General features: G+C 56.4%; 39 protein-coding genes and 2 rRNA genes (1 of these 41 running past the window's edge). 13 read left to right on the forward strand and 28 right to left on the reverse strand.

Annotated elements, in window-relative coordinates; genetic code table 11:
* Positions 1-139: the 3' end of a DoxX family protein gene (locus OSH03_RS17645; RefSeq protein ID WP_061097381.1), read on the forward strand. Its footprint begins 284 nt before the window's first position; only the last 139 of its 423 coding nucleotides appear in the window; its start codon lies beyond the left edge, outside the window; it ends in the stop codon at positions 137-139.
* 54 nt (positions 140-193) lie between these two features.
* Here OSH03_RS17645 and glyA read toward each other — a convergent pair whose 3' ends face one another.
* Complete coding sequence (gene glyA, locus OSH03_RS17650) at positions 194-1,447, reverse strand: serine hydroxymethyltransferase (RefSeq protein ID WP_061097380.1); 1,254 nt, start codon at positions 1,445-1,447, stop codon at positions 194-196.
* A gap of 304 nt (positions 1,448-1,751) precedes the next feature.
* On the opposite strand from glyA, the gene hmpA reads away from it, so the two are divergent.
* Positions 1,752-2,942, forward strand: a complete 1,191-nt coding sequence (gene hmpA, locus OSH03_RS17655; protein WP_266179707.1) for an NO-inducible flavohemoprotein — start codon at positions 1,752-1,754, stop codon at positions 2,940-2,942.
* 49 nt (positions 2,943-2,991) lie between these two features.
* Here hmpA and glnB read toward each other — a convergent pair whose 3' ends face one another.
* The 5 genes from glnB to purL form a co-directional block, all read right to left on the reverse strand.
* Positions 2,992-3,330, reverse strand: a complete 339-nt coding sequence (glnB, locus tag OSH03_RS17660; protein ID WP_003860685.1) for a nitrogen regulatory protein P-II — start codon at positions 3,328-3,330, stop codon at positions 2,992-2,994.
* A 65-nt stretch (positions 3,331-3,395) separates the two neighbouring features.
* Positions 3,396-4,733 carry a two-component system response regulator GlrR gene (gene glrR, locus OSH03_RS17665; protein WP_028014084.1) on the reverse strand — a complete coding sequence of 446 codons (1,338 nt, stop codon included), beginning with the start codon at positions 4,731-4,733 and terminating at the stop codon, positions 3,396-3,398.
* The gene (gene qseG, locus OSH03_RS17670) at positions 4,720-5,457 is read right to left on the reverse strand and encodes a two-component system QseEF-associated lipoprotein QseG (protein WP_266179708.1); all 738 of its coding nucleotides are present in this window, start codon (positions 5,455-5,457) and stop codon (positions 4,720-4,722) included. Before qseG ends, glrR begins: the two co-directional genes overlap by 14 nt.
* A 4-nt stretch (positions 5,458-5,461) precedes the next feature.
* A complete protein-coding gene (qseE, locus tag OSH03_RS17675) occupies positions 5,462-6,886 on the reverse strand; it encodes a two component system sensor histidine kinase QseE/GlrK (RefSeq protein WP_266179709.1) in 1,425 nt (474 codons plus the stop codon).
* A 532-nt stretch (positions 6,887-7,418) separates the two neighbouring features.
* Positions 7,419-11,306, reverse strand: coding sequence for a phosphoribosylformylglycinamidine synthase (gene purL, locus OSH03_RS17680; RefSeq protein ID WP_266179710.1), 3,888 nt, complete (start codon positions 11,304-11,306; stop codon positions 7,419-7,421).
* A 267-nt stretch (positions 11,307-11,573) separates the two neighbouring features.
* Between purL and mltF the strand changes: the two genes are divergently transcribed.
* A complete protein-coding gene (gene mltF / locus OSH03_RS17685; protein ID WP_061097375.1) occupies positions 11,574-13,124 on the forward strand; it encodes a membrane-bound lytic murein transglycosylase MltF in 1,551 nt (516 codons plus the stop codon).
* Here the strand turns inward: mltF and tadA are convergent.
* From tadA to murQ, 4 genes are read right to left on the reverse strand one after another with little or no spacing between them, the layout of a single operon-like run.
* A complete protein-coding gene (gene tadA, locus OSH03_RS17690) occupies positions 13,012-13,551 on the reverse strand; it encodes a tRNA adenosine(34) deaminase TadA (RefSeq protein WP_061097374.1) in 540 nt (179 codons plus the stop codon). The genes mltF and tadA overlap by 113 nt on opposite strands.
* Before the next feature lie 24 nt (positions 13,552-13,575).
* On the reverse strand, positions 13,576-14,211 hold the full coding sequence (gene yfhb, locus OSH03_RS17695) for a phosphatidylglycerophosphatase C (RefSeq protein WP_253542973.1): 636 nt from the start codon (positions 14,209-14,211) through the stop codon (positions 13,576-13,578).
* 3 nt (positions 14,212-14,214) lie between these two features.
* Positions 14,215-15,576, reverse strand: coding sequence for a PTS transporter subunit EIIC (locus tag OSH03_RS17700; RefSeq protein ID WP_061097372.1), 1,362 nt, complete (start codon positions 15,574-15,576; stop codon positions 14,215-14,217).
* 11 nt (positions 15,577-15,587) lie between these two features.
* The gene (gene murQ, locus OSH03_RS17705) at positions 15,588-16,481 is read right to left on the reverse strand and encodes an N-acetylmuramic acid 6-phosphate etherase (RefSeq protein ID WP_266179713.1); all 894 of its coding nucleotides are present in this window, start codon (positions 16,479-16,481) and stop codon (positions 15,588-15,590) included.
* A 118-nt stretch (positions 16,482-16,599) separates the two neighbouring features.
* On the opposite strand from murQ, the gene OSH03_RS17710 reads away from it, so the two are divergent.
* Positions 16,600-17,448, forward strand: coding sequence for a MurR/RpiR family transcriptional regulator (locus tag OSH03_RS17710; RefSeq protein WP_028014092.1), 849 nt, complete (start codon positions 16,600-16,602; stop codon positions 17,446-17,448).
* A 46-nt stretch (positions 17,449-17,494) separates the two neighbouring features.
* Positions 17,495-17,755 (forward strand): YfhL family 4Fe-4S dicluster ferredoxin, encoded by a 261-nt coding sequence (locus tag OSH03_RS17715; protein WP_266179714.1) that lies wholly within the window; start codon positions 17,495-17,497, stop codon positions 17,753-17,755.
* Here OSH03_RS17715 and acpS read toward each other — a convergent pair.
* The 12 genes from acpS to rseD all read right to left on the reverse strand — a co-directional run bounded on the left by acpS (position 17,752) and on the right by rseD (position 27,164).
* The gene (gene acpS / locus OSH03_RS17720) at positions 17,752-18,132 is read right to left on the reverse strand and encodes a holo-ACP synthase (RefSeq protein ID WP_023294331.1); all 381 of its coding nucleotides are present in this window, start codon (positions 18,130-18,132) and stop codon (positions 17,752-17,754) included. The two genes, OSH03_RS17715 and acpS, sit on opposite strands and share 4 nt — an antisense overlap.
* Complete coding sequence (gene pdxJ / locus OSH03_RS17725; RefSeq protein ID WP_061097369.1) at positions 18,132-18,863, reverse strand: pyridoxine 5'-phosphate synthase; 732 nt, start codon at positions 18,861-18,863, stop codon at positions 18,132-18,134. The genes acpS and pdxJ overlap by 1 nt, the downstream gene beginning before the upstream one ends.
* A gap of 33 nt (positions 18,864-18,896) precedes the next feature.
* Positions 18,897-19,604 (reverse strand): DNA repair protein RecO, encoded by a 708-nt coding sequence (gene recO / locus OSH03_RS17730; protein WP_061097368.1) that lies wholly within the window; start codon positions 19,602-19,604, stop codon positions 18,897-18,899.
* A gap of 15 nt (positions 19,605-19,619) precedes the next feature.
* The gene (gene era, locus OSH03_RS17735; protein ID WP_028014097.1) at positions 19,620-20,525 is read right to left on the reverse strand and encodes a GTPase Era; all 906 of its coding nucleotides are present in this window, start codon (positions 20,523-20,525) and stop codon (positions 19,620-19,622) included.
* Complete coding sequence (rnc, locus tag OSH03_RS17740) at positions 20,522-21,202, reverse strand: ribonuclease III (protein WP_003860711.1); 681 nt, start codon at positions 21,200-21,202, stop codon at positions 20,522-20,524. The genes era and rnc overlap by 4 nt, the downstream gene beginning before the upstream one ends.
* Before the next feature lie 222 nt (positions 21,203-21,424).
* Positions 21,425-22,399: a signal peptidase I gene (gene lepB / locus OSH03_RS17745; protein ID WP_266179715.1), complete on the reverse strand. Its 975-nt coding sequence runs from the start codon at positions 22,397-22,399 to the stop codon at positions 21,425-21,427.
* A 16-nt stretch (positions 22,400-22,415) separates the two neighbouring features.
* Positions 22,416-24,215: a translation elongation factor 4 gene (gene lepA / locus OSH03_RS17750; protein WP_061097366.1), complete on the reverse strand. Its 1,800-nt coding sequence runs from the start codon at positions 24,213-24,215 to the stop codon at positions 22,416-22,418.
* Positions 24,216-24,400: 185 nt separating this feature from the next.
* Complete coding sequence (gene rseC / locus OSH03_RS17755) at positions 24,401-24,877, reverse strand: SoxR-reducing system protein RseC (RefSeq protein WP_151414122.1); 477 nt, start codon at positions 24,875-24,877, stop codon at positions 24,401-24,403.
* Positions 24,874-25,827, reverse strand: coding sequence for a sigma-E factor regulatory protein RseB (gene rseB, locus OSH03_RS17760; protein ID WP_061097364.1), 954 nt, complete (start codon positions 25,825-25,827; stop codon positions 24,874-24,876). The genes rseC and rseB overlap by 4 nt, the downstream gene beginning before the upstream one ends.
* The gene (gene rseA / locus OSH03_RS17765) at positions 25,827-26,477 is read right to left on the reverse strand and encodes an anti-sigma-E factor RseA (RefSeq protein ID WP_061097363.1); all 651 of its coding nucleotides are present in this window, start codon (positions 26,475-26,477) and stop codon (positions 25,827-25,829) included. Before rseA ends, rseB begins: the two co-directional genes overlap by 1 nt.
* A 31-nt stretch (positions 26,478-26,508) precedes the next feature.
* Positions 26,509-27,084: an RNA polymerase sigma factor RpoE gene (gene rpoE, locus OSH03_RS17770; protein WP_028014102.1), complete on the reverse strand. Its 576-nt coding sequence runs from the start codon at positions 27,082-27,084 to the stop codon at positions 26,509-26,511.
* Positions 27,081-27,164, reverse strand: coding sequence for a rpoE leader peptide RseD (rseD, locus tag OSH03_RS22210; protein ID WP_231940818.1), 84 nt, complete (start codon positions 27,162-27,164; stop codon positions 27,081-27,083). Before rseD ends, rpoE begins: the two co-directional genes overlap by 4 nt.
* Positions 27,165-27,507: 343 nt before the next feature.
* Between rseD and nadB the strand changes: the two genes are divergently transcribed.
* A complete protein-coding gene (gene nadB / locus OSH03_RS17780; protein WP_266179716.1) occupies positions 27,508-29,127 on the forward strand; it encodes an L-aspartate oxidase in 1,620 nt (539 codons plus the stop codon).
* Here nadB and trmN read toward each other — a convergent pair.
* Positions 29,112-29,849, reverse strand: a complete 738-nt coding sequence (trmN, locus tag OSH03_RS17785) for a tRNA(1)(Val) (adenine(37)-N(6))-methyltransferase TrmN (protein WP_151414123.1) — start codon at positions 29,847-29,849, stop codon at positions 29,112-29,114. The two genes, nadB and trmN, sit on opposite strands and share 16 nt — an antisense overlap.
* Positions 29,850-29,981: 132 nt before the next feature.
* Here trmN and srmB point away from each other — a divergent pair, with 132 nt between their 5' ends.
* Positions 29,982-31,310, forward strand: a complete 1,329-nt coding sequence (gene srmB / locus OSH03_RS17790; RefSeq protein WP_041908660.1) for an ATP-dependent RNA helicase SrmB — start codon at positions 29,982-29,984, stop codon at positions 31,308-31,310.
* A gap of 53 nt (positions 31,311-31,363) precedes the next feature.
* On the opposite strand, the gene grcA is transcribed toward srmB, so the two are convergent.
* Positions 31,364-31,747 (reverse strand): autonomous glycyl radical cofactor GrcA, encoded by a 384-nt coding sequence (gene grcA, locus OSH03_RS17795; RefSeq protein ID WP_061097359.1) that lies wholly within the window; start codon positions 31,745-31,747, stop codon positions 31,364-31,366.
* A 314-nt stretch (positions 31,748-32,061) separates the two neighbouring features.
* Here grcA and ung point away from each other — a divergent pair, with 314 nt between their 5' ends.
* A complete protein-coding gene (ung, locus tag OSH03_RS17800) occupies positions 32,062-32,751 on the forward strand; it encodes a uracil-DNA glycosylase (protein WP_023333064.1) in 690 nt (229 codons plus the stop codon).
* Between the two features lie 39 nt (positions 32,752-32,790).
* Here the strand turns inward: ung and OSH03_RS17805 are convergent, their stop codons facing one another.
* Entirely contained in the window at positions 32,791-33,906 is a 1,116-nt protein-coding gene (locus OSH03_RS17805; RefSeq protein WP_266179717.1) for a tRNA/rRNA methyltransferase, read from the reverse strand.
* A gap of 204 nt (positions 33,907-34,110) precedes the next feature.
* Between OSH03_RS17805 and trxC the strand changes: the two genes are divergently transcribed.
* The 5 genes from trxC to OSH03_RS17835 all read left to right on the forward strand — a co-directional run bounded on the left by trxC (position 34,111) and on the right by OSH03_RS17835 (position 39,832).
* Positions 34,111-34,530, forward strand: a complete 420-nt coding sequence (trxC, locus tag OSH03_RS17810; RefSeq protein ID WP_061097357.1) for a thioredoxin TrxC — start codon at positions 34,111-34,113, stop codon at positions 34,528-34,530.
* Between the two features lie 69 nt (positions 34,531-34,599).
* On the forward strand, positions 34,600-35,298 hold the full coding sequence (gene tapT / locus OSH03_RS17815; RefSeq protein WP_266179718.1) for a tRNA-uridine aminocarboxypropyltransferase: 699 nt from the start codon (positions 34,600-34,602) through the stop codon (positions 35,296-35,298).
* 35 nt (positions 35,299-35,333) lie between these two features.
* Positions 35,334-37,997, forward strand: coding sequence for a bifunctional acetate--CoA ligase family protein/GNAT family N-acetyltransferase (locus OSH03_RS17820; protein ID WP_253543054.1), 2,664 nt, complete (start codon positions 35,334-35,336; stop codon positions 37,995-37,997).
* A 110-nt stretch (positions 37,998-38,107) separates the two neighbouring features.
* Entirely contained in the window at positions 38,108-39,463 is a 1,356-nt protein-coding gene (gene pssA, locus OSH03_RS17830) for a CDP-diacylglycerol--serine O-phosphatidyltransferase (RefSeq protein WP_023331103.1), read from the forward strand.
* A gap of 45 nt (positions 39,464-39,508) precedes the next feature.
* A complete protein-coding gene (locus OSH03_RS17835; protein ID WP_266179719.1) occupies positions 39,509-39,832 on the forward strand; it encodes a YfiM family lipoprotein in 324 nt (107 codons plus the stop codon).
* Here the strand turns inward: OSH03_RS17835 and OSH03_RS17840 are convergent.
* From OSH03_RS17840 to OSH03_RS17850, 3 genes are all read right to left on the reverse strand, one after another.
* The gene (locus OSH03_RS17840; RefSeq protein WP_266179720.1) at positions 39,829-41,124 is read right to left on the reverse strand and encodes an MFS transporter; all 1,296 of its coding nucleotides are present in this window, start codon (positions 41,122-41,124) and stop codon (positions 39,829-39,831) included. The two genes, OSH03_RS17835 and OSH03_RS17840, sit on opposite strands and share 4 nt — an antisense overlap.
* Positions 41,125-41,334: 210 nt before the next feature.
* Positions 41,335-41,450: ribosomal RNA gene (gene rrf / locus OSH03_RS17845) — 5S ribosomal RNA — on the reverse strand.
* A 70-nt stretch (positions 41,451-41,520) separates the two neighbouring features.
* Positions 41,521-41,631 (reverse strand): 23S ribosomal RNA (locus OSH03_RS17850); the annotation flags it as partial.

Consider the following 41,631-nt stretch of genomic DNA (forward strand, 5'->3'; position numbering starts at 1 on the left):
TGGTCACCACTACTGGGATATGAACGGTGATGCGGTGGTGCCGAATATGATTAATTTCTACAAGAACGTCAGTATTGCTGGCGCGTTTATTTTGCTGGCGATTGTGGGACCGGGGGCCATTTCCCTGGACCGACGTTAAGCCATAAAAAAAGGCCGCAAGCGCGGCCTTTTTTGTTTCTGCAAAGCAGAGGAATTATGCGTATACCGGGAAGCGTGCGCAGATATCCAGAACTTTACCTTTAACGCGCTCGATAACCGCGTCGTCATTGATGTTGTCCAGAACGTCACACATCCAGCCAGCCAGCTCTTTCACTTCCGCTTCTTTGAAGCCGCGACGAGTCACGGCCGGAGAACCGATACGGATACCGGAGGTCACGAACGGGCTCTTCGGATCGTTTGGCACGCTGTTTTTGTTCACGGTAATGTTGGCGCGGCCGAGGGCAGCGTCAGCTTCTTTACCGGTCAGGTTCTTATCAACCAGATCCAGCAGGAACAGGTGGTTTTCAGTACCGCCAGACACCACTTTGTAGCCACGGTTCAGGAACACTTCCACCATCGCTTTGGCGTTCTTAGCAACCTGCTGCTGGTAAACCTTGAACTCTGGCTCCATCGCTTCTTTCAGCGCGACGGCTTTTGCGGCGATAACGTGCATCAGCGGGCCGCCCTGCGCGCTTGGGAACACGGCAGAATTCAGTTTCTTATACAGATCTTCGTCACCGCCTTTCGCCAGGATCAGGCCACCGCGTGGACCCGCCAGGGTTTTATGGGTGGTAGTGGTCACAACGTGAGCGTGAGGAACCGGGTTCGGGTAAACGCCAGCGGCGATCAGGCCCGCAACGTGCGCCATGTCAACGAACAGGTACGCGCCGATGCTGTCTGCGATTTCACGCATTTTTGCCCAGTCAACGATACCGGAGTAAGCAGAGAAGCCACCGATGATCATCTTTGGTTTGTGCTCTTTGGCCTGCTTAGCCATATCTTCGTAGTCAATTTTACCGGACTCATCAATACCGTAAGGAATGATGTTGTACAGTTTGCCGGAGAAGTTAACCGGGGAGCCGTGAGTCAGGTGGCCGCCCTGCGCCAGGTTCATGCCCAGAACGGTATCGCCCGGCTGCAGCAGCGCGGTGTAGACCGCGAAGTTAGCCTGAGAGCCGGAGTGCGGCTGCACGTTCGCGTAGTCAGCGCCAAAAAGTTCTTTCGCACGGTCAATCGCCAGCTGCTCAACGATATCAACGTACTCGCAACCGCCGTAGTAGCGCTTGCCCGGATAACCTTCAGCGTATTTGTTGGTCAGCTGAGAGCCCTGCGCCTGCATCACGCGCGGGCTGGTGTAGTTTTCGGAGGCGATCAGTTCGATGTGCTCTTCCTGACGTACTTTTTCCTGCTCCATAGCCTGCCACAGTTCGGCATCATAATCGGCAATGTTCATTTCACGCTTTAACATCCGCATCTCCTGACTCAGCTAACAAGTAAATTTTGGCCTGAAAAGGCAGTCCTGTTGGACGACGGGCAACAGTATAACTGAATAGTTCTGTGATAACAGGTCTTGACAAATGATTTTACGCAAACGTTTTCCTTCGCGCCACGCAAGGGTTTGAGGAATAAAGATCTCGCTATTTCCAGCGGATTTCTTTTCAGGTTTGTGATGCGTATTTTTCATCTTGCAAAGAACCATTTACAAAGCATGGGTATTTTTTATAAGATGTATTTAAAATACATTATTAAAGTGACATCAGAAGGAAGCTGCCATGCTCGACGCTCAAACCATCGCTACCGTTAAAGCCACCATTCCCCTGCTGGTGGAAACCGGTCCTAAACTTACCGCCCATTTCTACGATCGCATGTTCACGCACAACCCGGAGCTCAAAGAGATTTTCAACATGAGCAACCAGCGTAACGGCGATCAGCGTGAAGCGCTGTTCAACGCCATCGCGGCCTACGCCAGCAATATCGAAAACCTGGCGGCGTTGCTGCCCGCGGTGGAAAAAATCGCGCAGAAGCACACCAGCTTCCAGATCCAACCCGAGCAGTACAACATCGTCGGCACTCACCTGCTGGCGACGCTGGACGAAATGTTCAGCCCGGGACAGGAGGTGCTGGACGCCTGGGGTAAAGCCTACGGCGTGCTGGCAAACGTGTTTATCAATCGTGAAGCGCAGATCTACAGCGAAAACGCCGGTAAAACGGGTGGATGGGAAGGGACGCGCGCCTTCCGCATCGTCGAGAAAACGCCGCGCAGCGCCTTAATCACCAGCTTTGAGTTTGAACCGGTAGACGGACAGCCGGTGGCCGATTACCAGCCGGGCCAGTATCTGGGCGTATGGCTGAAGCCTGAAGGCTTCCCGCACCAGGAGATCCGTCAGTACTCTCTGACCCGCAAACCAAACGGCAAAGGCTACCGCATTGCGGTGAAGCGCGAGGACGGCGGTCAGGTTTCCAGCTGGCTGCACAACGAAGCGAACGTGGGTGACGTCGTTCATCTTGCAGCGCCGGCGGGTGACTTCTTTATGGCCGTTGAAGCCAATACCCCGGTGACGCTGATCTCTGCGGGCGTCGGCCAAACGCCAATGCTGGCGATGCTGGACACGCTGGCGAAAACAAACCACGGCGCGCAGGTTAACTGGTTCCACGCCGCGGAGAACGGCGACGTGCACGCCTTTGCGGATGAAGTGAAAGCGCTGGGGGCGGATCTGCCCCGCTTCACCTCCCACACCTGGTATCGCCTGCCGACGGAGGCAGACCGCGCAGCCGCTCGCTTTGACAGCGAAGGTCTGATGAACTTAAGCCAGGTGGAAGGGGCGTTTAGCGCGCCGGAGATGCAGTTCTACGTCTGTGGACCGGTGGCGTTTATGCAGTATGCCGCGAAGCAGCTGGTTGAGCTGGGCGTGAATAAAGACAACATTCATTACGAATGTTTCGGGCCGCATAAGGTGCTGTAATGAAAAAGCCCCTCGAACGAGGGGCTTTTTTTCGCCGGGTGGCGAATTGTTAAATCGCCGCGTCGTCTTCTTCACCGGTACGGATACGGATCACGCGCGCCACGTCAAAGACGAAGATTTTTCCGTCGCCAATTTTGCCCGTCTGCGCCGTGCGGATAATGGTATCCACGCAGGTATCGACGATATCGTCGCTGACCACGATTTCAATTTTCACTTTCGGCAGAAAGTCGACCATGTACTCTGCGCCACGATAAAGCTCGGTGTGGCCCTTCTGACGACCAAAACCTTTCACTTCCGTCACGGTCATCCCGGTGATGCCCACTTCCGCCAGCGCTTCACGCACGTCATCCAGTTTGAAAGGTTTAATAATCGCATCAATCTTTTTCATGGTGGGTCCTTAAACTCTTGCCTGTAAGCTGCTTCGTAATCGGTTGCTCACAGTACCATACGGCACTACTCTTTAAAATCGTTTGCTTCCAGCTCGTGGCGTGAGAGCAGCTTATAGAACTCGGTGCGGTTGCGTCCGGCCATCCGCGCCGCGTGGGTCACGTTGCCTTTGGTTATCTGCAGCAGCTTGCGCAGATAGTTCAGTTCGAACTGGTTACGCGCTTCCGCAAACGTCGGCAAGGCCGTGTTCTCCCCTTCCAGCGCCTGCTCCACCAGCGCGTCGCTGATAACGGGCGAGGACGTCAGCGCCACGCACTGCTCAATCACGTTCACCAGCTGACGCACGTTACCCGGCCAGCTGGCGGCCATCAGCCGTTTCATCGCATCCGTCGAAAAGGCGCGCACGAACGGCTTATGCCGATCTGCCGCCTGGCGCAGGAGGTGATTCGCCAGCAGCGGAATATCTTCCGCGCGCTCCGCCAGCGCCGGGATCTTGAGGTTCACCACGTTCAGGCGGTAGTAGAGATCTTCACGGAACTCGTTGCGGGCCATCACTTTTGGCAGGTCGCGGTGGGTGGCGGAAATGATTCGCACGTTAATATCAATATCGCGGTTGCTGCCCAGCGGGCGCACTTTGCGCTCCTGAAGCACGCGCAGCAGTTTGACCTGCAGCGGCGCGGGCATGTCGCCAATCTCGTCGAGGAACAGCGTGCCGCCTTCCGCGGCCTGGAACAGCCCTTCCCGGCTGCTCACCGCGCCGGTGAATGCCCCGCGGGCGTGGCCAAACAGTTCAGATTCGAGCAGCTGTTCCGGCAGCGCGCCGCAGTTGATGGCGATAAAGGCGTTTTTGCTGCGCGGGCTGGCGTTGTGGATCGCCTGCGCCAGGATCTCTTTCCCGGTTCCGCTCTGGCCGTTAATCAGCACGCTGACGTCTGACTGTGCAACCATTCGCGCCTGCTCAAGCAGACGCAGCATTATCGGGCTGCGGGTGACGATTGATTCACGCCATGCGTCGTCGCCGGAGGGCGCGGCGTGCTCCAGCGCGCTGTCGATAGCTTTGTAGAGCGCGTCTTTATCTACCGGCTTGGTGAGGAAGCTGAACACGCCCTGCTGGGTTGCGGCGACGGCATCCGGGATTGACCCGTGCGCCGTCAGGATAATGACCGGCATGCCCGGCTGCTGCTTCTGGATCTCCGCGAACAGCTGCATGCCGTCCATTTCGTCCATCCGCAGGTCGCTGATCACCAGGTCGATCTTCTCGCGGCTGAGGACTTTAAGCCCCTCCTGCCCGCTTTCCGCGGTCACCACGGTGTAGCCTTCACTCACCAGACGCATCCCCAGCAGCTTTAACAGGCCGGGATCGTCATCCACCAGTAAGAGATGGGCTGGTTTACGGCTCGTCATGCTTCACATCCTCTTGTTTCGGCATATCGCTGTCCGGTGCAGCAGATGAACTACCGGGCTGATATTTACGCGAAGAGAGCTGTCTTTCGATATCGGTCAGGTTTTCCAGCTTGCGCGTCGTGGTATCCAGCTGAGTACGTAAATGCTGTTGCTGTTGGCGCAGCGTATCAAGCTCGCTGTCGGTTGACTGTTGCAGCTTGCTGTAGCGGGAGCGCTCTTCTGACAGCTGCAGCTGTAACGTCTGCCCATCCCGCCAGAGCTGGTATACCGGGCGCACCTGTGCCGGAAGATTGATGACAAACGTGTCAAGACGGGTCACGTTAGCCCGACGCTCAACGGGGGTAATTTTCGCATCGCCCAGTAAAATCCCACGCTTGAAAGCGTCCTGCCAGGTGTCTTCATCCAGCATCGCCGCCTTCGAGCGGGCGTCTACCGGCGCAAGCCGCTGGGCGCAATCTATTCCGCGCAGCCAGAACAGCGGATTATTTTCGACATCATGCCCTGAGAGGCTCCAGATATCGTCACAGCGGGTAGAGAGGAAATCCGCCAGCTGGTTATCGGGCCATTTATCTTCTTGTTTACCGCTTATCGCACTTTGCGGCGCATGGGAAACGCACCCCGCCAGAACTAAACAGGGCAGAGTCAGGCGACCCGCTTTGCTGGAAAACACCGCACGTATGGCGCGGAAAAAGACGTGTGACATACTCACCAGATATAGATTCATTTTATTAATTTTTCCGGCTCAGGGGCAGTTCAATACGGAAGCAAACATCTGAACGTTCGTCCGTGGCAATGTTTAGCTCACCCTGCATGCGTCGTATGCAGTCCCGGGCAATGCTTAAGCCCAGACCGCTTCCTTTTACCGCACCTTTCCGCTGATGACTCCCCTGGAAAAAGGGTTCGAAGATCATGGTTTTTTCGTCATCGGGGATGGGGGTGCCGGTGTTTGCGACGTCAATAAACACCCGGGAACCCTTCGTATAACTTCGGATATAAATGTTACCGGATTCAGTACCATAGTGCACCGCATTGGAGTAAAGATTATCCAGAACGCTCATTAATAGCATGGGTTCAGCGAGACAGGTCGGCGCAGTCAGCTCTACCCCGGTATGCATCATTTTAGCTCGTGCCGGCAAGCTATGGGCGGAGATCACCATATCCACCAGCGGCTCAATCTCGACGGTTTCCAGCACCACCGCCCCGTCAGCCAGCTTGCGGTTGTAATCCAGAAGCTGCTCAATCAGCTTTTGCAGGTTGCGGCTGCTGGCGTCCAGAATGTCGACAATCTCTTTCTGCTCCGGCGTAAGCGGCCCTGCCACCTCGTCCGCCAGCAGCTCCGTTCCTTCGCGCATGCTGGCCAGCGGGGTTTTCAGCTCATGGGAGATATGGCGCAGGAACTGATGACGCTGGGATTCCAGCCACGCCAGGCGCTCGGATAGCCAGATAATGCGCTGGCCGACGGAGCGCAGCTCGCGCGGGCCTTTAAAGGCAACCGTATCCCCGAGCGATTTCCCCTCCCCCAGGCGGTTGATCATGCGCTGAATACCCTTCACCGGGCCGATGATCATGCGGGTAAAGAGCAGCACCAGCCCGAGGCTCACCAGGAACAGCACCAGCGCCTGCCAGCCGAAGAACTGGCCGCGCTCGGCAATCTCCTGCTGTAGCTGCTGGCCGCGAGAGAAAATGACCGTGCGCGTTGACTGCACCATTTCGGTATTGGCGGCGGCGAATGCCTCAAGGCGCGCGGCGGCAGCCGCATCCGGGCCGCTGTTCTGGCACTGCAGCTGCGCGAGATCGTTCAGATCCTGACGTAACGCCTGATACAGCCTGTCGTCCGGCAGCACGCCCGCGTGGGCATCCAGCATTTCGCTGTAGCGCTTGCGCTGGCTCTGGTACACCTTCTCCAGCGTCCGATCGTCGAGCACGCAGTACTGACGATAGCTACGCTCCATCTCCAGCGCGGCGTTGGTCATCGCTTCACTGCGTCTGGCATCGATAAGCGTGGTGCGGTTCGTCAGTGCCGCCTGGGCACTCAGCGCGTTGAGGCTCTGCCACGCCTGCCAGGCGAGGATCAGCAGCGGCAGCAGGATCAGTAGAAAGGCCATCATCACGAGCTGTCGCAGGGAGCGGGGAAAAACGGGCCAGCGTTTCAACGCATTACTCTCTTCATGGGGGTTTACGGAGAGCGTAACTGAGTCTGCCCTTCAGATACAACAAAGCCGGGTAAAAACCCGGCTTTGTCATGGAATAAGGCGGTGCCTAACTCGACGTTTCGCCCTGGCCTGATAAAGCATCGCTATGATCAGTAGTTGGACGGCAGGCACCTTTTTGTGCGTCATTCGAAGTTTATGTAGCACGTCCCGAAGGGGCTGACATAAGAAGGTGAATGAGCCACTGGTTAATATTATGCAACACCCATGCCAGAATGCAAAACAAAATATTAACATACTGAAATTTATAACTTTTATTCGCTTAGCCTGTTCGTTGTGCGCTGAATGATTTCCAGGCTAAGTGTCGCTATTAAGCAACACCTTAACGGGAACCCATACCAGCCTATATAAATCAATGATTTAAATGTCTCCTTTTGGAGACACCTGCCTATATTATTTGTCGCGATTTTGCGACAGATACAAAAAAGCCCGGTGGCGCTCGCGCTTACCGGGCCTACAGGTACTGCGCTAAAACTTAACCCAGCTGTTTACGCGCGTTGCGGAAGATACGCATCCACGGGCTGTCCTCGCCCCAGTTTTCCGGGTGCCAGGAGTTGCTCACGGTACGGAACACGCGCTCCGGGTGCGGCATCATGATGGTCGCGCGACCGCTTTCGCTGGTCACCGCCGTAATACCGTTGACGGAGCCGTTCGGGTTCGCCGGATAGGTTTCCGTGACCTTGCCGAAGTTATCGACAAAGCGCAGCGCCACCAGGCCTTTACTCTCAAGCTCCGCCAGATGCGCCGCATCGCGCACTTCCACCTGACCTTCACCGTGGGAAACGGCGATTGGCATCTGCGAGCCAACCATCCCCTGCAGCAGCAGAGACGGGCTCTGAGTCACTTCTACCAGGCTGAAGCGCGCTTCAAAGCGGTCGGACTGGTTACGCACAAAGCGCGGCCAGGCTTCGCTGCCAGGGATCAGCTCGCGCAGGTTAGACATCATCTGGCAGCCGTTGCACACGCCCAGCGCCAGGGTTTGCGGACGGTGGAAGAAGGTCTCGAACTCGTCGCGCACGCGGCTGTTGAACAGAATGGACTTCGCCCAGCCTTCACCCGCGCCCAGCACGTCGCCGTAGGAGAAACCGCCGCACGCCACCAGCGCATGGAAATCTTCCAGACCTGTACGCCCGGCCAGCAGGTCGCTCATGTGGACGTCGATAGCGTCAAAGCCCGCGCGGTGGAAGGCAGCCGCCATCTCAACGTGGGAGTTAACGCCCTGCTCGCGCAGCACGGCCACTTTCGGACGTGCGCCGGTGGCAATGTACGGCGCGGCAATGTCTTCGTTGATGTCGAAGGAGAGCTTCACGTTCAGGCCAGGATCGTTGTCGTTAGCCTTCGCATTGTGCTCCTGATCGGCGCAGTCCGGGTTATCACGCAGGCGCTGCATCTGCCAGGTGGTTTCTGCCCACCACATGCGCAGCGTGGTGCGGCTTTCGCTGAACACCGCGTGACCGTCTGCTTCAATCACGAAGCGGTCGCCCTGAACGGCTTTACCCAGATAGTGCACGCAGTCTGCCAGACCGTGCTTCGCCAGAATCGCTTCCACCGCCTCGCGGTCTGCCGCGCGAATCTGAATCACCGCGCCCAGCTCTTCGTTAAACAGCGCCGCCAGGCGGTCTTCGCCCAGAGAGGCAATGTTCGCTTCCACGCCGCAGTGGCCGGTGAAGGCCATCTCTGCCAGGGTCACCAGCAGGCCGCCGTCGGAGCGGTCGTGGTAGGCCAGCAGCTTGCGGTCCGCCACCAGCGTCTGAATCGCATCGTAGAAGCCTTTCAGCTGCGCCACGTCTCGCACGTCGGCTGGCTTGTCGCCGAGCTGACGGTAAACCTGCGCCAGCGCCGTGGCACCCAGCGCGTTGTGGCCTTTACCCAGGTCAATCAGCAGCAGGGCGTTGTCTTCGGTCACAAGCTGCGGCGTAACGGTGTGGCGCACGTCTTCTACGCGGGCAAACGCGGTGATCACCAGCGACAGCGGAGAGGTCATCTCGCGCTGCTCGTTACCTTCCTGCCAGCGGGTTTTCATCGACATGGAGTCTTTACCCACCGGAATGGTCAGGCCGAGGGCTGGACACAGCTCCTCACCCACCGCTTTCACGGCTTCATACAGGCCCGCGTCTTCGCCTGGGTGACCAGCAGCGGCCATCCAGTTTGCAGAGAGCTTGATACGTTTGATGTCGCCAATCTGCGTCGCCGCGATGTTGGTCAGCGCTTCACCCACTGCCAGACGGGCAGAGGCGGCGAAGTCCAGCAGCGCCACCGGGGTGCGTTCGCCCAGGGCCATCGCTTCGCCGTAGTAGCTGTCGAGGCTCGCGGTGGTCACGGCGCAGTTCGCCACCGGGATCTGCCACGGGCCGACCATCTGGTCGCGGGATACCATACCGGTCACGGTACGGTCGCCGATGGTCACCAGGAAAGTTTTCTCTGCCACAGCGGGCAGGTGCAGCACGCGGTTGACCGCTTCCGCCACGGTAATGCCCTGGCGATCCAGCGCTTTGCCCGCCGCTTTACGGGTCTGCACGTCGCGGGTCATCTTCGGCGTTTTACCGAGCAGCACGTCCAGCGGCAGATCGATCGGCTGGTTGTCAAAGTGGGTGTCACTCAGGCTCAGATGCTGCTCTTCGGTTGCTTCACCGATAACGGCATACGGCGCGCGCTCGCGGCGGCACAGCTCGTCAAACAGCGGCAGCTGGTCGGCGGCCACAGCCAGCACGTAGCGCTCCTGGGATTCGTTACACCAGATTTCCAGCGGGCTCATGCCCGGCTCATCGCTCAGGATGTCGCGCAGGTTGAAGCGTCCGCCGCGGCCGCCGTCGCTCACCAGTTCCGGCATGGCGTTGGACAGACCGCCCGCGCCCACGTCGTGGATGAACAGGATCGGGTTGGCATCGCCCAGCTGCCAGCAGCGGTCGATGACTTCCTGGCAGCGACGCTCCATTTCAGGGTTGTCGCGCTGCACGGAGGCAAAATCGAGATCCGCGTCAGACTGGCCGGAGGCCATAGAGGAGGCCGCACCGCCGCCCAGACCGATGTTCATGGCCGGACCGCCCAGCACGATCAGCTTCGCGCCGACGACGATCTCGCCTTTCTGCACGTGATCGGCACGGATGTTGCCGATCCCGCCTGCCAGCATGATCGGTTTGTGGTAGCCGCGCAGCTCTTCACCGTTGTGGCTGTCCACCTTCTCTTCGTAGGTACGGAAGTAACCGTTCAGCGCCGGACGACCAAATTCGTTGTTGAACGCCGCGCCGCCCAGCGGGCCTTCGGTCATGATATCCAGGGCGGTTACAATGCGCTCCGGCTTGCCGAAATCTTCTTCCCACGGCTGTTCAAAGCCAGGAATGCGCAGGTTAGAGACGGAGAAACCGACCAGACCCGCTTTTGGTTTCGCCCCACGGCCGGTCGCCCCTTCGTCACGGATTTCACCGCCGGAGCCGGTCGCCGCACCCGGCCATGGAGAAATGGCCGTCGGGTGGTTGTGGGTTTCCACTTTCATCAGAATATGCGCGGGCTCCTGATGGAAGTCATAGCGCCCTGCTTCGCGATCGGCGAAGAAGCGGCCCACCTCAGAACCTTCCATCACCGCGGCGTTGTCTTTATAGGCAGACAGCACGTGGTCAGGGGTTTGTTCCATGGTGTTTTTAATCATTTTGAACAGCGACTTCGGCTGCTGTTCGCCGTCGATAATCCAGTCGGCGTTGAAAATCTTATGGCGGCAGTGCTCAGAGTTGGCCTGCGCGAACATGTAGAGTTCGATGTCGTTCGGGTTGCGGTTGAGCTTAACGAACGCGTCCTGCAGGTAGTCAATTTCGTCTTCTGCCAGCGCCAGGCCGAGACGCAGGTTGGCGTCAATCAGCGCCTGACGGCCCTGCCCCAGCAGGTCCACGCTCTGTACCGGCGCAGGCTGATGGTGGGAGAAAAGCTTCTGTGCGTCGTCAAGAGAGGCAAACACGCTCTCCATCATGCGGTCGTGCAATTCAGCCGCAACCGCCTGCCACTGCGCGTCGCTCAGGGTAGAGGCTTCGACGTAGTACGCTACGCCGCGCTCCAGACGGTTAATCTGGCTCAGGCCGCAGTTGTGAGCAATATCGGTGGCTTTGGAAGACCAGGGGGAGATGGTGCCCGGACGCGGCGTCGCAAGGATCAGTTTGCCGGTTGGCGTATGGCTGCTCAGATTTGGGCCATACTTGAGCAGGCGTTCCAGCTGTACGCGCTCCTCTGCATTCAGGGGGGCATTCAGGTCAGCAAAATGGACATACTCAGCGTAAATATTGCTTACCGGAAGGTCGGCCGCCTGAAAACGTGCCAGCAGTTTGGTAATACGGAAGGCAGACAGTGCAGGCGAACCACGCAGAATTTCCATCATAAGTCTCTCGTCTTCGAAGCGCCGGGGCGCTTACAGTGTGCGCAAGGGGGGAAAACGGGCGTCATTATAGAGAATCCTGAGCGCCGACGAAACCGTTTGCGTCGAAATAAAATCGACTTCAGCGTTTAACAATAGATGTGAACTGTCTCTCTAATTGGTTGCCAAGTGGCGCAAGTTTACGCAAAATGCCGCTCATTCAATGGCAAACCTTATTATTAACATGGCTACAGCAGACTGAGGCAACCGGCGTCGCAGAGAATTAACTAATTGAAAAAATTAAAGATTAATTATCTGCTCATCGGCATTGTAACGTTGCTGCTGGCAGTGGCCCTCTGGCCTTCCATCCCCTGGTTCGGCAAAGCCGAAAACCGTATCGCCGCCATTCAGGAGCGGGGGGAACTGCGCGTCAGTACCCTTAACTCTCCGCTGATTTACAGCGACATCAACGGCAAAATTATTGGTCTGGATTATGAGCTGGCGCAGCAGTTCGCCGATTATCTGGGCGTGAAGCTTAAAATTACCGTTCGCCAGAACATTAACCAGCTGTTTGACGACCTGGACAACAACAACGCCGATATCCTCGCTGCCGGGCTGGTGTACAACAGCGAGCGCAGCAAGAACTACCAGCCGGGCCCGACCTACTACTCCGTTTCCCAGCAGCTGGTCTATCGCGTCGGAAGCCTGCGCCCGCGTACGCTTGCCTCAATCAACGCGCAACAGCTGACGATTGCTCCCGGCCATGTGGTGATTGACGACCTGCGTGAGCTGAAAGAGAAAAAATACCCGGATCTCAGCTGGACGGTTGACCCTAAACTCGGCACGACGGAGCTGCTGGAGCAGGTCAAAGATCGGAAACTGCCCTACACCATCGCCGATTCGGTGGCGATCAGCCTGTTCCAGCGGGTGCATCCTGAAATCGCCGTGGCGCTGGACGTGACGGACGAACAGCCGGTGACCTGGTTTACCCATCTGGATGACGACCAGACCCTCTCGGCGGCCATGCTGGATTTCTATAACACCATTAATGAAGACGGCACGCTGGCGCGCCTTGAGGAGAAGTACCTCGGCCACGGGGATGACTTTGACTACGTTGACACCCGCAGCTTCCTGCGCGCGGTAGACAGCGTCCTGCCTGACCTGCAGCCGCTATTTGAAAAATACGCCCAGGAGATTGACTGGAAACTGCTGGCGGCGATCTCGTATCAGGAGTCCCACTGGGACACCCAGGCCACCTCCCCTACGGGCGTACGCGGACTGATGATGTTAACCAAAAATACCGCGCTGAGCCTGGGCGTGAACGACCGTACCGATGCGGAACAGAGCATCAGCGGCGGGGCGCGCTATCTGCAGGATATGATGGCTAAAGTGCCGGAAACGGTGCCGGAAGAAGAGCGGATCTGGTTTGCGCTGGCGGCCTACAACATGGGCTACGCGCATATGCTTGACGCGCGGGCTCTGACGGCGAAAACGAAGGGGAACCCGGACAGCTGGTCAGACGTAAAACAACGCCTGCCGCTGCTGAGCCAGAAGCCATGGTACAACAAGCTGACGTACGGCTACGCGCGCGGTCATGAAGCCTACGCCTACGTGGAAAATATCCGTAAGTATCAGATTAGCCTGGTCGGCTATCTGCTGGAGAAAGAGAAAGAGGCAACAGAGGCAAAACAGCTGGCGGAAAGTTATCCGGTTGTTGCGCCGGACGAGCTTAATCATCCGACAGCTTCAATTCTGCCTTTTGTTGCTTTTTCTGCTGACGGCGCATTCGAAAGAAATCGCTTAATAGCCCCGAACACTCTGGTGCAAGTACCCCACCGATAGTCTGCACCTGATGATTCATCCCAGGATGACCCAGTACGTCCATCAGTGAACCGGCGGCCCCGGTTTTTTCATCCCGCGCGCCAAACACCAGGGTACCGATTCGGCTGTGCACCATTGCTCCGGAGCACATCACGCACGGCTCCAGCGTCACGTACAGGGTGGTATCGAGCAGGCGATAGTTTTGCAGCACCAGTCCGCCCTGACGAAGCGCCATAATTTCGGCGTGCGCGGTAGGATCGTGGCGGCCAATAGGACGGTTCCACCCTTCCCCAATCACCTGGTTGTTATGAACCAGCACCGCGCCCACGGGCACTTCGCCCTCGTCCCAGGCACGTTGAGCCAGCGCCAGCGCGTGGCGCATCCAGTATTCATGATTGTGTTCTGAGGTGGACAAAGGCTGATACTCCAGTCGAAAAGCGGGCGGCATTATACACAGCCCTTATAGATAAGACTATTCGAGTTGCTGAAGTTCACCGAGGGGAGTAACGCGCCAGCGGTGCTGGCAAAAATAGAGCAGCGGGTTGTCCTGCTTGCTGTCGCTGTAGCCGCTGTACAGGCGCAGCGGCGTGCCGATACGTTTTTCCAGCTGGACCACTTTTTCATGCCCCAGACAGCGCATCGTCAGAACCCAGCCGCCGTAGCCGCGGGAAATTTGCGTGGCGATAAGATTCACGCGCGGCAGCCAGGGCGTATCAAAATAGACCTGCTCCACCAGCGTCTGCGGGGAGCCGGTAATCAGCCAGATGTCGGCATCGTTGGCGTCGAGATAGCTGGTCAGGCGCGCCTGCACCACGGGAAATGCGGCAACGTGGCCGCGGAACCAGAGAGCAAACTCCTGTTCGAGCTGTTTGAGCCGCGCTTCGCTGTGGCCGAACGTGCATCCCCAGAGCAGCAGGCTCATCGGCCAGCGCGCCGCCCGGCCTTTTACCAGCAGAGCGATGCCAATCACGGGTAAGAGCGGTAAGACGAGCAGCGCGTTCAGAGGCTGGCGCCGCAGCAGGTAGCGCATAAACGTACCGAACATATCCTGCTGATGCAGCGTTCCATCCAGATCGAAAAAGACAACGCGACGCTCGTGATTGGCCAAACCTTACTCCTCTGGGTCGTTGAATCCTAACAGCCAGGTAAACAGGAACCCGGCGATCACCGCTACTAAATAGCCTAACAGATAGAGCATGACTTTTCCGGTCACGATGGTTAATGCCAGCGGTAAACCGGAGAGACCGAAGGTGATAACGGTGGCGACTTTCCAGTAGCTGATAAGCGCCCCGCCTACCGCGCCCCCCAGACAGGCCGCAAGAAACGGTTTACCCAGCGGCAGCGTGACGCCGAAGATCAGCGGCTCGCCGATGCCGAGCAGCCCGACCGGCAGCGCCCCTTTAATCACCTTTTTCAGGCGCGCGTTGCGGGTTTTCATCAGAACGGCAATCGCTGCCCCCACCTGCCCGACGCCCGCCATCGATAGGATAGGCAGCAGCGCGTTATAGCCGTGCGCCTGCACCAGCTCGACGTGAATGGGAACCAGCCCCTGATGCAGGCCGGTCAGCACCAGCGGCAGGAAGGTGCCAGACAGCACCGCCCCCACCAGCAGGCCGCCGCGGTCGATAGCCAGAGACGCGCCGTGAGCGATGGCGTCAGAGATCCACCCGCCCAGCGGCTGAAGGACCACAATCGCGACGCTACCGGTAATTAACGTGGTCAGCAGCGGGTTGAGGATAAGCTCAATCGAGCCAGGCAGAACCGCACGTAGCTTTTTCTCGATCCAGCACATCAGGATAACCACCAGCAGCACGGCAATCACCCCGCCGCGACCCGGCTGGAGCGCCTCGCCAAACAGCGTGATTTGCGCCAGCTGCGGGCTGGACAAGATCCCTGCCATTACGCCGCCCATGGCCAGCGAGCCGCCAAACACCTTCGCGGTATTGACCCCGACCAGGATGTTCATGATGGCAAACACCGCGCTGCCGAAGATCGCGAGAATGCCCAGCAGGTTCGGATACTGCGTGGCAAAGTCCCCGACGATATCCGGCCGCTTGAGGATATTGATAATCCCGGTGATCAAGCCGGAGGCTATAAACGCCGGGATCAGCGGGATAAAGACGTTTGCCAGCTGTCGCAGCGCGTCGCTCATGGGAGCTTTGTATTTGGCCTTCGCCTGCGCTTTGGTGCGTTCAGCGTCGTCGACCGTCACGCTCGCCCCGCCGACCATCAGCGCGCGCATGGCGTCGACAACCTGCGCCGCCTTGCCCGGCCCGACGATCAGCTGGTGCTGCTGCCCCTGTTTCACGTAGCCGCTGACGCCGGATAGCTTCTTCAAACCCGGCACGTCAAGCCGATCGTCGTTATGCACCTCGACGCGCACGCGCGTCATGCAGTTTTCCAGACGCTGAATATTTTTCTCCCCGCCGATCCCCTGCAGGATATCGCTGGCGAGCGCTGCTGTTTTGTCCATAAACGCCTCTGCTAGTTTTCTAATGCCGCCCGTAAGAAGCCGTTGTGCGCATCAAGTCTGGCTCGCGCAGCCGCCGCGTCCAGCCCGCTTAAGATCATCAAAATGGCGGGTTTAACGTCGTGATCGGTCTGCTTGAGTACCGCTTCTGCCTCTTCACGGCCAGCGCCTGTCGCCTCCATCACCATGCGGCAGGCTCTGTCCACCAGCTTGACGTTGGTGGCCTGCATATCGACCATCAGGTTCTGGTAGACCTTGCCGAACTTCACCATCGCGCCGGTGGAGATCATATTGAGCACCAGCTTTTGCGCGGTCCCGGATTTCAGACGCGTGGAGCCGGTAAGCGCTTCCGGCCCGACGACCGGAGAGATGGCGATAGCGGCCACCTGCGCAATCGGCGAGCCCGGATTACAGGAGATGGCGACCGTCGTGCAGCCGGTCCGGTTGGCGTATTCCAGGCCGCCAATGACGTACGGCGTGCGCCCGGATGCCGCCAGGCCGACCACCAGATCGTTCGCCGTCAGGTTCAGATCCTTCAGGTCATCCTCACCCAGCTGTTTGTTGTCCTCCGCCCCTTCAACGGCTTTCAGCAGCGCGCCGGGGCCACCCGCAATCAGGCCAACCACCAGACCGTGCGGAACGCCAAAGGTGGGCGGACATTCCGAGGCGTCCAGCACGCCAAGACGCCCGCTGGTGCCGGCCCCCATATAGATAATACGGCCACCGGCCTTAAGAGCCTCCGCCGCCGCATCGACCGCTTTCGCCACCTCGGGCAATGTCTCTTTCACTGCCTGCGCGACCAGCGTATCCTGTTGATTAAAGCGGTTAACCAGATCCAGGGTGGAGAGGGCATCCAGATCCATGGTTTGCGGGTTACGCGTTTCAGAAACAAGTGAGCCAAGATTCATCTTTTGTACCTCAAGAATTTTTAATTCATAATAATCACACTATAATGGAATATAAAATTCATTCAGGCGAGCAAAATTCGTATTTGCGCAGACAATCACATTTCCGCCGGGAGTACTTATGAACTGTTTAATTCGCATTCGCCAGCGCTACGCCGGCTTTGCTCAAAGCGACAAAAAGCTGGCGGATTTTCTGCTTTCTCAGCCCGATCGCGCCCGCCACCTCAGCTCTCAGCAGCTGGCAAGCGAAGCCGGAGTGAGTCAGTCAAGCGTGGTGAAATTTGCCCAGAAGATCGGGTTTAAGGGTTTTCCCGCTCTTAAGCTGGCAATCAGCGAAGCGCTGGTGAGTAACCCGAACCCGCAGTCCATGCCGGTGCATAACCAGATCCGCGGCGATGACCCGATGCGTCTGGTTGGGGAAAAGCTGATCAAGGAGAACGTGGCGGCAATGCACGCCACGCTGGACGTGAATACCGAAGAGAAATTACTGGAAAGCGTGGCGATGCTGCGGGCGGCGCGGCGTATTATTTTGACCGGTATTGGCGCGTCCGGTCTGGTGGCGCGTAATTTTGGCTGGAAGCTGACTAAAATCGGTTTTAACGCAATCGTCGAGCAGGATATGCACGCCCTGCTGGCGACCGTGCAGGCGATGGATCCTGACGATCTGCTGCTGGCGATCTCCTACTCCGGCGAGCGCCGCGAGATCAATATGGCGACCGACGAAGCCCTGCGCGTCGGCGGCAAAATCCTGGCGATCACCGGCTTTACGCCAAATGCGCTGCAGCAGCGGGCAACGCGCTGTTTGTATACCATTGCCGAAGAGCAGGCCACGCGCAGCGCGGCAATTTCGTCCACCAGCGCACAAATGATGCTGACGGACCTGCTGTTTATGGCGCTGGTACAGCAGGATCTGGAGCGCGCGCCCGAGCGCATTCGTCACAGCGAAGAACTGGTAAAGAAACTGGTTTGACGCGTATAATGCCCGCCCGGTTTGTGTTGTTTCTGAGAATTTCCTGATGGCGCTGTTAATTACCAAAAAATGCATCAATTGCGATATGTGCGAACCCGAATGCCCTAACCAGGCGATTTCGATGGGCGACAGCATTTATGAGATTAACAGCGACCGCTGCACGGAATGCGTCGGCCACTATGAAACGCCGACCTGCCAGAAGGTGTGCCCGATCCCCAATACTATCCTGAAGGATCCGGCACACGTCGAGAACGAAGAACAGCTGTGGGATAAATTTGTCCTGCTGCATCATGCGGACAAAATTTAGCTTTCGATAATCACCGTCGCGCTGGCATAGTGGCGTTCATCCGCGATCGTCACGTGCATGTGATTCACCCCCAGCTTCTCCGCCAGCTTTTGCGCTTCACCCCACAGACGCAGGCTCGGTTTGCCCAGCTCATCGTTAAACACTTCGAACTGGTTAAACGCCAGACCGTTACGAATGCCGGTTCCGAAGGCTTTGGCTGCCGCCTCTTTTACCGCAAAGCGCTTTGCCAGAAAACGCACCGGCTGCTGGTGCGCTTCCCAGATGGCCCATTCGTTATCGCTCAGCACGCGTCTTGCGAGGCGATCGCCGCTTCGGGCGATCACCGCTTCAATGCGGGCTATTTCGACGATATCGGTACCTAAGCCCAGAATGGCCATTACTGACGCGCTTCCAGCATCAGACGCTTCATCTCTGAAACCGCCTCTTTCAGGCCGCTCATCACCGCGCGGCCAATAATGGCGTGGCCGATGTTCAGCTCGTGCATTTCCGGCAGGGCGGCAATGGCCTTCACGTTGTGGTAGGTCAGGCCGTGACCGGCGTTAACCTTCAGTCCCAGGCTCGCGGCGTAGGTGGCCGCTTTGGCGATACGCTCCAGCTCTTTGGCCTGCTCGGCATCGTTTTTGGCGTCGGCATAGCAGCCGGTGTGAATTTCGATATACGGCGCGCCCACGTCGGCTGCCGCTTTAATCTGGGCGAAATCGGCGTCTATAAACAGAGAAACCAGGATACCGGCATCCGCCAGGCGCCTGCAGGCATCGCGCATTTTGTCCTGCTGCCCCGCCACGTCCAACCCGCCTTCGGTGGTCACTTCCTGGCGTTTTTCCGGCACCAGGCAGCAGAAATGCGGTTTGGTCTCGCAGGCAATGTTCAGCATCTCTTCGGTGACCGCCATCTCCAGATTCATACGGGTGTCCAGCGTCTGGCGAAGAATGCGCACGTCGCGGTCGGTAATGTGGCGGCGGTCTTCACGCAGGTGAACGGTAATGCCGTCGGCGCCAGCCTGTTCAGCGATAAACGCCGCCTGAACCGGATCGGGATACGCCGTGCCGCGTGCATTACGCAGCGTGGCGATGTGATCGATGTTGACGCCTAACAGTAATTCAGCCATGACAATCCTCGGTTTTCTTTTCGATTCTGTGGTCTAACGTTTCGGCATAAACTGCCTGAATAATTCGCGGCTCTTTAAGGGCTTGCCGCCAAGATACGGCTTGAGGGCAATCCGGGTAAAGCGTTTTGCGGCGCGCAGGGTGTCCCGATCGGGAAACTCGCGCTCATACAGCGCCCGAAGCTGGCGACCGGTAAAGGTGCTGTTGTCTATCACGACGCTGGCGATAAACCCTTTTTCTTCCCGGTAGCGGTAGGTCATCGCGTCTTCAACCTCGTCCCCGCTGCCCGCGCAGTGCAGAAAATCCACGCCGTACCCCAGGTGCCCCAGCAGCGCCAGTTCGAAACGACGCAGGGCGGGTTCGGGCGTGCCGGTTGCACCCGCAAGGGCCTGGATACAGTGCAGATAATCGAAGAAAAGTTCAGAGAAGCGAGTCTCATGTTCAAGAACCCGTGAGATGAGCTCGTTGACGTACAGACCGCTGTAGAGGGTAATACCAGAAAGAGGAAGCGCCAGAGAGACAGCTTCAGCGCTGCGCAGGGTTTTGACTTCACCTCGCCCGCCAAAGCGAACCAGCAGCGGCGTGAAAGGCTGTAGGGCACCCTTCAGGTTAGAACGTTTGGAACGTGCGCCTTTCGCTACAAGGCGCACGCGACCGGACTCTTCCGTGAAGACGTCCAGCATCAGGCTGGTTTCGCTCCAGGGACGACTATGGAGAACGAAGGCGCGCTGCCAACCTTCCATTATCGTCGTCTTGAATTACTGGTCTTCGCCGTAACCGAGGCTGCGCAGAGCACGCTCATCATCGGCCCAGCCAGACTTCACCTTCACCCAAAGCTCCAGGTGAACCGGCGCTTCGAACATCTCCTGCATGTCCTTACGGGCTTCGATACCGATGGTTTTGATCTTGGCGCCTTTGTTGCCGATCACCATCTTCTTCTGCCCTTCACGCTCAACGAGGATCAGGCCGTTGATGTCGTAGCCACCGCGCTCGTTGCTCTGGAAACGCTCAATTTCCACCGTCACGGAGTACGGCAGTTCAGCGCCCAGGAAACGCATCAGCTTTTCACGGATGATTTCAGACGCCATAAAGCGCTGAGAGCGATCGGTGATGTAGTCTTCCGGGAAGTGGTGAATCGCTTCCGGCAGATGCTTGCGCACGATCCCCGCGATGGTATCGACGTTCAGGCCGGTCTCAGCAGACAGCGGTACGATGTCGAGGAAGTTCATCTGGCTGCCCAGCCACTGCAGGTGCGGCAGCAGGTCAGCTTTTTCCTGCACGTTGTCAACTTTGTTGACCGCAAGGATGACCGGGGTTTTGCCGTCCCGCAGCTTGTTCAGCACCATCTCGTCGTCCGGCGTCCAGCGGGTGCCTTCCACAACAAAAATCACCAGCTCTACGTCGCCGATGGAGCTGCTCGCCGCCTTGTTCATCAGACGGTTAATGGCACGCTTCTCTTCCATGTGCAGGCCCGGGGTATCGACGTAGATCGCCTGATACGCGCCTTCAGTATGGATGCCGACGATGCGGTGACGCGTGGTCTGCGCCTTACGCGAGGTGATGGAAATCTTCTGCCCAAGCAGATTATTCAACAGCGTGGATTTGCCGACGTTCGGACGTCCGACGATGGCAATAAATCCGCAATAGGTTTTTTCTTCGCTCATTCCAGCTCCAGCATTTTCAACGCCTGTTCGGCGGCAGCCTGTTCAGCCTTACGGCGGCTTGAACCTGTGCCCACCACCGGTTCACTCAGGCCACTGACCTGGCAATGGATGGTAAATTCCTGATCGTGCGCTTCGCCACGAACCTGCACCACCAGATAGGATGGCAGCGGCAGATGACGACCCTGCAAATATTCCTGCAGGCGCGTTTTCGGATCTTTTTGTTTATCGCCCGGGCTGATTTCGTCCAGACGGGTCTGATACCAGTTAAGGATCAGCTTTTCTACGGTCTGGATATCGCTGTCCAAGAACACGCCACCAATTAATGCTTCGACCGTATCGGCAAGAATAGATTCACGACGGAAGCCGCCGCTTTTCAGTTCACCCGGCCCAAGACGCAGACATTCGCCCAGTTCAAATTCGCGCGCGATTTCCGCAAGGGTATTACCCCGAACCAGCGTGGCGCGCATGCGGCTCATATCACCTTCGTCCACGCGCGGGAAACGATGATAAAGCGCATTCGCAATCACGAAACTTAAAATAGAGTCACCCAGAAACTCGAGACGCTCATTATGTTTGCTGCTGGCACTGCGGTGGGTTAATGCCTGTTGCAACAACTCCTGATGATGAAAAGTGTAGCCCAGCTTCCGTTGAAGCCGATTAATTACGATGGGGTTCATGCGATACCAATAAATGAATGCGTCAAAAATGCAGCACACGAAACCGACCTGAGAAAACCAACGCGGTTTCGTGTGCCGTGGCACCCTTGCAGGGCCAACCTTAAACTTCGGGGGAATATTCTATACACAACGACAGGGGATGTCGTTAGTTCAAAGAGATTTATCGAGGAAATAATTCACGTAGCCGCGAAATAACGCGGCTACGTGTTCTTTTCCTGAGAATTAGTGGATTCCGCCAATACGATTCAGGCGTACGCCGGTCGGCCATTCGCCTTCCTGCTTCTCAAAACTCATCCAGATCGCGGTTGCTTTACCCACCAGATTCGCTTCCGGCACAAAGCCCCAGTAACGGCTGTCCGCGGAGTTATCGCGGTTATCACCCATCATGAAGTAGTGTCCCGGCGGTACGATCCAGCTGGCCAGCTGCTGACCCGGCTGTTTGTAATACATCCCCACTTGATCCTGAGCGATTGGCACGGTCAGGATGCGGTGCGTCACGTCGCCCAGCGTCTCTTTACGCTCGACCAGGCGGATACCGTTCTCTTTGGTTTCACCTTTCGGCAACTGGAAGAACCCGCTGGTCGCCTCACCGCCGTTACGACGGGCGAAGGTCTGAACAAAATCACTTGGCTCAACGTTTGAGTAGGTGATTGGCAGCGCGTTTTCACACGCGGTACCGGAGCTGCAGCCCGGCTGAACGGTGACTTCCTTCGCAACCGGATCGTAGGTTACTTTATCACCCGGCAGGCCTACCGCACGCTTGATGTAGTCCAGACGCGGATCTTCCGGATATTTAAATACCACGATGTCGCCACGTTTCGGATGACCGGTTTCGATCAGCGTTTTCTGGTAGATAGGATCTTTAATGCCGTAGGCAAACTTCTCCACCAGAATAAAATCCCCAATCAGCAGCGTTGGCATCATGGAACCTGATGGGATCTGGAACGGCTCGTAAATAAACGAACGTACCACCAGCACAATCGCCAGCACCGGGAATACCGACGCGCCCGTTTCCAGCCAGCCCGGTTTCGGACCAACTTTCTTCAGGGTTTTCGCGTCCAGCTGTTCGCCAGTAGCCGCCTGCGCGGCAGCCTGACGTTCACGGCGTTTTGGGGCGAAGATAAACTTATCCAGACACCACAGCAGGCCTGTCACCAGCGTAGCGATGACCAGGATCAGGGCAAACATGTTCGCCATGCCAACTCCTTAAAGGTTATTTGCCGTCTTTACCGACATGAAGAATGGCAAGGAATGCTTCCTGCGGCAGCTCAACGTTACCGACCTGCTTCATACGCTTCTTACCTTCTTTCTGCTTCTGCAGCAGCTTTTTCTTACGGCTGACGTCACCGCCGTAGCACTTCGCCAGAACGTTTTTACGCAGCTGTTTCACCGTAGAACGCGCGATGATGTGGTTGCCAATCGCTGCCTGAATCGCAATGTCGAATTGCTGACGCGGGATCAGATCTTTCATCTTCTCAACCAGCTCGCGGCCGCGGTACGGCGCATTGTCGTTGTGGGTGATCAGCGCCAGCGCGTCCACACGCTCGCCGTTGATCAGCACGTCCACGCGGACCATGTTGGAGGCCTGGAAACGTTTGAAGTTGTAATCCAGTGACGCATAGCCACGGGAGGTAGACTTCAGACGGTCGAAGAAGTCGAGTACCACTTCCGCCATCGGGATTTCATAGGTCAGCGCCACCTGGTTACCGTGGTAAACCATGTTGGTCTGCACGCCACGCTTCTCAATACAGAGCGTGATGACGTTGCCCAGGAACTCCTGCGGCAGCAGCATATGACACTCTGCGATAGGCTCGCGCAGCTCGTGAATGTTGTTCAGCGGCGGCAGCTTGGACGGGCTGTCGACGTAGATCACTTCTTTCGAGGTGGTTTCCACTTCGTAGACTACGGTCGGAGCGGTGGTGATTAGATCCAGATCGTATTCACGCTCCAGACGCTCCTGAATGATCTCCATGTGCAGCAGGCCGAGGAAGCCGCAGCGGAAGCCGAAGCCCAGCGCCGTTGAACTTTCTGGCTCGTAGAACAGGGAGGCATCGTTCAGGCTCAGCTTGCCGAGCGCATCGCGGAAGTTTTCGTAGTCGTCAGAGCTGACCGGGAACAGACCCGCGTAAACCTGCGGTTTCACCTTTTTGAAGCCTGGCAGCGCTTTGTCTGCCGGGTTACGCGCGCCGGTCAGGGTATCGCCCACTGGCGCGCCGAGGATGTCTTTAATCGCACAGACCAGCCAGCCTACCTCGCCGCATTTCAGCTCGGTACGGTCAACCTGTTTTGGCGTGAAGATACCCAGACGGTCTGCGTTGTAGACCTGTCCGGTACTCATAACCTTGATTTTGTCGCCTTTACGCATGGTGCCGTTTTTAATACGCACCAGAGAGACTACGCCCAGGTAGTTATCGAACCATGAGTCGATGATCAGCGCCTGCAGCGGGGCATCCGGGTCCCCTTCCGGTGGTGGAATATCACGCACCAGACGTTCCAGCACATCTGGAACACCCACGCCGGTTTTCGCGGAGCAGCGCACGGCGTCGGTCGCGTCAATGCCGACAATGTCTTCAATCTCTTCCGCCACGCGCTCAGGATCGGCAGCTGGCAGATCGATTTTGTTCAGAACCGGCACAACCTCGAGATCCATCTCCATCGCGGTGTAGCAGTTCGCCAGGGTCTGGGCTTCAACGCCCTGCCCGGCATCGACAACCAGCAGCGCGCCTTCACAGGCCGCCAGCGAGCGTGAAACTTCATAGGAGAAGTCAACGTGGCCTGGGGTGTCGATAAAGTTCAGTTGATAGGTTTCGCCATCAGAAGCTTTATAGTCGAGCGTCACGCTCTGCGCTTTGATGGTGATACCGCGTTCGCGTTCCAGGTCCATGGAGTCCAGTACCTGGGCTGCCATTTCACGATCAGACAGGCCACCGCAAATCTGGATAATACGGTCAGACAGCGTCGACTTACCGTGGTCAATGTGAGCAATGATCGAAAAGTTACGTATGTTCTTCATATAGTTAAATAATTATGCCTTACGAATTCCTGGAGGCCGCTGTTCTTAGCCTGACGTTTTTCAGTGCGAAAACGCAGCATTCTACACTACATACCCGCAACCTGGAAATGCACTTAGAGCCAAGCATAGCGCGAAGAAATGGCGTTTTCTTTTTTGAGATGTAAATAATGATAAAGCCCGGTGGATCACCGGGCCTCAGAAGAGAGCGTCTCGACGCGAAGTTGGTCAGGCGCCAGCGCAACGCTCAGAATAACGGGCTGCCACTCTTCGCGCGCGGCGAGCTTCGGTGAGATGCCTTTGGCAAGCCAAAATCCCCCTACGCCACCCAAAGCAGCACCGCACATGGCGGCCACGTCGGTACCAAACAGCATCTGGAAAAGGCCGCCCATGGCAAACAGCCCCACCAGCGGGGAGAGATAGACCAGCATTGCGGAACTAAGCAGACTGCCTTCCGTAATGCCCAGTTCGACCTTCTGACCCGCCACCAGCGGCTGTTCGCTCGGCACGGAGATCGTATGCGATGTCTGTGGCCCTAACTTATTCAGCACGCGACTGCCACAACCGGCTCGGGATGCGCAGCTATTGCATGAGGCTTTAACATCACAGCTGACCAGTGCAATGCCATTCTGCCAGGAGACAACGGTCGCCCACTCTTTAATCATTGTGCGGCCCTGAATTTAATGCTGTCTGAAATGCGCTTCGCCGTCTGCGGAGGTAATTCCCCCACAATCGTGATCTCTGCGTTATCTCGTACCGTGGTGCTGACCGTACGACGCCCGGTACGAAGCATTTGTTCAGCGCTGTTTGCCGTTGCGCGGTTGATATTCACCGAGAAGCTGAACAAGCCATCGGAATAGAGGCGTGATTCAACCGGCGTATCAATGGTGGGCAGCTGACGACGGCTGCTGGACACTTCGCTAAAGCCTTGTGGGATCCAGGAAGGCACCCAGTTGAAATTAGCGGAGTCCCCTGCTGGAACAGAAAGCAGCGGCGGCAGGCTGGCCTTCGCCAGATTCTGCATGCTATTGCCAACCTGATTGTTCACGCTGAAGGAGATAACACGGAACTGTTCAAGCGTCTCGCCGTCGCGGTCGAGCAGGTCCACGCGCATCGGCAGCTTGGTTTCCGCATCAATCCAGACGATATAGCTGTAGCGCGTGCCATCGCGCGCAACCACGCGGATCACTTCACACAGCCTGTCTGCAATACGGGTACGCCCTACCGAAATAAAATCATAGTAAGGGGCAAGCCGCTTGAAGTCGGTATAGATAAGCGACGGCAAAGAATCAACGATATAGTCGCCATTAAGCGTGAAAGGCTCCAGACCGGGCTCGAAATAGCTGATTTCGTTGCCACGCTGGACAACTTCCCGACGAGGGCCATCCATCTGTAAAAGCTGGGCGAGCGGCTGGTTATCAAGACGGGCATGGCGATAGCGTAACGACTCGACGCCCTGCTTATTGATGCTGATAAATGCCAACTCGTAATTGAGTGACTGGCTGGCCAGATTCATTTGCTGCAACAACGCCCCGGATGAAACATCAGCCGAGGCGTTAGCAGAGAAGAACAGGCTAGCCGCCATCAGAGACATGGCGAACCAAAGTTGCTTCATTACTGCGATTGCGTTCCTAAAGTTTGGTTTCCGGGCACCTGCACAGCAGCTTGCTGAGTTTGGGCCTGCTCAAACTGAAGCTGTTCAGAGTGCAGACGACGCTGCAACTCGTAATCCTGCAACATCGCATTAATGCGACGGCGCTGCTCCTGAACCTGCTGTTGCTGACCGCCGCTGGCGGAGGCATCAGCCGGTACGCCCAGACTTACCGGGCTGGCTTTGCCCATCATCGGCAGTGTGTTAAACACTGGCGCTTCTGGCTGCTGATTAGTTTCAGACTGAGTATTATAGTGCTGGACGCCAACGATAACTGCAAGCGATACGCATGCAGCCACCCCCATTTGGGTGAGCTGGCTGGCCCACGGACGCACCTTATGCCAGAACGGCATTTTCTGCCACTGGTGCGGTGCGGGTTGAGCTTCAGGAATCAGCGGAGTGGTCTGATGAACAGGCTCATTCTCGATGGCCGCCATCACGCGGGCTGAGATATCGAAATGGAGAACCTCTCCGGTATCACCGCGCAGCGTGTCACGGATGAGATGGTAACTCTCCCAGGTCTCTTGCATTTCGGGAGAATGAGACAGCTCGTTGAGCAGCTCACTATCCAGCGTCTCACCATCCATTAAAGCGGAAAGTTTTTCTTTCTGCATGCCTAATACCTTTTCCAGTATCCCGCTATCGTCAACGCCTGATAAGCGGTTGAACTTTATTATCAATAGCTTCTCGCGCACGGAAAATTCGTGAACGTACCGTGCCGACCGGACAATCCATGATAGCGGCTATCTCTTCATAGCTCAGACCATCAAGCTCCCGTAACGTAATTGCCATGCGTAAATCTTCCGGGAGCGACTCGATCGTGCGAAAAACAATTTGTCTCAGTTCTTCTGACAACATTAAGTTCTCAGGGTTCGAAATTTCTTTCAGCGCACCGCCACTTTCGAAGTTTTCGGCGTCGATAGCGTCTACATCACTGGACGGCGGACGACGGCCCTGAGCAACCAGATAATTCTTTGCCGTATTGACAGCAATACGGTACAGCCAGGTATAAAAAGCACTATCTCCCCGGAAAGATTCCAGCGCGCGATAGGCCTTAATAAAAGACTCTTGCACCACATCAGGTACATCACCTGACGGTACATAGCGGGAAACCAGACTCGCCACCTTATGCTGGTAGCGCACCACCAGTAAGTTAAAGGCTTTCTGATCTCCCTTCTGGACCCGTTCAACCAGGACCTGGTCCGTTAACTGCTCGCTCATCCGAGGTAATGTCTCCCCAAACCTAAATTCCACGCGTTATCGAAACGCCACTCTATAACTACCGCACTTTGAGCAAGCACCAGGTTAGAGTGTCCGATCTTCAATAAGTTCCGTAACGCCTTTGTTTTTGTTCATCGCGCCGCAGACCATTCATTTTCTCTCATTATAAGTCTGTTCACGATACGCACCACTTTCTGACAAGAAACATCTTTTTCCCGCCAGAAGAGTAACGCAACACAGGCTTTATTTCACCACAAAATCTGACGCTAACGATCTGCTTCGCAAAATAATTTCATTCATTTACCCTTCGTTTACCCCTGCGTGTGCGTTTAGCCATTGCAACTCTCATTAAAAAAAACGTGCGATATCTCGCATTCAGGTGCTATTCTGCCCCAACACTGTTTAGTAAATTAAACAACAATCATGAACACAACACCTGAACTTCATTGTGATGTACTGATCATCGGCAGCGGCGCTGCCGGTCTCTCTCTGGCGCTGCGTCTGGCCGAACATCAGAACGTCATCGTTCTGAGCAAAGGCCCGATAAGCGAAGGCTCCACATTTTATGCTCAGGGCGGTATTGCCGCGGTATTTGACGAGACCGACAGCATCGCGTCACATGTTGAAGATACGCTGATTGCCGGGGCCGGGATCGTGGATGCGCACGCCGCAGAGTTTGTCGCCAGCAATGCCCGCCATTGCGTTCAGTGGCTTATCGATCAGGGTGTTTTATTCGATACTCAGGTTCAGCCCAACGGTGAAGAGAGCTACCACTTAACGCGTGAAGGCGGCCATAGCCACCGCCGCATCCTCCACGCCGCGGATGCTACCGGAAAAGAAGTGGAAACCACGCTGGTCAGCAAAGCGCTGAACCATCCTAACATCCGGGTCCTTGAGCGGAGCAACGCGGTTGACCTGATCATTTCCGACAAGATAGGCCTGCCCGGCACGCGTCGCGTGGTGGGGGCGTGGGTCTGGAACCGTAATAAAGAGAAGGTGGAAACCTGTCAGGCGAAGGCTGTGGTACTGGCTACGGGTGGCGCCTCTAAGGTATATCAATACACCACGAATCCGGATATCGCTTCCGGAGACGGTATCGCCATGGCCTGGCGCGCCGGCTGCCGCGTGGCGAATCTCGAATTTAATCAGTTTCACCCCACCGCCCTGTTCCACCCTCAGGCGCGCAATTTCCTGTTGACGGAAGCCCTGCGCGGCGAAGGCGCTTATCTGAAGCGCCCTGACGGTACCCGCTTTATGCCGGACTTTGACGCCCGGGGTGAACTGGCGCCGCGCGATATCGTTGCCCGCGCCATCGACCACGAAATGAAGCGCCTTGGCGTGGACTGCATGTATCTCGATATCAGCCATAAGCCGGCAGAATTCATTCGCCAGCAATTCCCGATGATTTACGAAAAGCTGCTCAATCTTGGCATTGATTTAACACGCGATCCGGTGCCAATTGTGCCTGCGGCCCACTATACCTGCGGTGGCGTGATGGTTGACGATCATGGGCGCACTGATGTAGACGGTCTGTATGCTATTGGCGAGGTCAGCTATACCGGGCTACACGGCGCGAACCGTATGGCGTCTAACTCGCTGCTTGAGTGTCTGGTGTACGGCTGGTCAGCGGCGGAAGACATCGCGAAGCGCATGCCTTACGCCCGTGAAACAGAGCGTTTACCGGCCTGGGATGAAAGCCGCGTGGAGAACCCGGACGAGCTGGTGGTGATCCAGCACAACTGGCACGAGCTACGGCTGTTTATGTGGGACTACGTTGGGATTGTGCGCACCACGAAACGTCTGGAACGCGCGTTGCGCCGCATCACGATGCTGCAGCAGGAAATTGATGAATATTATGCCCATTTCCGCGTCTCCAATAATCTGCTGGAGCTGCGCAATCTGGTGCAGGTTGCCGAGCTGATTGTTCGCTGCGCGATGATGCGTAAAGAGAGCCGCGGTTTGCACTACACACTCGACTACCCGGATCAGCTTGCCGAGTCCGGCCCGTCGATACTCGCCCCGCAGGTTTACATAAACAAATAAAACGCCTGGGTCAGAGCGGTGTAATCTTCGGAATAACGCTGGTCTGGCCCACGGATCACCATGCGGTCATTAAAACACTCACCCTCTTTTGGCGAGAGCGCCAGCAGTACGCGGTGCGGCAGTCGTCCTTCCGTATCAGAGATGTCAGTTCGCAAACGTAACGTCCAGCCGATCTCCTGCGCGGTAGCGATAAACGTATTGCCCGTACTTTCTGGCAGCACCACGCAGAAAAAGCCCTCTTCTGAGATAAGTTCAGCCGCGTTGACGAGCAGTGCTTTGTGATCGAGTGAACCGGTATAGCGCGCCTGTTCACGCTCCGGTGAACCGCACTCCACGCCGGGCTCGTAGTAAGGGGGGTTGCTGACGATCAGATCGTAACGCGCCGTTTGCTCAGGCGCCCAGGCCAGCACGTCCGCGCACTGAACGCTTATCCGGTCAGCCCAGGGGGACTCGGCCGCGTTTTCACCCGCCTGCCCTGCGGCCTGCGCATCCAGCTCCACGGCATCGATTGTGACATGCTCTTCAGTACGCTGCGCCAGCATCAAGGCCACCAGCCCGCTGCCGGTACCGATATCAAGAATACGCTTTACACCTGCGACAGGTGCCCATGCTCCCAGTAAAATGCCGTCTGTACCGACTTTCATGGCACAGCGATCGTGAGCGACAAAAAATTGTTTAAACGTAAAACCATCGCGGCGCAGCTGCGCTTTGAGTTGAGACATGTCAGGACAACCTTCTAAGTGAAACTGGAGTAGCATAGGGGAAAGCGAAGTGGCCGCAAAGCGATATCCATACAAACAGATGAAGATTACAGCCGTAACGTCTATAATCAGCGCCCCACACAGAGGTAGAACATGACTGTAACGACTTTTTCCGAACTTGAACTCGATGAAAGCCTGCTCAATGCTCTTGAGAGCAAAGGCTTTACACGCCCGACCGCCATTCAGGCAGCGGCCATTCCGCCTGCGCTTGAGGGCCGCGATGTGCTCGGTTCTGCGCCAACCGGCACGGGGAAGACAGCAGCCTATTTGCTGCCTGTGTTGCAGCACCTGCTCGACTTTCCACGTAAAAAATCTGGCCCGCCGCGTATTTTGATCCTGACGCCTACGCGCGAGCTGGCCATGCAGGTTGCCGATCACGCGCGTGAACTCGCGGCGAATACGCATCTGGATATCGCTACCATCACCGGCGGCGTTGCGTATATGAACCACGCCGAAGTGTTCAGCGAAAACCAGGACATCGTCGTCGCGACGACGGGCCGCCTGCTGCAGTATATTAAAGAAGAGAACTTCGACTGCCGCGCTGTAGAAACGCTGATCCTCGACGAAGCGGACCGCATGTTGGACATGGGCTTTGCGCAGGATATCGAGCATATTGCCGGTGAAACGCGCTGGCGTAACCAGACGATGCTGTTCTCTGCCACCCTTGAAGGGGATGCGATTAAAGACTTCGCAGAGCGCCTGCTGGAAGATCCGGTGGAAGTCTCTGCGACGCCATCCACGCGAGAGCGTAAGAAGATCCACCAGTGGTATTACCGTGCGGACAACCTTGAGCACAAGGTTGAACTGCTCAAACACCTGCTGAAGCAGGAAGACGCCACCCGCACCATCGTGTTTGTGCGTAAGCGCGAGCGCGTGCACGAGCTGGCTGAAATGCTGCGTAACGCCGGGATCAACAACTGCTATCTTGAAGGTGAGATGGCGCAGATCAAGCGTACTGAAGGCATTAAGCGCCTGACGGATGGCCGCGTTAACGTGCTGGTTGCAACAGACGTTGCCGCACGTGGGATCGACATCCCTGACGTGAGCCATGTCATTAACTTCGATATGCCGCGCAGCGGCGATACCTATCTGCACCGCATCGGCCGTACCGGTCGCGCGGGCCGCAAAGGGATTGCGATTTCACTGGTTGAAGCGCATGACTACCTGCTGCTGCAGAAAATTGGCCGCTATGTTGACGAGCCGCTGAAAGCGCGCGTTATTGATGGCTTGCGCCCAACCACACGTGCGCCGAGCGAAAAAATGACGGGTAAACCGTCCAAGAAAGCGCTCGCGAAACGTGCTGAGAGAAAAGAGAAAGAAAAAGAGAAGCCGCGGGTGAAGCAGCGTCACCGCGATACCAAAAACATTGGTAAGCGTCGTAAGCCAAGCGCTGCAGCGCAGGAAACGAAGACTGAAGAGTAAGAAAAAGCCGGGGAAATCCCCGGCTTTTTTATTCACCCCCCGTAGCTGAAGCCTTACAGGCTTTCAGTAAAGGTACGGGCGATAACGTCGCGCTGCTGTTCTGGAGTCAGTGAGTTAAAGCGAACCGCATAACCAGACACGCGGATTGTCAGCTGTGGGTATTTTTCCGGGTGCTCAACGGCATCCATCAGCGTTTCGCGGCGCAGCACGTTAACGTTCAGGTGCTGACCCCCTTCAACGCGCACTTCCGGCTGCACTTCCATTGGGATTTCACGGTATTCGATTTCGCCCAGTTTGTTCACCGGCACGACTTCATCTTCAGCAAAACCCGCTTTCGCGACTACACAGCGCGCTTCATTTTTCTCGCTGTCCAGCAGCCAGAAAGAGTTGAGCAGATCGTCATTTGCCGCTTTGGTAATCTGGATACCTGTAATCATGTGTTGCCTCCCTTAGGCTACATTAACTGATGCTGGCCTTACGCGGCCAATTGGTAAAACCATTGTTTCTTGTGTGTATATATATCATTCACACCACGGCGATTTATTGATTTAAATCAACAAAAACACCAACCACATAAAGAGTGTGGTTTGAATTTATTGCTTTAGATCAATTTCACGACGCCACCATTTCAACTTAACTTGCATCATTTCAAAATAAATTTAATTACTTAGCACGCATTTCAGCGCGTAATTTTGCTCGCAAGAGTTAAACAGGTAAGCTAGTGACAGATTGAGATTCGCAGGAGAGCGACATGACGACACCTTTAACCTGGCATGACGTGCTGGCAGAAGAAAAGCAGCAGCCTTATTTTATCAATACGCTCAGCACCGTTGCTGCTGAGCGTCAGTCCGGGCAGACGATTTATCCGCCGCAAAAAGATGTGTTCAACGCGTTTCGCTATACCGAGCTGAGCGATGTGAAAGTCGTCATTCTGGGCCAGGATCCCTATCACGGCCCTGGGCAGGCGCACGGGCTGGCGTTTTCCGTACGCCCAGGCGTGGCTATCCCCCCTTCTCTGCTCAACATGTATAAAGAGCTGGAAGGAACCGTGCCCGGGTTTACCCGCCCCAACCACGGTTATCTGGAAAGCTGGGCGCGCCAGGGCGTGCTGTTACTGAACACGGTGCTCACCGTACGGGCGGGACAGGCGCACTCGCACGCCAGCCTTGGGTGGGAAACCTTTACCGATAAAGTTATCAGCCTGATTAACGAGCATCGTGAAGGGGTTGTGTTTTTACTCTGGGGTTCTCACGCGCAGAAGAAAGGGGCGATTATCGATCGTCAGCGCCATCACGTGTTGAAGGCACCGCACCCGTCACCGCTGTCTGCCCATCGCGGTTTCTTTGGCAGTAATCATTTTGTTCTGGCAAATGAATGGCTGGAAAAACGTGGCGAAACGCCAATTGACTGGATGCCTGTGTTACCGGCAGAGAGCGAGTAGGGTTTGAATGTGCCGGGTCAGGCCCGGCACATAAGAGGCTTACGCTTTATTCTGACGCCACCACTCGGCCAGCAGCACGCCGGTCGCAACGGATACGTTCAGACTTTCCACATTGCCCGTTCCGTCGATAGAGACGCTCAGATCCGCACTGGAGAGCGCCGCGTCAGACAGACCATCGCGTTCCTGACCCAACACCAGCACCATCTTGCGCGGCAGCGTCGCTTTAAACAGCGGCGTACCGGCATGGCTGGATGTGGTCACGATGGAATAGCCCGCTTTGCGGAACTGCTCGAGGGCATCCAGAACGCTGTCGCCGGTGATCGGCTGTACGTGCTCGGCTCCGCCTTCCGCAGTACGGATCGCGGCACCGGACTCCAGCAGCGCGGCATCCTGCAGCAGCACGCCCTTCACGCCAAAATGCGCGCAGCTGCGCATCATTGCGCCCAGGTTGTGCGGGTTGCCCACGTCTTCCAGCGCCAGCACGCAGTCATCGGCATCCGCCTGGCTGACCCACTGCTGAACGGTCGTGCCGTTACGTTTTTTGATCAGGAAGCAGACGCCGCCGTGGTGCTCGGTACCGGACGCTTTTGTCAGTTCGGCATCATCAACCACGTGGTAGGCTTTGCGGTTCGCCGCCATCCAGCGCAGCGCTTCTTTGAAGCGCGGGGTCACGCTCTGGATAAACCAGGCGCGGACGATACACTCAGGACGGCTCTGGAACAGCGCCTGGCAGGCGTTCTCGCCATATACGCGGGTCTCTTCCGCCCGCTGACGACGCAGCACTTCCGGGTCGATAAAGCTTTTACCGCTGATGCCACCGTGATCGGCTTTTTCCGGGGTCTCATCGCCAGGGGCGCGAGATACGGTGCGCCACGGGGAGGCGTTATCACGTGAGAAGTCTTCACGCGGACGATCGTCGCGTGAACGGTCATTACGTGGGCGGTCGGAACGCGGACGATCGTCGCGTTTGCGGTCATCACCGCGGTTATTTCTGTCATCGCGGGCGGGGCGACGGCCACCGTCTGCACGAGAGGACGCCGGACGCCCGCCCCCTTTTCCGGTACGCGGATTTTGGGTGCGTTTATCAGAGTCATCATCACTGCGGACATACATCACTTTGACCTTGCCGCTTTTATTTTTCATTTCGTCGTTCATGCTTTTCTCCACCAGCGCTGCGCGAAGCGCGCAGATTACCCGATGTGCCAGCGCATAGCCATAATTTCGTACAAAAGCCTGTGACTATTGTTCTCATTGAATAAAACGCATTGTTGTTTCAAACAGGCTCATTGATAATATGTAACATATTAGAAACATTATCGGCGTTCTGCCGCTGTCCCACGGCTCTATCAGAGGTTAGTTATGAATACCGTATGTGCCAACTGTCAGGCTCTTAATCGCATTCCGGACGATCGGATTGAAGATGGTGCGAAATGCGGACGTTGTGGCCATGAATTGTTTGATGGCGATGTCATTAACGCGACGGGTGCTACGCTGGACAAACTCCTCAAGGACGATCTCCCGGTGGTGGTCGATTTCTGGGCGCCATGGTGCGGTCCGTGCCGCAGCTTTGCGCCGATCTTCGAAGATGTTGCCGAAGAGCGCAGCGGAAAAATGCGGTTCGTTAAGGTCAATACTGAAGCTGAACGCGAGCTGAGCGCACGTTTTCGTATTCGCAGTATCCCGACCATCATGATTTTCAAAAATGGTGAAGTGATCGATATGCTCAACGGTGCGGTTCCAAAAGCCCCCTTCGATAGCTGGTTAAACGAATCGCTGTAACATTCCCGGGGCACATCTTGTGCCCCGTTCCCGCCTCTGCGAAAATAGGGTTTTTCCTCCATTTCGCCCATGACTTATAACGCCGTCCTTAAATTACGCGCCGAACGCCTTGCGCGCGCGACTCGCCCCTTTCTTGCTCGTGGCAACCGCATACGTCGCTGTCAGCGCTGCCTGCTGCCGCTAAAGGTGTGTCTGTGCGAAACGCTGGCCCCAAGTACGGCGGAGAGCCGCTTTTGTCTGGTGATGTTCGATACCGAGCCGATGAAGCCCAGCAATACGGGGCGTCTTATTGCCGATATTCTGCCGGATACCGCCGCGTTTCAGTGGTCGCGCACTGAGCCACCTCAGGCTCTGCTCGACCTGGTGGCAAGCCCGGACTACCAGCCGATGGTGGTTTTCCCGGCATCTTATGCAGGAGAACAGCGTCAGGTTCTGACTGCGCCGCCATCAGGAAAACCGCCGCTGTTTATTATGCTGGACGGTACCTGGACCGAAGCGCGGAAAATGTTTCGCAAAAGCCCTTACCTCGACGCCCTTCCGGTTATTTCTGTCGATCTTTCCCGCGTCTCGGCCTACCGCCTGCGCGAAGCGCATGCTGACGGGCAATACTGCACCGCCGAAGTAGCCATCGCGCTGCTGGATTTAGCAGGAGATACCGCTGCAGCAGGCGCCCTGGGCAACCATTTCTCATGCTTCCGGGAGCGCTATCTGGCGGGAAAAACCGTTCATAAGGGCAGCATCACAGCAACGGAGACAGAAAGCGTTTAAAATCATCAGGTCGCTTGCATTCACAGGAGGCCTGCATGAGCCAGAGAGGGTTAGAAGCGCTACTCCGTCCTAAATCCATTGCCGTCATCGGCGCATCAATGAAACCGGATCGTGCAGGCTATCTGATGATGCGCAACCTGCTGGCCGGAGGATTTAACGGTCCCGTCATGCCCGTCACGCCGGCTTATAAGGCCGTTCAGGGCGTGCTGGCCTGGCCGGACGTGGAGAGCCTGCCTTTTGTACCGGATCTCGCCGTTCTGTGTACAAACGCCAAACGCAATCCGGAACTGCTGGAGTCACTCGGCAAGAAAGGGTGTAAAACCTGCATTATTCTCTCGTCTCCGCCTGAACAGCAGCCCGAACTGCTGGCCTGCGCCAGCCGCTTTCAAATGCGCATTCTTGGGCCGAACAGCCTGGGTCTGCTCGCGCCCTGGCAGGGGCTGAACGCCAGCTTCTCCCCGGTGCCGATCCGTAAAGGCAAGCTGGCGTTTATCTCGCAGTCGGCTGCGGTATCGAACACCATCCTCGACTGGGCGCAGCAGCGTGAAATGGGATTCTCCTACTTCATAGCCCTGGGCGACAGCCTGGATATCGACGTTGACGAGCTGCTGGATTTCCTGGCGCGAGACAGTAAAACCAGCGCAATCCTCCTTTATCTTGAACACCTGAGCGACGCCCGTCGTTTTGTTTCCGCTTCGCGTAGCGCATCGCGCAATAAACCGATCCTCGTTATCAAAAGCGGTCGCAGCCCTGCGGCTCAGCGTCTGCTGCAGTCTCATTCCGGCATGGACCCCGCCTGGGATGCTGCAATTCAGCGCGCGGGGTTACTGCGGGTGCAGGATACACACGAGCTTTTTTCCGCCGTTGAGACGCTAAGCCATATGCGTCCGCTGCGCGGCGAGAAGTTGATGATTGTCAGCAATGGCGCGGCCCCCGCCGCGCTGGCGCTGGATGAGCTGTGGCTGCGTAACGGCAAGCTGGCCACGCTGGGTGAAGAGACGCTGCAACGCCTCAGAGAGGCGCTTCCGGCAAGCGTGACGCCCGGCAATCCCCTAGATTTGCGCGATGACGCCAGCAGCGATCGCTATATCAGGGCAATCTCCATTTTGCTGGACAGCCAGGATTTCGATGCGCTGATGATTATCCACTCCCCCAGCGCGGTCGCGCCGGGCAGTGAAAGCGCGCGAGCGCTGATTGAGGCAGTACGGAACCATCCGCGCGGCAAATACGTCACCCTGCTGACCAACTGGTGCGGTGAGTTTTCCTCTCAGGAGGCGCGACGCTTGTTCAGTGAAGCCGGACTGCCAACCTACCGCACGCCGGAAGGCACCATCACGGCATTTATGCATATGGTGGAATATCGGCGCAATCAGAAGCAGTTACGCGAGACCCCGGCGTTGCCCGGTAACCTGACGGCGAATACCGTCGACGTTCACCGACTATTACAGCAGGCTATCGAAGAAGGTGCGACCTCGCTTGATACGCATGAAGTGCAGCCCATACTGGGCAGCTACGGGATGCAAACTCTGCCGACCTGGATCGCCAGCGACAGCGCTGAGGCCGTACATATAGCCGAACAGATTGGCTACCCGGTCGCCCTTAAGCTGCGTTCCCCCGATATCCCGCATAAGTCGGACGTTCAGGGGGTCATGTTGTACCTGCGTACGGCAACGGAGGTGCAGCAGGCAGCCGATGCCATTTTCGATCGCGTCAAAATGGCCTGGCCGCAGGCACGGATCCACGGGCTGCTGGTGCAGAGCATGGCTAACCGCGCGGGCGCTCAGGAACTGCGGGTGGTGGTTGAACACGATCCCGTCTTCGGTCCGCTCATTATGCTGGGAGAAGGCGGCGTTGAGTGGCGTCCGGAGGAGCAGGCCGCGGTGGCGCTACCGCCGCTGAACATGAATCTGGCGCGCTATCTGATCATTCAGGCGATTAAAAGCAAAAAGATCCGTGGCCGCAGCGCCCTGCGTCCGCTCGATATAGCCGGGCTGAGTCAGTTCCTGGTGCAGGTGTCTAACCTGATTGTCGATTGTGCGGAGATCCAGCGGCTGGATATCCATCCGCTGCTCGCCTCCGGCACTGAGTTTACGGCGCTGGACGTGACGCTGGATATCGCCCGATTCGAAGGGGACAGAGAGAGCCGACTGGCGATCCGTCCGTATCCTCTGCAGCTGGAGGAGTGGGTTGAGATGAAGAATGGGGAACGCGCCCTGTTCCGCCCTATTCTGCCGGAAGATGAACCGCAGCTGCGTACCTTCATCTCTCAGGTTACGAAAGAAGATCTCTATTACCGCTACTTTAGCGAAATCAACGAATTTACCCACGATGATTTAGCCAATATGACCCAGATCGACTACGATCGAGAGATGGCGTTTGTCGCCGTTCGGCGTTCTGATAAAGGCGATGAGATCCTGGGCGTGACGCGCGCAATTTCTGACCCGGATAACGTCGACGCGGAATTTGCTGTGCTGGTGCGCTCCGATCTTAAAGGCCTGGGTCTGGGCAGACGACTGCTGGAAAAACTCATCAGTTATACGCGAGATCACGGATTGTTACGTCTGAATGGCATTACTATGCCGAACAATCGCGGTATGGTGACCCTGGCGCGAAAACTCGGATTTGATGTTGATATTCAGCTGGACGAAGGTATTGTCGCCCTATCCTTGGGCCTGACATCAGCAGACAAACCCGAGTAAGCTACTGGAAATGTTACCCACTTTGGACGGGACTGGTGGTATCATTGTCCGCTTATGTTGTTTGCATGGGACAGACAACCCTTCAATGAACAGAGAAGAAACGCACTGTGATGTTGTCAAAATTTAAGCGTAATAAACATCAACAACACCTTGCTCAACTACCGAAGATTTCTCAGTCAGTTGATGATGTAGAGTTCTTTTACGCTCCCGCTCATTTTCGGGAGACGCTTCTGGAAAAGATTGCCAGTGCCACGCGACGCATTTGCATTGTGGCCCTGTATCTTGAACAAGATGAAGGCGGGCGCGCGATCCTGAACGCGCTCTATGAAGCCAAGCGTCAGCGTCCAGAACTGGATGTTCGCGTGCTGGTTGACTGGCATCGCGCCCAGCGTGGCCGTATTGGCGCGGCCGCTTCAAATACCAATGCAGACTGGTATTGCCGCACGGCGCAGGAAAATCCTGGCGTCGATGTGCCTGTTTATGGCGTACCGGTGAATACCCGCGAAGCGCTCGGCGTCCTCCATTTTAAAGGATTCATCATTGATGACAGCGTTCTGTACAGCGGCGCCAGTCTTAATGACGTTTACCTTCATCAGCTCGATAAATATCGCTACGATCGTTACCATCTGATCCGTAATCCGCAGATGGCCGATATCATGTTCAACTGGGTTGATAAAAACCTGGTACACGGCCGTGGCGTTAATCGCCTTGACGATCCTGAGCGTCCTAAGAGCCCGGAGATCAAAAATGATGTTCGCGCCTTCCGCCAGGAGCTGCGCGATGCGGTCTATCATTTCCAGGGTGATGCAAACAACGAAGAGTTATCCGTTACCCCGCTGGTTGGGCTCGGCAAATCAAGCCTGCTGAATAAAACGATCTTCCATCTGATGCCGTGCGCGGAACAAAAGCTCACCATCTGCACGCCGTACTTTAACCTTCCTGCCGTACTGGTGCGTAATATCATTCAGCTGCTGCGCGATGGTAAAAAAGTGGAAATTATCGTCGGGGATAAAACGGCGAACGACTTCTTCATTCCTGAAGATCAGCCGTTCAAAATCATCGGTGCGCTGCCTTACCTTTACGAAATTAACCTGCGCCGCTTCCTGAGCCGTTTGCAGTATTACGTAAATACTGACCAGCTGGTTGTGCGTCTGTGGAAAGATGAAGACAACAGTTACCATCTGAAAGGCATGTGGGTCGACGATGAGTGGATGCTGCTGACCGGTAACAACCTGAACCCGCGCGCGTGGCGACTGGATCTGGAAAACGCAATCCTGATCCATGACCCGCAGCATGAGTTAGCCGCACAGCGTGAGCGTGAACTGGAGTTGATTCGCACGCATACCACGGTGGTTAATCATTACCGCGAGCTGCAGAGCATTGCCGATTATCCGGTGAAAGTCCGCAAGCTGATTCGCCGCTTGCGTCGTATCCGTATTGACCGACTTATCAGCCGAATTCTGTAATGTCCAGGCCCTGTTATCCGCAGGGCTTTTTTATGGAGCCCAATAATGCGCATCCTCCTGTTACTGAGCGTCCTCTTTCTGAGTGGCTGCAGTCATATGGCCAACGATAGCTGGTCCGGTCAGGACAAAGCACAACACTTCCTCGCTTCCGCTATGCTGTCTGCAGCCGGTAATGAGTACGCGCAGCATCAGGGATACAGCCGGGACCATAGCGCGGCGATAGGATTGATGTTCTCAGTGGGCCTTGGGGCATCAAAAGAACTGTGGGATAGCCGCCCCTCAGGGAGCGGCTGGAGCTGGAAAGATTTCGCCTGGGATGTCGCCGGCGCAACGACCGGCTATGCCGTGTGGCAGATGGCGCATTATTAAAGACGAATGCCTTTCCCTTTGCGATGCAGCATCAGGGAGACAACAAAGGCCAGCGCCCCCATTACCGTCACGTACCAGAAGAATGTCGTTTCACTTCCCCATGATTTAAGCGACAGCGCAACGTACTCCGCCGATCCGCCAAACAACGCGTTGGCTACCGCATAAGAAAGACCAACCCCCAGCGCACGAACCTGCGCCGGGAACATTTCGGCTTTCAGTATCCCGCTGATGGAGGTATAGAAACTGACAATTACCATTGCCAGCATGACCAGCGCAAATGCGGCATAAGGCGATGATACGTGCTGGAGCGCAGACAAAATAGGCACGGTACACAACGCCGACAGCCCGCCAAAAATCAGCATCGACGAACGTCGGCCAATTTTATCCGAAAGCGCACCGATGATCGGTTGGATGAGCATAAAGACAAAAAGCGCCACGGTCATTACAACGCTGGCGACGTTTGCGTGCATCCCGGTGGTGTTCACCAGGTACTTCTGCATATAGGTGGTGAACGTGTAAAAACTGAGAGAACCGCCCGCAGTAAAGCCCAGCACCATCAGGAAAGCCTTGCGGTTACGCCATAACCCTTTAAAGGTTCCCGCCTCCTTCAGCGTTCTGACCTCTTTCTGCGAGGTTTCATCCAGCTGACGGCGTAGCCAAAGTGCGACAACTGCCAGCACGGCCCCCATCGCGAAAGGAATTCGCCATCCCCAGGCGTGAAGTTGTTCGTCTGTCAGGATCTGCTGCAGGATCACCACGACGAGAATCGCCAGCAGTTGACCACCAATAAGCGTGACGTACTGGAATGAGGCGTAAAAGCCTTTACGGCCTTCCAGCGCAATTTCACTCATATAGGTCGCACTGGTGCCGTATTCACCGCCCACCGATAACCCCTGGAATAGGCGGGCCAGCAAAAGCAGCGCAGGAGCCCAGGTACCAATCGATTCATATCCTGGTAAACAGGCGATCACCAGAGAACCAAAGCACATCATACATACGGAGATCAGCATGGAGGCCTTACGCCCGCGACGATCAGCAATGCGGCCAAACAGCCAGCCACCGATGGGTCGCATTAAGAATCCTGCCGCAAATACTCCTGCTGTTTGTAGAAGCTGCGTCGTGGTGTTGCCGGAGGGGAAGAAAATATGTGCGAAGTAGAGTGAACAGAATGAGTAGACGTAAAAATCGAACCATTCTACCAGGTTCCCTGAAGAGGCGCTGACGATTGCCCATACCCTTCTTCGGGTATCGCTGTTAGCCAGCGTCCCGTTTGATGCAATGCTTTCTGTCATTGTGATTATGCTCCTGCCATAAACAGCGGCGTATTGAGCCAGCAGACTCAATTACCTCGTAAATGAAATGTTATAATTTTGTTATAAATAACATTGAGACAGAGATCACACATTCCATTAGCAGGATAAGGGATTAAGAGAAATGCCAGCGAGGAAAAGCACAAAGCAAAAAACCCCGCACCTTTCGGTACGGGGTTCTTCTTAATTAATGCCTGGCAGTTCCCTACTCTCACATGGGGAGACCCCACACTACCATCGGCGCTACGGCGTTTCACTTCTGAGTTCGGCATGGGGTCAGGTGGGACCACCGCGCTAAAGCCGCCAGGCAAATTCTGTTTAATCTGTATCAGGCTGAAAATATCGTGTCTCTCACCGCCAAAACACCTTCGGCGTTGTAAGGTTAAGCCTCACGGTTCATTAGTATCGGTTAGCTCAACGCATCGCTGCGCTTACACACCCGACCTATCAACGTCGTCGTCTTCAACGTTCCTTCAGGACTCTCAAGGA

This window comes from Enterobacter nematophilus (assembly GCF_026344075.1).
In the GTDB taxonomy this organism is placed as follows: Bacteria; Pseudomonadota; Gammaproteobacteria; order Enterobacterales; family Enterobacteriaceae; genus Enterobacter; species Enterobacter nematophilus.

Bases quoted from the DNA above. Each gene is read 5' to 3' on its own strand.
- glyA (WP_061097380.1), bottom strand. From the start codon at position 1,447: ATGTTAAAGCGTGAAATGAACATTGCCGATTATGATGCCGAACTGTGG.
- hmpA (WP_266179707.1), top strand. From the start codon at position 1,752: ATGCTCGACGCTCAAACCATCGCTACCGTTAAAGCCACCATTCCCCTG.
- glnB (WP_003860685.1), bottom strand. From the start codon at position 3,330: ATGAAAAAGATTGATGCGATTATTAAACCTTTCAAACTGGATGACGTG.
- glrR (WP_028014084.1), bottom strand. From the start codon at position 4,733: ATGACGAGCCGTAAACCAGCCCATCTCTTACTGGTGGATGACGATCCC.
- qseG (WP_266179708.1), bottom strand. From the start codon at position 5,457: ATGAATCTATATCTGGTGAGTATGTCACACGTCTTTTTCCGCGCCATA.
- purL (WP_266179710.1), bottom strand. From the start codon at position 11,306: ATGATGGAAATTCTGCGTGGTTCGCCTGCACTGTCTGCCTTCCGTATT.
- tadA (WP_061097374.1), bottom strand. From the start codon at position 13,551: ATGCCGCCCGCTTTTCGACTGGAGTATCAGCCTTTGTCCACCTCAGAA.
- OSH03_RS17700 (WP_061097372.1), bottom strand. From the start codon at position 15,576: ATGGACAAAACAGCAGCGCTCGCCAGCGATATCCTGCAGGGGATCGGC.
- murQ (WP_266179713.1), bottom strand. From the start codon at position 16,481: ATGAATCTTGGCTCACTTGTTTCTGAAACGCGTAACCCGCAAACCATG.
- OSH03_RS17710 (WP_028014092.1), top strand. From the start codon at position 16,600: ATGAACTGTTTAATTCGCATTCGCCAGCGCTACGCCGGCTTTGCTCAA.
- OSH03_RS17715 (WP_266179714.1), top strand. From the start codon at position 17,495: ATGGCGCTGTTAATTACCAAAAAATGCATCAATTGCGATATGTGCGAA.
- acpS (WP_023294331.1), bottom strand. From the start codon at position 18,132: ATGGCCATTCTGGGCTTAGGTACCGATATCGTCGAAATAGCCCGCATT.
- pdxJ (WP_061097369.1), bottom strand. From the start codon at position 18,863: ATGGCTGAATTACTGTTAGGCGTCAACATCGATCACATCGCCACGCTG.
- recO (WP_061097368.1), bottom strand. From the start codon at position 19,604: ATGGAAGGTTGGCAGCGCGCCTTCGTTCTCCATAGTCGTCCCTGGAGC.
- era (WP_028014097.1), bottom strand. From the start codon at position 20,525: ATGAGCGAAGAAAAAACCTATTGCGGATTTATTGCCATCGTCGGACGT.
- rnc (WP_003860711.1), bottom strand. From the start codon at position 21,202: ATGAACCCCATCGTAATTAATCGGCTTCAACGGAAGCTGGGCTACACT.
- lepB (WP_266179715.1), bottom strand. From the start codon at position 22,399: ATGGCGAACATGTTTGCCCTGATCCTGGTCATCGCTACGCTGGTGACA.
- lepA (WP_061097366.1), bottom strand. From the start codon at position 24,215: ATGAAGAACATACGTAACTTTTCGATCATTGCTCACATTGACCACGGT.
- rseC (WP_151414122.1), bottom strand. From the start codon at position 24,877: ATGATTAAAGAGTGGGCGACCGTTGTCTCCTGGCAGAATGGCATTGCA.
- rseB (WP_061097364.1), bottom strand. From the start codon at position 25,827: ATGAAGCAACTTTGGTTCGCCATGTCTCTGATGGCGGCTAGCCTGTTC.
- rseA (WP_061097363.1), bottom strand. From the start codon at position 26,477: ATGCAGAAAGAAAAACTTTCCGCTTTAATGGATGGTGAGACGCTGGAT.
- rpoE (WP_028014102.1), bottom strand. From the start codon at position 27,084: ATGAGCGAGCAGTTAACGGACCAGGTCCTGGTTGAACGGGTCCAGAAG.
- nadB (WP_266179716.1), top strand. From the start codon at position 27,508: ATGAACACAACACCTGAACTTCATTGTGATGTACTGATCATCGGCAGC.
- trmN (WP_151414123.1), bottom strand. From the start codon at position 29,849: ATGTCTCAACTCAAAGCGCAGCTGCGCCGCGATGGTTTTACGTTTAAA.
- srmB (WP_041908660.1), top strand. From the start codon at position 29,982: ATGACTGTAACGACTTTTTCCGAACTTGAACTCGATGAAAGCCTGCTC.
- grcA (WP_061097359.1), bottom strand. From the start codon at position 31,747: ATGATTACAGGTATCCAGATTACCAAAGCGGCAAATGACGATCTGCTC.
- ung (WP_023333064.1), top strand. From the start codon at position 32,062: ATGACGACACCTTTAACCTGGCATGACGTGCTGGCAGAAGAAAAGCAG.
- OSH03_RS17805 (WP_266179717.1), bottom strand. From the start codon at position 33,906: ATGAACGACGAAATGAAAAATAAAAGCGGCAAGGTCAAAGTGATGTAT.
- trxC (WP_061097357.1), top strand. From the start codon at position 34,111: ATGAATACCGTATGTGCCAACTGTCAGGCTCTTAATCGCATTCCGGAC.
- tapT (WP_266179718.1), top strand. From the start codon at position 34,600: ATGACTTATAACGCCGTCCTTAAATTACGCGCCGAACGCCTTGCGCGC.
- OSH03_RS17820 (WP_253543054.1), top strand. From the start codon at position 35,334: ATGAGCCAGAGAGGGTTAGAAGCGCTACTCCGTCCTAAATCCATTGCC.
- pssA (WP_023331103.1), top strand. From the start codon at position 38,108: ATGTTGTCAAAATTTAAGCGTAATAAACATCAACAACACCTTGCTCAA.
- OSH03_RS17835 (WP_266179719.1), top strand. From the start codon at position 39,509: ATGCGCATCCTCCTGTTACTGAGCGTCCTCTTTCTGAGTGGCTGCAGT.
- OSH03_RS17840 (WP_266179720.1), bottom strand. From the start codon at position 41,124: ATGACAGAAAGCATTGCATCAAACGGGACGCTGGCTAACAGCGATACC.